This window comes from Sandaracinobacteroides sp. A072 (genome assembly GCF_052616365.1).
Genome location: NZ_JBQXGU010000001.1, coordinates 501417 through 555570, shown reverse-complemented (window position 1 = coordinate 555570; position 54154 = coordinate 501417). Strand labels below are relative to the sequence as shown.

Sequence of the window (54154 nt, the reverse complement as noted above, 5' to 3'; positions counted from 1 at the left end):
GCCGCAAGAACGGTCACCGTCAGTACCAGACGGTGCTGAAGATCCTTTCGATCGCGTAACAGAGGAGCCCCCAGATGGCACATAAGAAGGCAGGCGGCTCGTCCCGGAACGGCCGCGATTCGCAGGCAAAGCGTCTTGGCGTGAAGCGTTTCGGCGGTCAGGAAGTGCTCGCCGGCAACATCATCGTCCGCCAGCGCGGCACCCGTTTCTACCCCGGCACCAATGTCGGCATCGGGCGCGACCATACCCTGTTCGCCACCGCCGACGGGCGCGTGGAGTTCCACGACGGCAAGCAGGGCCGGAAATATGTGTCGATTCGCGTGGCTGAAGCGGCTGAATAAGCCCCCGCACATCGCACTGGACGAAAGGCCGGGCTTGCCCCGGCCTTTTGCATTCAAGACGGCACACGCATCATGATGTTTCTCGATCAGGCGAAGATCCACCTCAAGTCCGGCTGGGGCGGGGATGGCTGCGTGAGCTTCCGCCGTGAGAAATTCGTCGAATATGGCGGCCCCAATGGCGGCGATGGCGGCAAGGGCGGCGATATCGTGTTCGAGGCGGTGCCCGGCCTCAACACCCTGATCGACTTCCGCTACACCCAGCATTTCAGGGCCGAGCGCGGCAAGGGCGGCATGGGCTCCGACCGGCATGGCGCCAACGCCAGCACGCTGGTCATCCCCGTGCCCGTGGGCACCCAGATCCTGGCCGACGACGAGGAACGCACCCTGCTCGCCGACATGACCGAGCCGGGCCAGAAGGTGACGCTGCTCAGGGGCGGCGATGGCGGCAAGGGCAATGCCCATTACAAATCCTCCACCAACCGCGCGCCGCGCCAGTTCCAGAAGGGCTTTCCGGGGCAGGAAATGTCCGTCTGGCTGCGGCTCAAGCTGCTGGCCGATGTCGGCCTCGTCGGGCTGCCCAATGCCGGGAAGTCCAGCTTTCTCAATGCCGTCACCAATGCCCGCGCCAAGGTGGGGGCCTATGCCTTCACCACGCTGAAGCCGCAGCTGGGCGTTGTCTCGCACCGGGGCCGCGAATTCGTGATGGCCGACATTCCCGGCCTGATCGAGGGTGCAGCCGACGGCGCCGGAATTGGCGACCGCTTCCTCGGCCATGTCGAGCGGTGCCGCCTGCTTCTGCACCTTGTCGATGCGGGCGGCGAATCGCCCACCGCAGGCTATGACATCGTGCGCGGCGAGCTGGAGGCCTATGGCGCCGACCTTGAGGACAAGCCCGAAATCGTCGTGCTTTCGAAATCCGATACCGCCGATGGCCGTCGCATCTCGGCTGTCAGCCGCGCGATCGAGCGGCGAACCGGCGAAAAGCCGCTGGTCGCCTCGGCGATGACGGGCGACGGCATGGCGAAGGTGCTCGACGCCATCTTCGAGCGGCTTTTCCCGGCAGACACCGGCAACGGTGACAAGAAGGGTGACAAGGACGGCTGGTCCCCCCTCTGACATGGCAGCCCGGCGCACCGGCCCTGCAATCGGGTCTTGACGAAAGACCCGGTGCCGATGGACGGGACCGGGATGGACATGAGCGCTGTGGGCACACCCCTTTCCGACGCCGCTTCGAGAGCCGCGCTGTTCGCGCCCGGCGGCGCATCGCGCCTCGTGGTCAAGGTCGGCTCGTCGCTTCTCGTCGCGCCCGATGGCGCGGTCAGGCGGGCCTGGCTGGAAACGCTGGTCGATGATCTCGCGCAGCGGCGCGCAGCCGGCCAGCAGATCCTGCTCGTCTCGTCGGGGGCCATCGCCCTCGGATCGCGCCGGCTGGGCCTGCCGAAGGGCGGTCGCGCCAGCCTGGAGGACGCGCAGGCCTCCGCCGCCACCGGCCAGATCCTGCTGGCCGGCCTCTGGGCGGAGCTTCTGGGCGCGCACGGCCTGACGGCGGCGCAGATCCTCGTGACGCTCGGCGATTTCGAGGACAGGCGGCGCTTCCTCAATGCCTCCGCCACGCTCGACCGGTTGCTGCAGCTGGGCGCCATTCCCATACTGAACGAGAATGACACGGTCGCGACCGAGGAAATCCGCTTCGGAGACAATGACCGCCTGGCCGCCCGCGCCGCGCAGGCGGGTCGCGCCGACGCCCTGATCCTGCTGTCGGACATCGACGGCCTCTATACCGCGAACCCGGCGGAAGACCCGGAGGCCCGCTTCATCGAAACCGTGCCCGACATCGGCGCCATCGCCCATATGGCGAGCAGCGCGTCTTCGTCCGGCATGGGCTCGGGGGGCATGGCCGCCAAGGTCGAAGCCGCCCGTATCGCCCATGTGGCGGGCGTGCCGGTTGCAATCGTCGCCGGAAAGCCCGATCATCCGCTCCAGCGCTTTGCCGAAACGGGGCGTGGCACCATCTTCACTGCGCCCGATGCGCTTTCGGCGCGCAAGGCCTGGCTTGCCGGGCGGATGCAACTGCTGGGGCGGCTGCATGTGGATGCGGGGGCCGCGCGCGCGCTCGGCGAAGGCAAAAGCCTGCTTGCCGCCGGGATCGTCCGGGTGGAAGGCGGGTTCCGCCGCGGCGACGCGGTGGACGTGATCTGCCCTGATGGCCGCGCCATCGCTAGGGGCCTCGTCGGGTATGATGCCGCCGATGCGCGGCTGATCGCCGGAAAACGAAGCGACGAGATCGCCGGCCTTCTGGGGTATGCGCCCCGCTCGGCCATGATCCACCGAGACCAGATGGTGATGCTATGACAGACAAGACCAGTTCCGCCGCGCAGGATGCCAGCGCCATGATGGCCGACATGGGCGCCCGCGCCCGTTCCGCCGCGCGCGTGCTTGCCGGCACCCCCACGGCGCGCAAGGCGGCCGCCATCCGCGCGGCCGCAGCCGCCATGCGCCGCCGCGAAGCCGAAATCCTCGCCGCCAATGCCGGGGACATGGCCGCCGCCTCCGGCCTTTCCGCCGCCATGCAGGACCGGCTGAAGCTGACGCCCGAACGGATCGAGGGAATCGCATCGGCGCTCGAGGCCGTTGCCGGCCTGCCCGACCCGGTGGGCGAAACCATCCGCGAATGGACCCAGCCCAACGGTCTGAAGTTCCGCCGTGTGCGCGTGCCGCTCGGCGTGGTGGGCATTGTCTATGAATCGCGGCCCAATGTCACCGCTGATGCCGGCGCGCTGTGCCTGATGGCCGGCAATGCCTGCATCCTGCGCGGCGGCAGCGAGGCGCTGGAAACCTCGAAGGCGATCCATGAAGCGCTGCTGGAGGGCCTGCGCGCCGAAGGCCTGCCCGAAGACGCCATCCAGCTGGTGCCCACGGCCGATCGCGCGGTGGTGGGCGCGATGCTCGCGGCGTCCGGTCTCATCGACATCCTCATCCCGCGCGGCGGCAAGGGGCTTGTGGCGCGCGTGCAGGCGGATGCACGGGTGCCCGTGCTCGCCCACCTGGATGGCAACAACCATGTCTATGTGGACGCAGGCGCCGACCCTGAAATGGCGCGCCAGGTCGCGCTGAACGCCAAGATGCGGCGCACCGGAATCTGCGGCGCCATGGAAACGCTGCTGATCGACAAGGCCGCCGCCGGCCAGGCGCCCGGCCTGCTGAAGACCCTTCTGGATGCCGGCTGCGAACTGCGCGTGACACCCGACCTCATCGCCCTCGATCCGCGCCTGAAGCCCGCGACCGAAGAGGACTGGGACACCGAATATCTGGAGCCGATCGCCGCCGTCGCCACGGTTGACGGGGTGGAGGGCGCCATCGCCCATATCGAGGCCCATGGCAGCCACCATACCGACGCCATCATCACCAATGATGAAAAGGCCGCCACCCGCTTCCTCGAAGCGGTCGATTCGGCCATCGTCACCTGGAACGCCTCCACCCAGTTCGCCGATGGCGGCGAATTCGGCTTCGGCGCCGAAATCGGCATCGCAACCGGCCGCCTGCACGCGCGCGGCCCCGTGGCGCTGGAAGGCCTCACCACCTACAAGACTCTGGTGCTTGGCACCGGCCAGGTGCGGCCCTGAGCAGCCTGACCAGCGCCATGGCGCGGCGGGAGGGACGGACTTGAGGAAAGGCCATGCGGTCGGCCTGATGGGCGGCTCCTTCAACCCCGCCCATGGCGGCCACCGGCGGATGAGCCTCGAGGCCATGCGCCGCCTGGGGCTGGACGAGCTGTGGTGGCTGGTTTCGCCCCAGAATCCGCTGAAGCCGGCCGCCGGCATGGCGCCGCTGCAGGCACGGCTGAAATCGGCGGAGAAGGTAGCGCGCCACCCGCGCATCCGCCCCATGGCGATCGAATCCGAACTGGGCACGCAACGCACCGTCGATACGCTGGAAGCGCTGTGCAAACGCTATCCCCATGTGCGCTTCCTCTGGCTGATGGGATCGGACAATCTTGCCCAGTTCCACCGCTGGGCGCGCTGGCGCGACATTGCACGGCTTGTTCCGATTGTGGTTATGGCGCGTCCGTTGTATGCTGGGAAAAGCCAGCTTGCACCGGCCATGGGCTGGCTCAGGCGATATCGCCGCAAAAACCCCGCCGGTTGGAGGAACTGGGCCCTGCCCGCCATCTCTCTGGTCCATTTCGGCCTCGACACGCGGTCAGCGACCGCGATCCGCCGCACCGACCCGGACTGGGCGGACGCCCTCCTCAAGACACAGGAACCCCAGGATTGAAGACCCCCCAGACCAGTGCCGGCCAGACCAGCGCCGGCCCTGACACGGCCGACGCGAATGTGGAGGCGCTCCACACGCTGATCCTCCAGTGCCTCGAAGACGGGCAGGCCGAAGACATCGTGTCCATTCCGCTCGCCGGGAAGAGTGCGATTGCCGATTACATGGTGGTCGCGAGCGGCCGGTCCACCCGGCAGGTCGCAGCCCTTGCGCAGCGGATCGAGCAGGAAGCAAAGCAGAAGCTCGGGCGGCAGGTTCGCACCGAGGGGCTGACTGCGGCCGACTGGGTGCTGATCGACGCGCAGGACGTGATCGTGCACCTGTTCCGCCCCGAAGTGCGGCAGTTCTACGGGCTCGAAAAGATGTGGGCCTTCGATTCGGCGGGCGCGCCGGTGCGCGCGGAAGGCGCCCGGCCCTGAAGCTGCACATCCTGGCCCATGGCAAGGCCGGCCATGGGCCCGAGGCCGAGCTGACACAGCGCTATCTGAAACGCACCCCCTGGCCAACGGCCCTGACTGAACTGGGCGAGGGGGCGCCCTTTCCCCCGCCGCCTTCCGGCAGCATCACCGTCGTGCTGGATGAACGCGGCAAGGCGCTTTCCAGCGAGGAACTGGCCCGGCACATGGGCCGCTGGCGGGACGAAGGCGTGCGCGAACTGCGCTTTCTTCTCGGCCCCGCCGATGGCCACAGCCCGGAAACGCGGGCCGGGGCCGATCTCGCCCTCGCCTTCGGCCCGGCGACATGGCCGCATCTGCTGGCCCGCGCGATGCTGGCCGAACAGCTCTACCGTGCTGTCTCGATCCTCTCGGGCCACCCTTACCACCGTGCCTGATGCAGGGCCTGATGCAGGGCCTGATACGGGCCGCCATGCCTGCGGCGTGGCGGTGCTTTCATGCGCCGTTCAAGCTGCTAGAGTGATGATGATCCATTACGGGCAGTGCCCGGGTGATGACAGTTGATGCAGGTGTCGCAGATGAAGCGCATGTCCCGTCTCTTTCTTGCTGCCGGCGCCGTGGCGGCCCTGGCTGCGCCCGCGCCATCCCTTGGCGCGGAAAAGCCGGCGGCCGGCAATGCAGCCGCCGATTCCGGCAACCCGAGCTGGCGGCAACTCGACACGCTGATGGACGTATTCCTGAAAGTGCGCGAAGCCTATGTCGAGCCGGTGGACGACGAACGCCTGATCGAGGGCGCGATCAACGGCATGCTTGCCAGCCTCGACCCGCACTCCTCCTATCTGGATGCACGCGACAGCGAGAACATGCGCACCCAGACGCTGGGCGAATATGGCGGCCTCGGGCTGACCGTCACGTCGGAAGATGGCGCCGTGCGCGTGGTGGCCCCGACTGATGAAACGCCAGCCGCCCGCGCCGGCATCAAGGCCGGTGACTATATCACCCACATCGACGATGCGCTGATCTTCGGCTCCTCCCTCAACGACGCGGTGGACAGGATGCGCGGCGACCCCGGCAGTTCCATCAAGCTGACGATCGTGCGCCCCGGCGAACAGAAGCCGCTCAGCTTCACGCTGGTGCGCGAAGTGATCCGCATGCGGCCGGTGCGCTGGTCGAGCCAGGGCAATGTCGGAGTTATCCGCATTTCCACCTTCAACCGGCAGACGGGCGAAGCCACGCGGGAGGCCGTGACGGCTCTGTCGAAGCAGATCGGGCCAAATCTGGCGGGCTATGTGCTTGACCTGCGCTCCAATCCCGGCGGCCTTCTGGACCAGGCGATCGAGGTGACGGACACCTTCCTCGAACGCGGCGAGATCGTTTCACAACGCGGGCGCGGAAAGGACCAGGTGGACCGCTATTTCGCCCGTGCCGATGATCTTGCGGGCGGCAAGCCGATCGTGGTTCTGGTGGATGAAGGCTCGGCCTCGGCCGCCGAAATCGTGGCGGGCGCGCTGCAGGATCATCGCCGGGCGCTGGTGATCGGGCAGAAAAGCTTCGGCAAGGGCTCGGTGCAGACCCTGATCCCGCTGGGGCCGGACAATGGCCTGCGGCTGACGACGGCGCGCTACTACACGCCCTCGGGGCGCAGCGTGCAGGAAGCCGGGATCGAGCCGGATATCCATGTGCCGCAGCTGACGGACCCTTCCCGACAGGAGCGCCCGCGCCTGCGCGAAGCGGATCTTCGCAACCACCTGCTGGCCGAAGGCGCCGCCGATGACCGGCTGATCGAGGATGATGGCAAGACCAATCCGCGCTTCGACCGCACGGCCGAAGCGCTGAAGGAAGCCGGCATCACCGACTTCCAGATGGATTATGCCGTCAGGATCCTGAACCGCACCGCCACCGCGCGGCCCGAACGCCGCGCCGGCTGAACGGGGGGCACCATGGCGCCGGCACGACAGGCATCGCTGTTCCTTTTTGCCGTTTCCGGCACGCTCCTTCTGGGGGCGCTGGCTTTCCAGCACATCGGCGGGCTTGCGCCCTGCGAGATGTGCTACTGGCAGCGATACGGGCATCTTGGCGTGCTGGTACTCGCCCTTTCGGGCATGGTTTCCGGCAACCGCATCCTTGCGCTTCTTGCCATTCTCGCGATGCTCCTGTCCGCCGGGCTGGGCGGTTTTCACATGGGTGTCGAACAGGGCTGGTGGCCAAGCCCCACCGGCTGCACGGCGAACTTCCAGCCTGGAATGAGCCAGGCCGACATGCTTGCCGGCCTGCTCGAAACCCCGCTGGTGCGCTGCGACGAAATTCCGTGGAGCCTGATGGGCCTTTCGATGGCAGGCTGGAATGCCCTGATATCGGCCATGGCGGCAATCGGCGGGCTGATCCTCTGGAGACGTGCATGAGACTGGCAGGCGACCCTCTTCCCGATACCGCGGCGATGATCCGGGTGGACCATGCCGGCGAATATGGCGCAGCGCGCATCTATGCCGGGCAGCTTGCCGTTATGGGCAACCGCGCCGCCATTTCGCCGGAAATCGCGCGCATGGCGCAGCAGGAGGAAAAGCATCTCGAGGCCTTTGACCGGCTGATCCGCGAACGTCGGGTCCGCCCGACCCTCCTGATGCCGATCTGGCATGCCGCGGGCTTTGCCCTGGGCGCTGCATCCGCCCTTGCCGGGCCGAAGGCTGCGATGGCTGTCACGGCTGCCGTCGAGACCGAGATCGACCGTCATTATCAGGCACAGCGTGACCAGCTGGACGGCGACGATCCGGAGCTCGAGGCCATGATCGCCGACTTCCAGGAAGAAGAGCTGGAGCATCGCGACACTGCACTCGACCATGGCGCGGAACAGGCGCCGGGCTGGCCGCTGATGTCGGCCTTGATCCGCCTGGGCTGCCGCGCCGCCATCCGGATTTCCGAACGGATCTGACAGCCGGCAGGGCCAGCCGGGCGAAGTTTCCGCCCCTCTTCGTTTTTGCGTGTTTGAGCTGTGACGGCGAGCGCCTAGAAGGATGTGATGGTGACACGGCCCCTCATAGACGGCTTCGGGCGGCGCATCAGCTATGTGCGCCTGTCGGTTACCGACAGATGCGATTTCCGCTGCACCTATTGCATGCCGATGGACATGGAGTTCCTGCCCCGGCGCGACGTGCTCACCCTGGAGGAGCTGGACGCCGTCGCCAGCGCCTTCATCGCGCGCGGCGTGACCCGGCTGCGCCTCACGGGCGGCGAACCGCTGGTGCGCAAGGGCTTCATCGAGCTTGTGAACAGCCTCTCCCGCCACATCGGCAACGGGCTGGAAGAACTGACGCTGACAACCAACGGCAGCCAGCTCGCGCGCTTTGCAGAGCCGCTGGCGAAGGCGGGTGTCCGGCGAATCAATGTCAGCCTCGACAGCCTCGACCGGGAGCGCTTCCGCCGGATCACCCGGCGCGGGGACCTCGTCCCGGTGCTCGAAGGCATTGCCGCGGCACGGGAAGCCGGCATCGCCATCAAGATCAACATGGTGGCGCTGAAGGGCCTCAACGAAGACGAGATCCTGCCGATGATCGCCTGGTGCGGGGAACTGGGGCATGACCTCACCTTCATCGAAACCATGCCCCTCGGGCTCATCGAAGAGGACAGGACCGACCGCTACCTGCCGCTGACCGAGGTGCGGGCACGGATAGCCGCCCACTACAGCCTCTCTCCCACGGCCGAGCGCACGGGCGGTCCGGCCCGCTATGAGCGCGTGACCGAAACCGGCCAGAAGCTCGGCTTCATCACGCCGCTCACGCATAATTTCTGCGAAAGCTGCAACCGCGTCCGGGTCACGGCAACGGGCACGCTCTTCATGTGCCTCGGCCAGGAAGACAGGCTGGAACTGCGCGACCTGCTGCGTGAGGGCGGCCCCGAAGCCCTCGATGCCGCACTCGACACGGCGATGCGCCTGAAGCCCAGAGGCCATGATTTCGTGATCGACCGGACCGCGCCTGCCGCCGCCGTCGGCCGCCACATGTCGATGACAGGCGGCTGATGCCGGAAAGGAAGCTCGGGCTTCTCGTCTCCAACACGCCGCAGGCCGAAGCCGCCGGCGCGGAGCTGAGAGCCCTCCACACTTTCCATGACAAGCGTTCGGCCGACGCCCTCGTCGCGCTTGGCGGCGATGGCTTCATGCTGGCGGTGCTGCACCGTGTGCTCAAATCCGCCCGCCCGCTGCCGGTCTTCGGAATGAACAAGGGCACCCTCGGCTTCCTGATGAATGATTACCAGACGGAAGACCTGCCGGCCCGCGTCGCCGCCGCCCGCAGCTTCTTCCTGTCTCCGCTGGTGATGGAGGCGACGACGGCCTCGGGCGAGACGATCGTCTCGCCGGCCTTCAACGAAGTGTCGCTGCTCAGGGAAACGCGCCAGGCCGCCAAGATCGAGATCATGATCGATGGCAAGGTCCGGCTGGAGGAACTTTCCTGCGATGGCGTGCTCGTATCCACGCCCGCCGGATCGACCGCCTATAATCTGTCCGCCGGCGGGCCGATCCTGCCGCTCGATTGCGACCTGCTGGCGCTCACCGCCCTCAGCCCCTTCCGCCCCCGCCGCTGGCGCGGCGCGCTGGTCAACAACCGCTCGGTGGTGGAATTCCGCATGCTGGAAGCCGATCGCCGCCCCGTGAGCGCCGTGGCCGACCAGGTCGAAGTGCGCGACGTAGTGCATGTGAAGGTGACGAACGACCTGACCCGCAGGCTCGAACTTCTGTTCGACCCTGATTATGCGCTGGACGACCGCATCGTGATGGAACAGTTTCAAAGCTGAAAGACACAAGAGGGAGGAATGCCAATGCCTTATGTTCGTGAAGATGTGCAGAACGCGCTGAACCTGCTGGCGCAGGCCCAGGGGCCGCAGATGCACGAGGTGGACCCGGAAACCGCGCGCCAGATGATGAAGGCCATGGGTGGCCTGATGGAGCGCCCGGCACCGGCGCTGAAGCGCAAGGAAGACATCCGCATTCCCGGCCCCGCCGGCGCCATCCCCGCCCGCATCTACCAGAATGCCGCCCCGTCCGGCCCGGCGCCCGTTCTCACCTATTTCCACGGCGGCGGCTGGGTGATCGGCGATATCGAAACCCATGATTCGCTCTGTGCGGAAATCGCGCTGCAGACGGGGCACACCGTCGTCTCCATCGATTACCGCCTTGCGCCCGAAGCGCCCTTCCCCGCCGCAACCGAGGATTGCCTGGCCGCCGCGCGCTGGATCGCCGGTTCGCCGGCCGAAATCGGCCACAAGGTCACGGGCCAGATCCTCGCGGGCGATTCTGCCGGCGGCAACCTCGCGGCTGTCGTCGCGCGCGAGACGGCGCGGGAAATCCCGCTGATCGCTCAGTGGCTCATCTATCCGGGCGTCGACATGCAGGCCAATGGCGGCTCGATGGAGGAATTCGCCGAAGGCTATATGCTGACCGCCGAGGGCATGGCCTGGTTCACTGCCCATTATGCGCCGGACCCCAACCACCCCTGGGCAAGCCCCATGCAGGCGACCGAGTGGGACGGCCTGCCGCCCGCCATGGTCTTCACCTGCGGGCTTGATCCGCTGCGCGACCAGGGCCGGGCCTATGCCGCCAAGCTCGTTTCCACCGGCCACCGGGTCATCTTCCGCGAAGCGGCAGGCCAGATCCATGGCTGCATGCAGACGCGCGGGGCGATCCCGTCCGGCCAGCAGGATCTGCTCGACCAGCTGGCTGATCTGAAGGCCCTGCTCGGCTGAACTGACAGAGGATGACGCAGCCCATGAAGACGGATCCATCGAAACTGCCCTACAGGCCCGGCGTCGGCGTGATGCTGGTGAACCCCATGGGTCATGTCTTCGTGGGCCAGCGTTACGATTCCATCGCCGAGGCCTGGCAGATGCCGCAGGGCGGCATAGACAAGGGCGAAGAGCCCCTGCCGGCGGCGCTTCGTGAACTGGAGGAGGAAACCGGCGTCCTGCCGAACCTCGTCCAACCGATCGCCGAAACACGCGACTGGCTGACTTACGACCTGCCGCCCGAGCTGCTGGGCAGGATATGGGGCGGAAAATACCGTGGCCAGCGGCAAAAATGGTATGCGCTGCGCTTCCTCGGCACCGATAGAGACGTGAATCTCGACGCCCATGCCCATCATGGCCATGCCGAGTTCAAGGCCTGGAAATGGGCGCCCCTGCCTGAGCTTCCCGCCCTCATCGTGCCGTTCAAGCGCGATCTCTATGCCGCGATCCTGAAGGAACTGGGGCCGCATATCCGGTGAGCGTGGGATTCGACCTCGCCCGGTTCCACATGGCCCAGCAGGGCGCCTTTGACACGGCGCTTGCGGAACTGCACGCGGGCCGCAAGAAAAGCCACTGGATGTGGTTCATCTTCCCGCAGATGGCGGGGCTTGGCCGCAGCCCCATGGCCATGCGCTACGCCATCGGCTCATTGGGGGAAGCCCGCGCCTATCTGGCGGACCCACTGCTCGCCGACCGCCTCGAAGCCGTGACGAAGGCGGTGCTGCACCACCCCGGCCTCAGCGCGACACAGATCCTCGGCACGCCCGACGACATGAAGTTCCACGCCTCCATGACGCTGTTCGCCGAAGCCTCCGGTGGCGACGACCCCTATGAGAAGGCGCTTGAAACCTTCTTCGGCGGCGTGCCGCACGCGCCAACCCTGGACTTGCTGGGCGGCAGCAAGCCCGGTTGAAGCCAGCTTCAGATCAGGCCGGCAAGCGGGCTTGACGGGTCGGCATAGCGGCGCACCGGCATGCGGCCTGCCAGATAGGCATCACGCCCGGCTTCCACGGCGGCCTTCATGGCGCGCGCCATCCGCACCGGGTCTTTCGCTTCGGCGATGGCGGTGTTCATCAGCACGCCGTCGCAGCCAAGCTCCATGGCGATGGCGGCGTCACTCGCCGTGCCGACACCCGCATCCACCAGCACCGGCACCTTCGCCTGCTCGACGATCAGGCGGATATTGACCCTGTTCTGGATGCCAAGGCCCGAGCCGATCGGCGCACCCAGCGGCATGATGGCAGCCGCCCCCGCATCCTCAAGCCGGCGGGCAATGACGGGATCGTCGCTGGTATAGACCATCACGTCGAAGCCTTCCTTCACCAGCGTCTCGGTGGCGCGGATGGTCTCGATCACGTCGGGGAAAAGCGTTTTCTGGTCGGCCAGCACTTCAAGTTTCACCAGCGTCCAGCCACCGGCCTCGCGGGCGAGGCGCAGCGTGCGCAGCGCGTCTTCGGCCGTGAAGCAGCCCGCCGTGTTCGGCAGGTAGGTAAAACGGGCAGGGTCGAGGAATTCGGTCAGCATCGGCTGCGACCGGTCGGTCAGGTTCACGCGGCGCACCGCCACCGTCACGATGTCCGCGCCTGCGGCTTCGGCGGCGGCGGCATTCTGGGCGTAGTCGCGATATTTGCCGGTGCCCACGATCAGCCGGGACCGGAAGCGCCGCCCCGCCACCTGCCAGCCGTCATCCTGCGCTGAATTCTGTGCGGCCTGCTGGCCGCCGCCCACGAAATGCACGATTTCCACCTGATCTCCTTCGCCCAGCACAGCCGCACCCCACTGGCTGCGGGGCACGATCTCGCGGTTCCTCTCCACGGCGACACGGCCCGGCGGCAGCTCGAGGCTCAGCACAAGGGCATCGACACTGGTTCCAGCGGCAAGCCTGCGCGGCTCTCCATTCAGCGTGATGGCGATTTCCATGCCGCCTCCCTATAGAGCGCGGCACACACACTCAACAGGAGATGCTGGCGATGACGGACCTGGTCATGGTGCTGAACGGCCCCAACCTCAATCTGCTGGGCACACGCGAGCCGGAGATCTACGGCGCAACCACGCTGGATGACATCGCCGCCATGCTGCACGACCAGGGCCAGGCATTGGGCATCACGGTCGATTGCCGGCAATCGAACCATGAAGGCCATCTGATCGACTGGCTGCACGAAGCCGGCGCCCGCAAGGCGCTGGCCGTGATCCTGAACGCCGGGGCCTATACCCACACATCCATCGCCCTGCGCGATGCGATCAGGGCGGTTTCCGTGCCGGTCATCGAGGTGCATCTGTCGAACCCGGCCGCCCGCGAGGCCTTTCGCCATGTCAGCCATGTCTCGCCAGTAGCGGCGGGTGTCATCCAGGGTTTCGGCGCCGGCGGCTATGCCCTCGCGCTGGACGCGGCGGCGCGGATGCGGCAAGGCAAGAACTGATCGGAAACGAAAACAACCAACGCAACCACAGGAAAAGGGTATTCGATGGCGGCTTCGAAATCGGCTGACAGCTCCCAGATGCGGGTGGAACTGGAACTGGTGCGCCAACTCGCCGGTCTTCTCGATGAAACCAACCTGACCGAAATCGAAGTGCATGATGGTGACAGGGCCATCCGCGTCGCGCGGCAGGGCACGCCTGTCGCCGCTGTGGCAGCAGCGCCTGCCGCTACCCCCGTCGCAGCCGCCGTTGCAGCCGCCGCGCCCGCGCCGGCTGCCGCCGATCACCCCGGCGCCGTCAAATCGCCCATGGTCGGCACGGCCTATCTGGCCCCCGAGCCGGGCGCTGCCCCCTATGTGGCGGCGGGCACCATGGTGAAGGAAGGCGACACGCTGCTCATCGTCGAGGCGATGAAGGTGATGAACCCGATCATCGCCCCGCGCGCCGGCCAGGTGAAGGCCATATTGGTCGATAACGAGCAGCCGGTCGAATATGACCAGCCGCTGGTCATCATCGAATAGGCTGCCCGACCCGATGTTCCGCAAGATCCTGATCGCCAACCGTGGCGAGATCGCGCTTCGCGTTCACCGCGCCGCGCGTGAAATGGGCATCAAGACCGTGGCCGTCCACTCCACGGCCGATGCCAAGGCCAAGCATGTGCTGCTGGCTGACGAGGCCATCTGCATCGGCCCGCCCTCATCGACGGACAGCTATCTCAACATTCCCAACATCATCGCCGCCGCCGAAATCGCGCAGGCCGATGCCATCCACCCCGGCTATGGCTTCCTTTCGGAAAATGCCCGCTTCGCCGAAATCGTGGAAGAGCACCGCATTACCTGGATCGGTCCGTCGCCGGATCATATCCGCACCATGGGCGACAAGGTCGAGGCCAAGCGCACGGCCGGCGCCCTCGGCCTGCCGCTGGTTCCAGGCTCCGACGGCGCTGTCGAGACGGTGGAGGAAGCCCGCGCGGTTGCCGAAAAATTCGGTTACCCCGTGCTGGTGAAGGCCGCCGCCGGCGGTGGCGGGCGCGGCATGAAGGTGGTGGAAAACGCCGCCATGCTGGAAGGCGCCTTCCGCCAGGCCCGCGCCGAAGCGAAGGCAGCCTTTGGCCATGATGCGGTCTATATCGAGAAATATCTGAAGAACCCGCGCCACATCGAGTTCCAGGTGTTCGGCGACGGACAGGGCAAGGCCATCCACCTCGGTGAACGCGACTGCTCGCTCCAGCGCCGCCACCAGAAGGTGCTGGAAGAAGCCCCCTCCCCGGTGCTTTCCGCCAGCGAACGCGCGCGCATGGGGGAAATCTGCGCCCGCGCCATGGCCGACATGAAATACCGTGGCGCCGGAACGATCGAATTCCTGTGGGAAGACGGCCAGTTCTATTTCATCGAGATGAACACCCGCCTGCAGGTGGAGCATCCGGTCACGGAAATGCTGACCGGCATGGATCTCGTGAAGGAACAGATCCGGGTCGCTGCCGGGCTTGGCCTTTCGCGTACCCAGGAAGAGGTGCAGCTGAAGGGGCATGCCATCGAGGCCCGCATCAACGCCGAGGATCCGCAGACCTTCGCGCCCTCGCCCGGCCTCGTCACGGATTATCACAGCCCCGGCGGGCTTGGCGTGCGTGTCGATTCCGCCCTCTATTCCGGCTATCGCGTGCCGCCCACCTACGACAGCCTGATCGCCAAGCTGATCGTGCACGCGGACACGCGCGATGAAGCCATCAGGCGCATGGGCCGCGCGCTCGAGGAAATGGTCGTCCAGGGCATTCGCACCACCATCCCCCTGCATCAGCGGCTCATGAACGAGCCTGACATCCTGAGCGGGGATTACAGCATCAAGTGGCTGGAAGCCCTGCTGGCCCGCAAGTCCTGAAAAGACTGGCCTGAACAGGGATACTTGGCGGCTGACCAGGCGGAACGAACGGCGTGGCGGGGCAGTCCTCGGGGCTGCCCTGCCCTTCTGTCCGGGCCGCTTTGACCCACGTCATTATCCGCGACTGCCCGCCGTGGCATGCGCCGCCCATCCCGAAACAGGGGAACAGGATCATGGCCGACACAGCCGAAACCAGCCAGACGCCCTTTGCGCAGATCGGTGGCCGCCCGGCCGTCGATGCCATCGTCGCGCGCTTCTATGCCCTGATGGACCGGGATCCGGCCTATGCCGAGCTCCGCGCCATGCACGCGGACGATCTCGGCCCGGTGCGCGAGGGGCTGGCAAGCTTTCTCACGGGATGGCTCGGCGGCCCGCGGGACTGGTTCGCGGATTCGTCAAAGGGCTGCGTGATGTCGCTTCATCGCCCTCTGGCCATCACGCCAGCGCTTTCCTTCCAGTGGCTGGAGGCCATGGCCCGCGCGATTGCCGGCCAGCCGGGGCTGGATCAGGATTTCTCGGCCGAAATCGCAGGCGCGCTGGCAAGGATGGCGCGGATGATGATCAACCGCCGGCCGGAAGACGTGCCCGCCTGAACCGCTCGCCGGAGGCATGTCGGCCGTTCCTGCCAGAAGCCCGGCGACATCTGAAAGAACAAAAAAGTGGCGGACCCTTTCAGATCCGCCACCTGATCATTTTTCCGCCCAGCCTTGAACAGCCCGGGGGATAGCATGGTTCAGACTATTCGCGCGGCGCGATGGCCAGCAGTTCCACGTCGAACACGAGCACCGCGTTGGGCGGAATGACGCCGCCGGCGCCGCGGGCGCCATAGCCCAGTTCGGGCGGAATGGTGAAACGGGCCTTGCCGCCCGGCCGCATCAGTTGCAGCCCCTCGGTCCAGCCCGGAATCACATCGCCGACGCCGAAGACCGCAGGCTGGCCGCGCTGGTAGCTCGAATCGAAGACGGTGCCGTCCTTGAGGCGGCCTTCGTAATGCACGAGGACCGTATCGTCGGCGCGGGGCGAATCGCCCTCGCCAGCGGCAAGCATTTCAACCTGCAGGCCGGATTCGGTGGTCTTCACGCCGGGCTTCTCCTGATTCGCGGCGAGAAAGTCCCGGGCGTCGCGCGCGGGCGCCCTCAAGGGCTCGGTGCCGACAAGGGACAGGCCCACGGCACCGATGGCAAGAACGAGGCCCGCCACCACCCATTTTCCAAGGCCGTAGCCCTGCTTCGTATCAGACGCCATGCCGAACCCCTGCCCGGATTTCAGCGCTGGCTGTCGCGCTCTGCGCGCTTGCGGTCCAGCTTGCGGGCACGACGGACAGCGGCGGCCTTTTCACGGGCGCGCTTTTCCGACGGCTTCTCATAGTGGCGGCGCAGCTTCATCTCGCGGTAAACGCCTTCGCGCTGGAGCTTCTTCTTGAGCGCCCTGAGCGCCTGGTCGACGTTGTTGTCGCGAACGATGATCTGCATGTGAAGTTCAGCACCTTCCCGATAGAAATTCTGTTTCAGGCCCACCCTGGCGCCGGGCTGGCACCGTTGCGGACCCCTTGTCATTCGTGCCGGCCCGGAAGCCGAAGCGGCAGGCCCGCGGGCGCCTTGATGCCGTGACCCACCATGGAAAGAAGGTGGAAACATCCGTTAACGCAAAGGGGCGCGCCGCCGGCATGGCCGACGTCGTCCGGCGCCGCATAGCAAAAGGCAATGTGCGCGGCAAGCGGCCGCCTGCCCCTTGCCTTTTCATCGCCCCGCTTTCCTTCTAGGAGCCATGGCATGACAGATGCAGATCCGGCAGATATGACGCTCGATGAACTGAAGCCCGTTCTGGCCAAGGCAATGCTGCCCCATGTTCCGTTCGATGGCTGGTCGCGCGCTGCGGTCGAGGCTGCCGCCCGCGATCTCGGGATCGAGCCCGCCATGGCCCGACTCGCCTTTCCCGGCGGCGCCATCGAGATGGTGGAGGCCTATGTCGCCCTTGCCGACAGGCGCATGGAAGACACGCTTGCCGCAGCCGGCGTGGACGGGCTGAAGATTCGCGAGCGAATCACCCTCGCCATCCGCACCCGGCTCGAACAGGCCGCCCCCCACCGCGAGGCAGTGCGACGGGCAACTGCCATACTCGCCCAGCCGCAGCATGCCGCCCGCGCCGCCCGCCTCGGCTGGCGGACGGCGGACAGCATCTGGCGCGCCTGTGGCGACACCAGCACCGATTTCAATTTCTATTCCAAGCGCGCCATCGCCGGGGCCGTCTATGCCGCCACGCTTCTCGTCTGGCTGAACGACGACAGCGAGGACTTCGCCGACACATGGGCCTTCCTCGACCGGCGGATCGCCGGCGTGATGCGGTTCGAGAAGATGAAGACCCGCTTCCGCCCGGCGGGCGACGCGGCACGGCTGAGCCCGCTTCGCTTCCTCGGCCGGCTGCGCTACCCTGTCGAGGGCTGAGGCAGGCCCCCGCCCCATGAGCCGCTGCGCCGGATTCCAGAAAGCGCCATGATGCGCGGCAACACGGTCGACAGCCTCGCACGCGGCGACACGGGCCGGGTGCGGGAAATCCGCGGCCTTGACCCGGCCGAATCCGCCCGGCTTCTTGAAATGGGCTTCGACGAAGGGGCCGAAGTCGAGCTTCTGCATCGCGCGCCGCTTGGCGATCCGCTGGCAGTGCGGGTGGATGGCGCCATGGTCGGGCTGCGCCGCGCGCTTGCCCGCGCCATCATCCTAGACTGAAGCGGCAAGCATGGACACGGCCCTGCCCCGCATCGCCCTAGTGGGGCACCCCAATGCCGGCAAGACATCGCTGTTCAACGCCCTGTCGGGCGCGCGGCAGCGGGTCGGCAATTATCCGGGCGTCACCGTCGAGCGAAAAACTGCGGCCGTCCTTCTGCCATCGGGCCGTGCGGCGGAACTTCTGGACTTGCCCGGCTGCTACAGCCTGACGCCCCATTCCCCGGACGAAGCCGTCACGCGGGACACGCTGCTTGGCCGCCAGCAGGGCGAACGGCGGCCGGACGGCCTCATCCTCGTCACGGATGCAACCAATCTTGCCGCCCATCTGCGGCTGGCGCTCGACTGCCTGCGGCTCGGCATCCCCGCGATCATGGCCCTCAACCGCATGGACATGGCCGCGCGCGATGGCTTGCTGCTGGACAGGGCGCTGCTGGAACAGCGACTCGGAATCCCCGTGGTTGAAACCGTTGCCGTGCGCCGGCGCGGCCTCGAAGGGCTGCTCTCCATGGCAGAGGCGCATCTGCTGCCCGCCAGCCCCGCGACCGGATCGCCGGGCACGGCCCTGCCGGCACCGCCCGCCGATTTCATCCCCGCCGACACACGCGCTCTCGGCCGCGCCGCCCGGCACCTTGCTACCGATGTCACGCTGAAGGAAGGCCGTGGCCGCCGCATCACGCGCAGGCTCGATGCGGTCGTGCTGCACCCGCTTCTCGGCCCGGTGATTCTGGCCGCCCTCCTGTTCCTGATGTTCCAGGCCGTCTTCAGCTGGGCGGAAGCCCCCATGGGCTGGATCGAGGCCGGAACGACGGCCCTGCAGGATCTGGCCACCCGCCACCTGCCTGAGGGGCATCTGCGGTCCCTTGTCGTCGATGGCGTGATCGCCGGCGTCGGCTCGGTCATCATCTTCCTGCCGCAGATCCTCATCCTCTTCACCTTCATCCTGCTGCTCGAAGGATCGGGCTACATGACCCGCGCGGCCTTCCTGATGGACAGGCTGATGGCGGCTGTCGGCCTCAACGGGGCGGCCTTCATTCCGCTGCTCTCTTCATTCGCCTGCGCCATTCCCGGCATCATGGCCACCCGAACCATCGCCGACGAACGCGACCGGCTCACCACCATCATGATCGCGCCGCTGATGACCTGCTCGGCCCGGCTTCCGGTCTATACGCTGATCATTGCCGCCTTCATTCCGGCCCGCCCGCTCTGGGGGCCGGTGGGGCTGCAGGGCTTCGTGCTGTTCTGCCTTTATGTCGCGGGCATTGCCGGTGCGATGCTGGTGGCCCTTGTGCTGCGGCGCACGATCACGCGCGGCAAGGCCCCGGGCTTCCTGATGGAAATGCCCGCCTATCAGCCGCCCGTTGCCCGGGACATACTGCTGGGGCTGTGGATCCGGGCGGCAGCCTTCCTGAAACGCGCCGGCACGGTGATCCTTGCCGCCACCATCCTCCTGTGGGGGCTGGCCAGCTTCCCGGCGCCGCCGCCGGGCGCGACCGGCCCGGCGATCAACCACAGCATCGCCGGCCGCATCGGCGATGCGATCGAGCCGCTGGTCCGCCCCATCGGCTTCAACCGGGAAATCGCCATCGCCCTTGTGCCCGGCATGGCTGCACGCGAAATCGTCGTCTCGGCACTGGGCACCGTCTATGCCCTGCAGGCAACGCCGGATGATCCGGGCGGCCTGGTTGACCGGCTGCGCGGCAGCTGGTCCCTGCCGACAGCGCTCGCCTTCCTCGCCTGGTTCGTCTTCGCGCCGCAATGCCTCTCCACGCTCGCAGTCGTCCGCCGCGAGACAGGCGGCTGGACATGGCCGGGCTTCATGCTCGCCTATCTCTTCATGCTGGCCTGGGCGGCAGCCTGGATCACCTTCCGGGTGGCAACGGCCCTTCTCGACTGAGCGGGCGCCCCTGCCCCGGCCCGGCTCTGCCGGGGGCTTGCAAGCAGGTCACGGGCGGCAGATGATCCATCCCTGACACGGGGGAGGAACGGACATGCGGGGCACATCGAATTGGGCGCTTCTGGCGGCGTTGCTACTTGCGGGCGCGCCCGCAAACGCGGGGCTGCGCGCACTCTATCATGGCGAATCCGATCCGAAGCAGCTCGAAGTCGAGGTCGGTGACAATGGCGACTTCCGCATCGGGGAGCCGGGCGCCGACCGCTACGGGCTGGAGCTTGGCGGCACCTATTATCTCGTCACGACCGCCGCCGGTGGCGAGGCCGAGGTGATGAAGATCGAGGATGTCGCCGCCGTGCTCGGGGAACGGGTCGGGCCGATCTTCTCGTCCCTCTTCTCCGCTGCCGCAGAGGTGGCGCCCCGGCAGGCGCCACGGATCAGCGAGGAAGGATCGCGCCGGGTTGCCGGCCACGAAGGCACCGTCACGCGCGTCAGCCTCGGGAATCCGGCCCAGCCGGACGTTCAGGTCTTCGTGCTTTCGAACGACGCGGCGCTGGAGCCCCTCGGCAGGGCCATCACGCGCTATCTGGAATCGATGATGCTGATGGCGGCCCCGATGATGGGTGAAATGGCGGCCGACATGATGGCCGAGATGCGCGCCGTCTTTTCGCGCGGCACGCCGCTCGAATCCGAGGGGCGCTTCCGGTTGCAGGATGTGAAACAGGCCGAGATTCCGGCCACGCGCCTTGCGCTGCCGGCGGAACCGCTGGACCGCGCCGCGATCCTCTCCCGTCTGGTGACGGGCAATCCTGCCGGTGCCGGGCCGGATTGAGGACGGGCGCGCTCAGTCCAGCAGGCCAAGCGCCAGGATGCCGAGGAAATAGACGAGCAGGGTGATCCCGGCGAATATCCAGAGCGCAACGCTGCGCCATGCCGCGGCGACCGGGCCGAGGGCATAGGCGCCCTTCAGGTGCACAAACATGTGCAGCAGAGGGATCATCAGGAACAGCAGGGAAAAGGACGCCCCGCCTGACCCTGACGTGCCAAGCACATCCACGCCAGACCAGGACAGGATGGCGCCAGCCATGAAGAGGACGCTCATGAAGCTGAGGGAATAGAGGAGGAATATGACATGGTCATAGGCCCTGACATCCTTCCTGCCGATGAACAGCAACAGCATCCATGGCAGGGACATCGGCACAAGCAGGAATGAAAGCTTGTAGCCCTTCTGCTTCATCTTGTAGAAAACGAAGTCCGGATTGCGGAGGGAGTCCCGCACCTTCTGCTCGATGGCCGGATTTCCGAGATCGATGTCCAGTTGCCCGATGCCCGCATCGATCCCCCCGGCAGCCGCAGACGCACCCTCCCCCCGCGCGCCCTTTTCCGCTTTTTCGAGGCGGTCCACGAGGGCGGCGGTTGCCGCGCGGCCCATTTCCAGCCCGGCTGCTTCCGGGCTGCCACTCGCCCGCGCCCGGGCGAGGTCCGCCTCCAGCCCGGCAAGCGCGGCCTTCGCATCCCGAATCGCGTCCGTCCGGATTTCCGCATCCCCGCCCATGGTCACCACGCCCGGCGAGGTCGTGCCCGTCAGGCCGCTGCCAAGGCCCAGCAGCAGGAACATGGTGAACATCGTCAGCAGAAACAGGGCAACAGGGCTGATGTAGCGGGCGCGCTTGCCGCCGACATACTCGCGGGTCAGCCGGCCGGGCCGGAAGGCCAGAAGCGGCAGCGTTCGCCACAGCTTCGAATCGAAGTGAAGAACGCCGTGCAGGAATTCCTCGACGGCCTCGTGCAGCGACCGGTGGACATGGCCGCGCTGCCCGCAGACATGGCACCATGGGCCGGCGAGCGCGGCGCCGCAGTTGCGGCAATGGCTTTCCGACAGACCCGCGGCCGCCGTTCCGCGCGCAGGCGAATCCACGACATGCGCGGCGGCCGCTGCTGTCACCAATGCCCCGGCATCCTCCAAACCGCCGTCCATCGCCCTCTCCCGCTTGCGCTGGCAGCGCCCACTGGCCTATCCCGGCGCCCGGACAGTTGGAGATTAACCCATGGCGGGAAGCGTGAACAAGGTAATCCTGGTCGGCAATCTGGGTGCCGACCCCGAGGTGAAGAGCTTCCCTTCGGGCGGGCGCATCGCGAACATGCGGATCGCCACATCGGAAAGCTGGACCGACCGTGCGACCAACGAACGGCGCGAACGGACGGAATGGCACAATGTGGTCATCGACAATGAAAATCTCGTGCGCGTGGCGGAACAATATCTGCGCAAGGGCTCGAAAATCTATGTCGAGGGGCAGCTGCGCACCCGCAAGTGGCAGGATCGCGACGGCAACGACCGCTACACGACGGAAGTCTATGTCGGCCGCTTCAGGGGCGAACTCACCCTGCTCGACCGGCGTGAAGGCGGCGGTCAGGGTGGTGGCCAGGGTGGCTATGGTGGCAGTCAGGGCGGCGGCCAGGGTGGCGGCCAGGGTGGCTATGACGATTATGGCAGCCCGGCGCCCGCACGCGGCCAGGGCGGCGGTTCGTCCGGCGGCTTCGGCTCCAAGCCCGCGTCCAGCTTCGATGACGACATGGACGATGACGTGCCCTTCTGATAGCGGCGCCCGCAACAGACATTACCAACGCAAATAGCATTTGAGGTTTCCATGCAGATCGGCAAATTGAACCACGTCGGTGTCGCCACACCGTCCATCGAGGCGAGCGTGAAGCTCTATCGCGACATGCTCGGCGCGACCCGTATCCAGGATCCGTTCGACCTGCCCGAACAGGGTGTCCGGGTGTGCTTCGTCGATCTGCCCAACAGCCAGATCGAACTGATCGAGCCGCTGGGCGAGGACAGCCCCGTCCATGGCTTCCTCGCCAAGAACCCCAAGGGCGGCCAGCACCATGTCTGCTTCGAGGTGCCCGACATCATCGCCGCGCGCGATTACATGGTCTCCAAGGGCGCGACCGTTCTGCGCAACGGCGAACCGCGCATCGGCGCCCATGGCGTTCCCGTGATCTTCGTGCACCCCAAGGACATGGGCGGCGTCCTTGTCGAGCTGATGGCCGAGCCCAACCACTGAGGCATGAGATGAAACGCGATTCCGGGTCTTGCGGCCCGGAATCGCGCCAGCCGCAAGGGGGTTCTGGAAATCGCAACATGCCGCTGGCATTAGCAAAGCCATGACAACCCCGGATCATGATGACGCCCTTGGCACCGCCCATGAACTTGTGGACGAACTGGCCACCCTTCATGCGCGTTCGGTCGGAAACCTGCGCGCGGCGCTGAAGGCCTGGATCGATACCGGCGCCACCCCGGATCCGGATGCGCGCGCCAGGGGCCTCTTCGCCTATCCGGAGCTTCACCTCGAATGGGACGCCCCGGCCAGCCTGCCGCGCACGTCGCGCGCCTTCGCCCGGCTCAACGCGCCGGGCCATTATTCCGTCACCCTCACCCAACCCGACCAGTTCCGGCGCTACCTGACCGAACAGATCGCGCTGCTGATGGAAGATTATGGCGCCCGCTTCAGAGTCGGCCTGTCGCAGGTGGAAATCCCCTTTCCCTATGTGCTCGACGGCGCCGGCGACATCGTGCTCGATGCAACCGTCGCGCGCACCCTGCACCGCCATTTCCCCACGACCGAACTGCGCCACATCGGCGACGAACTGGCCGACGGCCTGTGGCGGCAGGCGCCTGAGGAAGCCCGGCCGCTGGCGCTCTTCGATGGCCCGCGCACCGATTTCTCGCTCGCCCGGCTGAAGCATTACACCGGCACGCCTGCCCATCATGTGCAGACCCACATCCTCTTCACCAACTACCACCGCTATGTGGATGAATTCATGCGCTGGGCCTGCGCTGAACTGCGCAAGCCCGGAAGCCGCTACACCGGGCTGAGCTGCCCGGGCGGCATGCTGCTCGACGCCGCGACCGCCACGGCAGAGGCAGCCCAGGGCGACGGCAGCTGGCGCAGGCACCAGATGCCGGCATGGCACCTGATGGCTGACGATGGGCAGGGCATCACCCTCGTCAACATCGGCGTCGGGCCATCCAACGCCAAGACCATCACCGACCATCTCGCCGTTCTGCGACCGCAGGCATGGCTGATGATCGGCCATTGCGGCGGCCTCAGGCCCAGCCAGTCCATCGGCGATTATGTGCTCGCCCATGCCTATCTGCGCGACGATCATGTGCTCGATGACGTGCTGCCGCCGGAAATCCCGATCCCGGCGCTGGCCGAGGTGCAGGTGGCCCTGTCGCAAGCGGCAAGCAAGGTGACCGGGCTGGACGCCGAGGCCCTCAAGCCGCGCCTGCGCACCGGTACCGTCGTCACGACCGACGACCGCAACTGGGAGCTTCGCTTCGGCCTGTCGGCTCGCCGCTTCAACCAGAGCCGCGCTGTCGCCGTGGACATGGAATCGGCCACCATCGCGGCGCAGGGCTATCGCTTCCGCGTGCCCTACGGCACGCTGCTGTGCGTTTCCGACAAGCCGCTGCACGGGGAAATCAAGCTGCCCGGCCAGGCCAACCGTTTCTACGAAGGCGCGATTTCCGAACATCTGCAGATCGGCATCCTTGCCGTCGAGCTGATGCGCAAGGATGCCGGGCGGCTGCACAGCCGCAAGCTGCGCGCCTTCGACGAGCCACCCTTCCGCTAGGCTGCCAGAGGGTATAGCTTTCCTGTGTGGCGCCCGGGGGAAGGCGCACATGGGGGAGACAGGATATGGGCAGACCATCCGGTGACGGAAAAGCCATTGTCGGGCAAACGCCCTGGCACCTCTGGCTGGTGGGGCTTGTGGCGCTTGTGTGGAACGGCTTCGGCGTTGCTGACTATCTCCAGTCACGGCTGCGCGGCGAAGCCTATCTGCGTGATTACGGGCTGTCACAGGCGCAGATCGATTACATGCTTTCCACCCCCTGGTGGCTCACGGCGCTGTGGGCGATCGGCGTCTGGGGCGGGCTTCTGGGCGCCGTGATGCTGCTGATGCGCCGGCAGCTGGCGCTTGCACTCTTCCTCGCCAGCCTTGCGGCCTATCTCGTCAGCCTCCTGCATCACCATGTCCTGCCGGACGGGCGCGCGGTGCTGGGCGGGATCGGGGCGATGCAATGGGCGGTGCTGGCCGGCTGCCTGGTCTTTGCCGCCTATGCCTGGGTCATGAAGGCGCAGCGCGTCCTGCGCTGAAGCCCCCTCTTCCCATCAGTTTCGGCAGCGCGCCGCAAAGGCAGCCGGCGCGCATGATGCCGGCCGAGGAAGAGGGAAAGGAAACCTATGAAACTTGAAGGCAAGGTCGCCATCGTGACAGGCGGCGCCAGCGGGATCGGCCGGGCAGCGGCGCTCAGGCTCGCGGCTGATGGCGCCGCCGTGATGGTGACTGACATCGACGACGCCGGCGGCGCGGAAACCCGGCGCATGATCGAGGCGGCGGGCGGCAAGGCCGCCTATCGCCACCAGGATGTGGTGGAGGAAGGCCGCTGGAAGGAGATCGTGGGCGACACGCTGGCTGCCTTCGGACGGCTCGACATATTGGTTAACAATGCCGGCATCGGCAGCGGCCAGCTGGTGACGGAGATGTCGCTTGAAGCCTGGAACCGGCAGATCGCCATCAACCTGACCGGCGTGTTCCTCGGCTGCAAACATGCCATTCCGGCCATGCGCGCGGGCGCCCGGGGCGGCTCCATCGTCAATATCTCGTCTGTGGCGGGGCTTGAAGGCTCGGCCGGGCTTGCGGGCTATTGCGCCACCAAGGGCGGCGTGCGGCTGTTCACCAAGGCGCTGGCCAAGGAATGCGCCGCCGCGCGAGACGGCATCCGCGTGAACAGCGTGCACCCGGGCATCATCGACACCCCCATCTGGACCAAGATCGACGAAGGCGGCCTTTCAAGCGCGAGCGAAGCCCTCGGCCAGCCCGGCGCCAACATGCTTTCGGCCGACATGGTGGCAGCCGCGGGCACTCCGATGGGCCATGCCGGCACGGCCGAAGACATCGCCGCCGGAATCGCCTTCCTGGCATCGGATGATTCGAAATACATGACCGGCAGCGAGGTGGTGATCGACGGCGGCTGGTCCGCCTGAACGGCAACGGCGGCTGGTCTGCCTGACCGGCGAGGGCGCGCGGGGACCAGACGGCGCCAATCAGCGCCAGAGGCAGGCGTCCAGTCCCTCGTTCGCCACGACACGGCTGCGGCTTTCGATCCGCCCGGCATAGCGCCTCGTATAGGGGCCGGGCCGGGCGGCATCGCGCTTCACGGGCTGCGGCAGGATGGCGGCGAGGCGGGCCGCTTCCTGCCGGGTAAGACGGCTGGCCGGCTTGTCGAAATAGTGCCGGGCCGCCGCCTCGGCGCCATAGACGCCGCGCCCGAACTCCGCGACGTTGAGATAGACTTCCATGATGCGCCTCTTGCCCCACAGAAGCTCGATAAGCGCGGTGAACCACGCCTCCGCACCCTTGCGCACCATCGTGCGGCCCGGCCAGAGGAAGGCGTTCTTCGCCGTCTGCTGGCTGATGGTGGAACCACCCCGCAGCCGGCCGCCCTCGCGGTTGCGCTCCATCGCCTTCTCGATGGCCTCCATGTCGAAACCATGGTGGCTGCAGAATCGCGCATCCTCGGCTGCGATCACGGCGCGCGGCAGGTGGCGGGCAATATCGTCAAGGTCGACCCACTGCCGCTTCACGCTTTCCCCGCGCAGCGCATCCCGCGCCATCAGATAGGTGAGGGGCGGATCGACGAACCGGTAGGCCCCGGCCCACAGCAAGCTGAAAAGCAGCAACCCGACGACCAGCCGGGCCAGAAACCTCAGCATGGGCGTTCCAGCCCCGACAGCACGCTGCGGATCATGCGCGCCAGAATCCCTGTCCAGCGGGCGATGCCGGCATCATCGGCCAGCAGATCCTGCCGCACCTCGATCCCCAGATAGGGGATGCCATTCGCCTCGGCGTGACGGTCCATCGTGTAGTTGAGGATCCTGCCGGAATAGGGCTCGTTCGCGCCGACCGGCCCTTCCAGCCCGGGTTCGGCCCGCAGCGCGGCAAGGCCAAGGGCCGCCGCCCTGTCATCCCGGTTCCACAACAGGCCGACCGGCCAGGGCCGTGGCTGGTCACTGGTGGCAAGGGCCGGGGTGAAACTGTGCACCGAAACCAGCAGCACAGGCGCGCGCCCGGCCACAAGGGCGGCCAGGCCTTCGTGAAAGGCCCGATGCAGGGCAAGCCTTTCCGCGCGCGCCCCGGCTGCAAGGCCGACATTGCCGGGAATGGCATGACCGTCGCTCGATTCGGGGATGCAGCTTTCCGGAGGGCGGTTGAAATCGGCCACAAGGCGGGAAACGGTGGCAAGCCAAGCACCCGCCCCGAGGCTGGAAGCAAGCCGTTCGGCAAGTGGGCCGGCGCCAATGTCATGGGCAATGTGCAGGTCCATCAGTTGCGGTGGCACGCAAAGCGAAACGCCATGGGGCACGGCGTTCGAGGCATGATCGCAAACCAGAAGCAGCCGCCTGTCCTGCCCGTCAAGGAAACGCGCCGCGCTCATCTGCCAGCCCTGCCCATTGCTGCAACCCCGATGCCTGTCTTCATGTCGCAGACAGTGGCAGCAGCGCCTGCCCTGCTCAAGACCCGGCGGGGCGCCGTGCGATGTTGCCGGTAACAGGAAAGGCGGCGGTCCCGAAAGGGAGCCGCCGCCTTCTTGGAGATGACAGGCCGCGATGGGTAGGGGGAGGGGAGGAGCGGCCTGTCGAGGGATCTCGTTCCGGCTTATTGCGCCGCGGCAGTGCCTTCGACAGCCAGCACGGAAGCCAGCTCGGTGCCCATCAGCTTGGCGGCGAGGCCGAACTTCTTGTTGGCTTCCGACTTGTTACGGGCTTCGCAAAGCTGCTCGCCAAGGGTGACGTTGCGCAGGGCCTTGCGCTGCACGCCGGCATCGGCGCTGCCGGCAAGGGCGCGCAGCTTCGCGGGCGCTTCGGCGCAGACGTCGCTGGCAAGAGCCGGGCTGGCGGTGAAGGCAATGGCCGACAGGGCTGCGGCGAGCGAAAGCTTGATCATGCTGTTGCGCATTACTGTGTCCTTCCTGGTCGCGGCCCGGACCCACCATGGACCCCTGGCCTGCCCCCCGGCCTGCTCGACGGACCGCATGTCCGTCAAAGCAAAACCGAGTGGCGCTCAATTTCTGTGATTTGGTTTAAAGTGAGGCTCAGATTGCGTCAATCGCAAAATTGAGTGGCGCCTGAATTTTTGCAGCATAATTTTTTTGCAGCGCAACATTTCGGAATGTAATTCCACATTAAATAACTGTAAAACATACATGAAAAATCAGACTATCAATATTGCTATGCCGAAAGAAAATGGCCGCCATGCGCTTAAGGCATGGCTTTCCGAAGGAATAATGGGCTGGTTGCCGGCGCATGGGCGCGGATGATTCGATATGCCTGACAAGATGGCATGGCCCATGCGGCAAAGGCCGCATGAGAGCGTATCAGGAGAACGGAGAGGGCTCCGGCTCCGCTTCAGGCGGAAGGCCGGAGTGCGGTCAGGCTTCGCCTTCTGTTTCCACCATGGCGGCCGTCAGCGCGTCACGCGGGCTCTTCCCGCCCCACAGGACAAACTGGAAGACGGGATAGTAGCGCTCGCACTCGTCGATGGCGGCATCAACCAGCGCATGGGCCTGCGGCAGGCTGAGCGACGGCTCTTCCGAACCATCGAGAAGGGCCGCATGCCGGAACAGGATGGCGCCATCGGACGACCAGGTTTCGAAATGGCCGATCCACAGCTGTTCGTTCACCAGCGCCAGCGTCTCGAAAAGATTCGCCCGTGTTGCCACATCGATGGGCGCCGCACCGGCGTTGATGCCTGTCATCGCGATGAACTGGAGCACACGGTCATCTTCGCGCCAGAGGGCCCGAAGCTCGTAATCGGACCAGCTGCCCTTGACAGTGGTGACGATCTCCTCGTCCCCATCCCGCTGGAAGCTCCAGTTGTGGCTGGCGAAATACTGCTCCAGCACGTCGATCGGCGCGCTTGCATCGGCACCGGAGTCGAACTGCAGGCTGGTCATGCAAAGATCCTCAAAAGCTTGTGGTCAGGCCTTGCCGCGCCCACCAGATGTTGCCGGTGATGCCACGCAATGGCAACAGGAGCAGGCAGCACCTGGCCGCCTGCCGGAAAAATGCTGTGGATATGTGGGGCTTCAGGCTTCGCCGCCGCCAGTGTTGCCGCCAGTAGCCTTGCTTTCCGTTGCATCGCTGGCCGGGCCAAGGCGGGCCTTCAGCGCTTCAAGTTCGGCGCGGGTTTCGGCCGCCATCGCCTTGACGGCCTCGAATTCCTCGCGGCTCACCATGTCCAGGCCGCCCACGGCCTCGCGCAGTTTCTCGCGCATGCGGGCTTCCGCTTCACGGCCGGCGCCAGCCACGGTTCCGGCAATTCCCGACATCAGCCGCGCAAGGTCCTCGAAGACCGGGTTCTGGTTCTGCATTCCGGGCACTCCTGTCAGTCACGGCGGTCATGGAAGGTGGGGCGGGCGGATCGCCTGCGTCCATACAGGGCCTTCAGATAGTCGATCCGCGCGAAAATACGAGTCCTCGGCTCATTCCGCCGGCTGGGGTGCGGCCTTCCCGTCGCCCGCGCCATCGCCGGCCCCGCTTTCAGCCCCGCTTTCTGCAAGGCCCTTTTCCAGTTCCCGCGTGATGGCTTCGGGCGAACGGGTGCGGCGCGCCAGCGCTGCATAGAAGACAGGAATCACGAACAGGGTCAGCAGGGTCGCGAAACTCACGCCCCAGACGATGACAATGCCGATGGACTGGCGCGACGCGGCGCCTGCCCCGCTGGCAATCATCAGCGGAACAGCACCGGCCACGGTTGCGATGGACGTCATCAGCACGGGGCGCAGCCGGCGCTCGGCCGCCTCGATCACGGCATCCCGGAAGGGGCGGCCGCCGTCCCGCAGCTGGTTCGTGAACTCGACGATGAGGATGCCGTTCTTGGCCGCCAGGCCCACCAGCATCACGATGCCCACCTGCGAATAGAGGTTTATGGTGCCGCCCATGGCCCACAACCCCATCAGGCCGCCGCCGATGGCAAGCGGCACGGTCAGGATGATGACGACCGGGTGCACGAAGCTTTCGAACTGCGCCGCAAGCACCAGCAGGACAAGCAGGATCGTCAGCCCCAGCACCACCCAGAGCGAAGAGCCCGTCTGCTTCAGCTGCAGGCTTTCCCCGCGGTAGCCGATGGCCGTCACGGCGGGCTGTTCGATTGCGACACTTTCGAGGAAGTCGAGCGCCTCGCCCAGTGGCATTCCCGGCCCCAGATTGCCCTGGATCGTGATTGCCCGCTGCTTGTTGAAGCGGCCAAGCTCGCCCGCCTGCGCCGCTTCGCGCAGGCGCACGAGACTGGAAAGCGGAACGAGTTCGCCCGATGTCTGGCTGCGGACATAGATGTTGGCGAGATTGTCGGGCGCGGCCCGGTCGGCGTCTTCGGCCTGGAGCACGACATAATATTCCTCGCCCCGGTCGAGGAAGGTCGTGACCCGGCGCGAGCCCATCATTGTTTCGAGCGTCGAGCCGATGTCGGCGACCTGTACGCCAAGATCGCCAGCCCGCGTTGTGTCGATATCGACGATGAGCTGCGGCCGGGTTTCCTTGTAGTCGCTGTCGAGGTCGATGATTCCGGGCTGGGCCTCGGCGGCCTTGAAAATGGCGTCGCGCGCCTTTGCCAGCTCATCGAAGCTCGATCCGGCAATCACAAGCTGTATCGGGCGCCCGCGGCCGCGGCTGAGGGCGCTGCCGACCGAGGCGTTGCCGCGAATGCGGGGATCCTCGCCAAGGATCTTCTGCATGTCGGCCACCACGTCGCGCGTCGTTGCCGTCCGCTCTTCCCAGGGCACGAGGAAGACGATCATGCTACCGGACGCGAAATCCGCCGTCGGGCCGAAATTGCCCGGCGCACGGACCAGCATGCGGCGGATTGGCTGGCCTTCGCCCACCATCGGAAGCGCGCGTTCCTGCAGATCCTCCATGTAGGTCTGCATCCGGTCGTAGCCGGTGCCTTCGGCGGCCTGCACGTTCACGAAGAAATTGCCGATGTCCTCTTCGGGGGCAAGCTCGCTCGCCAGCGTGGCGCCAAGGGCAACACAGACGGCGACAATGCCGGCCGCCACCCCGCCGACCAGAAACGGCCGGTCGAGGATTCGGTCGAGCACATTGACGTAGCGGCGCTGCAGGCGCGCGAACTGCCGGTCGAACCAGTCGGTGAAGCGGTTGTGGCCGGTTTCGCGCTTCAGGAGCTTCGAGCACAGCATTGGCGTGAGCGAAAGCGCGACGAAGCCGGAAAAGGCGATGGCGCCGATCATTGCGCCGGCAAGTTCCCGGAACAGCAGGCCGACGTTTCCGGCAATGAAGTAGAGCGGCACGAACACCGAGCAGACGACAACGGTGGTCGCAACGACCGCGAAACCCACCTGTCGCGCGCCCTGATAGGCGGCCACGAGCGGCGGCTCGCCGCTTTCCAGGCGGTAATAGATGTTTTCCAGCACGACGATGGCGTCATCGACCACGAGGCCGATGGCCAGCACGAAGGCCAGAAGGGTCAGCATGTTGAGCGAATAGCCGAGCAGATAGAGCACGGCGAAGGTCGCGATCAGGCAAATGGGCACGGTGATCGCGGGAATGATGGTGGCCCTGAGCGAGCCGAGGAAAATGAAGATGACCGCGACCACCAGCACGGCGGCTTCGGCAAGCGTCATCCAGACATTGTCGATGGAACGCTCGATAAACAGGGAGCTGTCGAAGCTGACGGCAAGCTGCATGCCTTCCGGCAGGATCTTGCGGACTTCTTCCAGCTGCGCCTTCACGTCATTGGCGACCTGGAGCGTATTGGCACCCGATTGCCGCACGATGCCTAGGCCGACGGCCTGCTCGCCGTTCGAACGGAAGAAATTATAGCGGTTCTCCGGCTCGACGGCGATCCGCGCCACATCCCCCAGCCGCACCAGATAGCCATCGGAGCCGCGGCCGACGATGAGCTGCCGGAAGTCGTCTGGCGTGGTGAACTGCCGTGTCACGCGGACGGTGAGGTTGGCGTCCTGCCCTTCCACCCGGCCAGCCGGAAGCTCGACATTCTGCCGCCTCAGGGCCTGCTCCACATCGCTGGTGGCAAGGCCGAAGGCAACCAGCCGCTCCCGCGACAGCCAGACCCGCATGGCTTTCCGCGCCTCGCCGCCGATCTGGACGCGCGAGACGCCGCTGACGGAGGCGAAGCGGTCGACAAGGACGCGGTCGGCGTAATCGCTCAGCTCCATCGCGGTCCAGCGGGGATGGATCACGTTGATCCACAGGATGGGCTGGGCATCGACGTCGATCTTGTTGATCTCCGGCGGGTCCGCTTCCTGGGGCAGGTTGTCGAGCACGCCCGAAACGCGGTCGCGCACATCATTGGCGGCGGAATCGATATCGCGCGTGGCAGAAAATTCGATGGTGATGTCCGAACGGCCATCGCGCGATCGCGACGTGATCGTCTCGATCCCCTCGATCCCCGATATCCGGTCTTCGAGCACCTGGGTGATCTGGTTTTCGACCACCTGCGCATTGGCGCCGGTGTAATTGGTGTCGACTGACACGATTGGCGGCTCGATGGCCGGCAGGTCACGGACCGGAAGGCGGAAATAGGAAACCGCCCCCACCAGCACCAGCAGCAGCGACAGGACCGCCGCGAAGACTGGGCGCCGGACCGAGATGTCGGACAGGATCATGCGCGCGCCTCGCCTTCGGCGGCGGCGCCGCGCACCTGCTGGTCAGCCTGCTGCTCAACGGGTGTGACCGGGCCGGGGCCGCGCAGCTTCACCGTCCCCTCGACGACAATGCGGTCACCGGGTTCAAGGCCGGACAGGATCTCGACCCGCCCCTCGCGACGCTGCCCGATGCGGACATCGGCGCGCATGGCCTGGTTCCCGCCATCCACCTTCCAGACATAGGCGCCGCTGCCTTCGCCGATGACCGCCAGTTCCGGCACCGTCAGCGCGCGGCGCGGGGCCGCCTTGATGTTCACGGTCATCAGCATGCCGGGCCTGAGGCGAAGGTCCGGGTTGGGCAATATGGCCCGCGCGGTGACAGCGCGGGTCACCGGGTCGATCACCGGGTCGATGGAGGCAATGGTGCCGCGAAAGGATTCGCCGGGAAAGGCTGCAGCGCTTGCGACGATCTGCAGGCCGGGCTCGAGCGAGGACAGGAAGGTTTCCGGCACGGTGAAATCGAGCTTGATCCGCGAATGATCGACGATGCTCGCGATGGTGGTTCCGGCGTTGACGACCGTGCCGACCGAAATCCGGCGCAACGACAGCCAGCCCGAAAAGGGCGCGCGAATCACCCGGTCGCTGATCTGGGCCGTGGCCTGAAGGGACTGCGCCCTGGCGATATCGACCGCCGCCTGTTGCTCGTCGACACGGGCGCTGGTCGCAAAGCCCTTTTCCTGCAGCTGGTTCAGGCGCTGGAGCTGCAGCTCCGCCTCGCGCAGGCGGGCGCGGCTTTCGTTGAGATTGGCGCTCTGCTGTGCGCGGACCAGCTCCGCGATCACGGCGCCCTTCTGCACATACTGGCCATCGCGGAAATTGAGCTTCTCGATCCGCTCGGTCACCGATGAGTTGAGATCGGCCTGCTCATTGGCGCCTGCCGTGCCGACAGCCTCGATCGAATCGACGATGTCGGTTTCGGACACGGCTGCCACGATGACCGACGGCGCACCGCCCCTGCCCGCACCGGCGCCTGCACCGGCGCCGGGCCCGCCAGCCTTGCCCTGCCCGCCCGGCGCGCTGTCATCGCCCAGCAGGGAGCAGCCGCCGGCAGCCAGCGCCAATCCGGCAGCGGCAAGAAATGCGAGAACGGCGTTGGGCCGGATTTTCAAGCTCGGACTCCTGGATGTGATGCACACTGTCATGGCTTGTGAAAAGCGCTGGCAAGGAAGGCCATGCATGGCGCGTGTTCTTCTTGGTCATGCCTGTTTCAGGCCATATATGAGCGCCGGATGAATTGCGAGTGACAAGCAGCGCCGTGCGGCTCTTTGACCATGGGCAAGCCTTGGGATATCTGCCATTCTTCCCGATCAGGATCGTCGGCGCACAGGCTCTTGCGCGCACGGTGAAAAAGATGCGCCTGACAATCAGTGATGCGCCTGACGAACATGGTCGCAACGTCATTGAAGAAGCGCCGTTCAAACAGGGGTGCTGCGGGCATGGCGCGGAATCGGGATGGAACCGAAGTGCGAAAGCGGGAACTGACGCGATGCTGAAACCTTCTGCGCGGGACAGCCAGGGTGGCGGCCACGAGGACAATCATATGGGCGGCCACATGAGCGGCGATGATGGTGGCGCGGACGGCGGCACCGGCACGGGTGTCGTCACCCGCACGAAGGTGGAGACGCGCAAGCCGTCGCTCTACAAGGTGCTGCTGCTGAACGATGATTACACGCCCATGGAATTTGTCGTCCATGTGCTGCAACGCTTCTTCCGCATGGGAATGGAAGACGCGACGCGGGTCATGCTCCATGTGCATCAGCGCGGAGTCGGGGTCTGCGGAATCTTCACCTATGAAGTGGCCGAAACCAAGGTGACACAGGTGATGGACTTCGCCAGGCAGCACCATCATCCGCTGCAATGCACGCTGGAAAAGGCCTGAATCCCGGCTGGACGATAACCGTCAAAAGCGGTGGCTTTGCGCCGGCTGCCCTTGACGCGGCCGCGGGCCTGCCCTTTTACCAGCCGCGACAATCCGAAAGGGTGGGCCTTTGACCAAGCTGTTCGACAAGATCCTCATCGCCAACCGTGGCGAGATCGCCTGCAGGGTGATCCGCACCGCCCGTCGCCTGGGCATCAAGACGGTTGCAGTCTATTCCGATGCCGATGCCGGAGCGCTGCACGTGGAAATGGCCGACGAGGCCGTCCACCTCGGCCCGCCGCCTGCGGCGCAATCCTATCTCCTGGGTGAAAAGATCATCGAGGCCTGCCTCGCCACCGGCGCGCAGGCCGTTCACCCCGGCTATGGCTTCCTTTCCGAACGGGAATGGTTCGCCAAGGCCCTCGACGAGGCCGGCCTCGTCTTCATCGGCCCGCCGGCTTCGGCGATCGCTGCCATGGGTGACAAGATCGAATCCAAGCGCCTCGCCAAGGCGGCGGGCGTTTCGGTCGTGCCCGGCTTCGTGGGTGAGATCGAGGATACCGACCATGCCGCCCGCATCGCGGCAGAAATCGGCTATCCGGTGATGATGAAGGCTTCGGCCGGCGGTGGCGGCAAGGGCATGCGCCTGGCCTATTCCGAAGCCGAACTGCGCGAAGGCTTCGATGCGGTGCGCCGCGAAGCGAAGGCGAGCTTCGGCGATGACCGCGTCTTCATCGAGAAGTTCGTCGAGCAGCCGCGCCACATCGAAATCCAGCTGCTTGGCGACAAGCATGGCAATGTCGTCTACCTCGGCGAGCGGGACTGCTCGATCCAGCGCCGGCACCAGAAGGTGGTCGAGGAAGCCCCCTCGCCCTTCGTCACGCCGGAAATGCGCAAGGCCATGGGCGAACAGGCCGTGGAGCTTGCGAAGAAGGTGGGCTATTTCTCGGCCGGCACGGTTGAGTTCATCGCCGGCGCCGACCGCAGCTTCTACTTCCTGGAAATGAACACCCGCCTGCAGGTCGAGCATCCCGTCACGGAATGCGTCACCGGCTACGACCTCGTGGAACAGATGATCCGCGTGGCCGCCGGCGAGAAGCTCGCCTTCACCCAGGATGATGTGAAGCTGAACGGCCACGCCATCGAGACGCGCTTCTACGCCGAAGACCCCTATCGCGGCTTCCTGCCCTCCACCGGCCGCCTCGGCCAGTATCGGGAACCGGCGGCGGTCGATGGCGTGCGCGTGGATACCGGTGTCGTCGAGGGCAGCGAAATCTCGATGTTCTACGACCCGATGATCGCCAAGCTCATCACCCACGCCCCCACCAGGCTCGAAGCCGCCGACCGGCAGATCGCTGCGCTCGACCGCTTCTATGTGCGCGGCATCAGCCATAACGCGGACTTCCTTTCGGCCCTGATGCAGCACCCGCGCTTCCGCGCCGGCGAAACGGTGACCACGGCCTTCATCGCCGAGGAATATCCCGAAGGCTTCAGCGGCGCCGAGCATGCCGGCAGCGTGCTGCCGCCCCTGCTCGCGCTTGCCGCCGTCATCGGCCAGGCTGCCGCCGACCGGGCCGCCCATGTCGATGGCCGCCTGAACGGCGATGCCGACGCCGGCACCGAATGGGTGGTCGAGCTTGACGGCGAACAGCACCCGGTCACGCTTGCGTGCAAGAATGGTGTCTATCGCGTCACGGTCGACGGGGAAGGTCTCGATGTCGAAACCGGCGGCCAGATCCCGGCCTTCGGTGTCGTCGAGGCGCGCGTTAACGGCCGGGCGGTTGCAGTCCAGGCCGACCGCGTCGGCTCGGGCTTCACCCTCACCCACCATGGCCGCCAGCATCGCATGCGCCTGCTGACGCCGCGCGCGGCAGAACTGGCCCGCTTCATGCTGCCCAAGGTCGCGCCCGACATGTCGCGCTTCCTGCTGTGCCCGATGCCCGGCCTCGTCGTTTCCATCGCCGTGAAGGAAGGCGACAAGGTGGAAGCCGGCCAGCCGCTGGCAGTGGTGGAAGCCATGAAGATGGAAAACATCCTGCGGGCCGAAAAGTCGTCAACGGTCTCGAAAATGCACGCCAAGGCTGGTGACAGCCTCGCCGTGGATGCCATCATCATGGAATTCGAATAGAGCCAGCTCCGCCTCCTGCCTTGTTGCAGAGGCCATGACATCAGCGAAAGCCGCCGGGCGCCTTCAGGCTTCCCGGCGGTTTTTTCATGCCCGGAACGGAAGGCGAAATGCCGGGGCATCCCGCCCGGACGGTTCCGGAAAATGGCCGGACACGAAGTGGTTGGCGATTACATTTGTTACAATAATGCAACTTGCCGAATCGATGTTAACCACGGTAATGCACTCATGACAGTTTCACTGTCGCAACATATGGGTCGCAACAAACGGGAAACCGTAACAGGGACGCAAAGCTGAAAAGGCCCCTCGAAAAGGGCCAGCAGAAGCGTCCGGCAGGGTCAGGGAGCAGTCCACTTGGGCATCGCGTCGAAACTGGTTGCCGCACTTGCGGCCACGGTCGCCATAACCGGCAACGCATCCGCCGCCATCGTCGGCGGCGCCGTCACGGGCGGCACGGCGGTCGCGGATGGCGGCAGCTTCACCATCATCCCGGCGCCTCCGGAAGTGGGCAATGATGATCTGCAGACCAGCGATCTCATTGTCTTCGACGAGTTGCAGGGCGTGACGATGTCGCGCAACTTCACGCCCAACATCGGAAGCCAGATCCTGAAGGGCGCGCGGGTCAGCAGCCACGGCATCGCCTTCGACCCGTCGCTCTACCGCACCGTCACGGGCTGGGTGGAATTCGACCGCAAGGTGCTCGGTGTCGTCACCGGCCGCGTAAAGCTGAACAACACGCACGATCTTCTGGGCGCGCCTGGCACGGCCTATGACATCGTGGCGGGTGCCGGCGGGGAAGCGAACGACATCTTCACCGTCGATGCGCTCAATCCCTATCGCCTCAACATTTCCATGCAGTCGAACTCCCCGGGGGACTTCGTGCGCGTGATCACGGCTGCCGTGCCCGAGCCTTCCACCTGGGCCATGCTGATCGCTGGCTTCGCCATGATCGGCATGATGCGCCGGCGGCAGCGCATGGGCGCCGTTCTCGACTGACACGCTTTCAGGGTCGGAGATGATGAAGGGGCGGCTGCCGGAAGGTAGCCGCCCCTTTTCCTGTTCAGCCTTCGCCGCCCCCCCGCCTGGAGCGCAAGAATTTGTTACATTTCCTCAGGGATTTGTGTGCGGGGCAGTTTGCATTCCTTCACGCTCTGCCACTTGCTGACCGGGCCTTAACCACGTTACCAGAATGGCACGGCGGACGAACCCGCCAGAACAAAGGTCGCCCGGCCGCAAAAGGCCGGAAACAAAATTGGGTCGAGACAGTCCAGGAGCCGTACCATGCAGAACCTCACCAAATTCTTCATCGCCACGCCCGTCGCCGCCCTCATGATGGGTGCTGCCGATGCCGCCCACGCCGCAACCGAAGCCGCCGCTGCCGGTGGCGCCATGCAATCCTCCAGCTGGGTGATGATGATCGCCGGTCTCGCCATGGTCGGCCTTGCCTCCGGCGGCCGCAAGCAGGCCCGGCGCAGCGCCGAGCGCCGTGGCCTTTCCCGCCTTGCCGAAGGCCATGAGCGTTCCGCCTCGCGCCTCGGCTTCTCGCGCTGAAGCAGCGCCAGGTCCGCAAACCGGAAGGCCCGGCCACCCAGGGGTGGCCGGGCCTTCGCGTTTCAGGCCACCCAGGCCCGACCCTGCATGATCGTCAGGAAACCGCGCGGCAGCCAAAGCGCGCAGGCGCCTGGAACAGGCACTCGACACGGCGCCCGCCCCGGTTCAGGCCGAACAGGGTCTGCCCCTCGGCCAGCCGCAGGGCTTCCTCCACCTCGGCCACGGTCACCACCGGCCGGCCGTTCACGCTTTCCATGATATCGCCCGGCCGGGGAAAACCGGTGCGCGCCGCAGGCGCGCGCGCTGGCACCTCGACCACGACAACACCCTTCTCGGGCAGGCCGGCTCCCAGTTCCTGCGCCAGCGCCGGGGAGAGGTTGGCGATGGAAACGCCGGCAAGGATGTTGCCACTGGCGATGCGGGTGAGCTGCCGGGGCGGTGTCTCCGGGGGCGCAGCCAGCATCAGCTTCAGATTGCTGGCCCGGCCCTGCCGCAGGATGGTGAGCGTGACCGATTCGCCCACGGGCTGGCTGGCGATCTGGTAGCGAAGCGACATGGGGTCGAGCACCGGCTTGCCATCGATGGCATAGACGATGTCCCCCGCCTTCAGCCCGGCCCGGGCGGCGGGCGAAGCCGGGGACACGCCGGTGACCAGCATGCCCGTCGGGCGTTCCAGCCCGGCGGCCTCGGCCGAGTCGAGGGTCAGCGGCTCGCCCTCCACGCCGATCCAGGACGTGACCATCTTTCCGCTTTCGGCGCCGCGCAGGAAGATCTTCACCATGTTGGAAGGCACGGCAAAGCCGAGGCCGATGGAACCGCCGCTGCCAGAGCCGGTGAGGATGGCGGTGTTGATTCCGATCACCTCACCATTCATCGCGGCCAGCGCGCCGCCGGAATTGCCCTGGTTGATGGCGGCATCCGTCTGGATGAAGAATTGCGCGTCGGATACGCCGATGCCGGTGCGGGCGGTTGCCGATACAATGCCCTGCGTCACCGTCTGGCCGACACCGAAGGGGTTGCCGATGGCGAGCACGAGATCGCCCACCTGCGCCCGGTCGCTGTCCCCAAGTCGGGCGACGGGGATGCGCGCGCCGCGCGGATCGATCCGCAGGAGCGCGAGATCGAGCCTCGGTTCGGCGAACACCAGCTTTGCCGGATATTCGCGCCGGTCGGCCAGCGCGACGATGATCTGGTCAGCGCCCTGCACCACATGGTTGTTGGTGACGACAAGGCCCCCGGCATCGACAATGACACCCGAGCCAAGCGAATTCTCGACCCGCGGTTCCGAATTGAAGAGCGAGAAGAAGGGGCTCATCTGCTGGCGCTGGCGCACAACGCGGGCGGTGAAGATGTTGACGACCGCCGGCTGCACCTGCCGCGCCACCGGCGCGAAGGACAGGCTGACCTGCTCCGCCGAGGCCGGGACCATTCGCTCCGCCTGCGGCGCGGCGGACCGGGCCAGTTCGGCCGCTTCCTGCGCGACGATGCCACCGGATCCGGTGAGGCCGTTGAACGACAGCGCCAGCGCGAGGCCGCCCGCCACGCCCGCCGCCACCAGAACCGCGCCCTTTGCCTTCATGCTTCCATACCTCTCGTCGAATAGCACCGCACGCTGGCGGAGTTCGTGATTCCCGACCGCATTGCAAGAGCCTGCCGCGTCGTCCGTGCAGGGCCCATGGGGCGCCACGCTTGAAGCCGCCCTGAACAGTGACAGGATGAACATCAGCCTGCCCCTTTGACAAACGAATCCGTCGCCATCAGCATGCGCTGCAAGAAACGGGAAGGGTTCGAAGGGATGCTCACGCGCAGGCGGTTCGTTGAAATGGCAGCCTTGGCAGCGCTGGCACCGCAAGGCGCCTTCGCCAGCGCGCGCCGGCCGCGGCCATCCTTCGATCCGGCAACGGCCGATGCGTCGGCCATGGCGGCCGCGCTGGCGACAGGCGCGGTCTTGGCGCACGAACTGGTCGAAATCGCGCTCGCGCGGCTTGCGGTTGCCAACCCGCGCCTCAACGCCGCATCCTTCGTGCACGCATCCGAAGCCCGGGACGCGGCACGCCTGGTTTCCGGCAACAAAGGCGGCAGGGCAGGCCCGCTCGCCGGCATACCCACCCTCACCAAGGACATCGTCGAGGAAAAGGGGCGGCCATACACCCGTGGCTCCCGCGCCTTCGCAAGCCGAATGGGCGCAGCCGATTCCCCGCAGATCGCAGCGCTCAGGGCCTCAGGCCTCATCCTCCTCGGCCGCACGACAACGCCGGAATTCGGGCTGCTGCCGACAACCGAACCCCTGCTCGGCGGGCTGACGCGCAACCCCTGGAACCCGGACTACAGCGCCGGCGGATCATCGGGCGGGGCCGGCGCGCTGGTGGCGGCCGGCGTCGTTCCCGTCGCCCATGCCTCGGATGGCGGCGGCTCCATCCGCATTCCGGCCAGCATGAACGGGCTGGTGGGCCTGAAACCCTCGCGCGGGCGGATGTCGGGCGAGGAAGGGAACAGGGGCGTCACCGCGCTCAGCGTGCACGGCTGCGTCAGCCGCAGCGTGCGCGACACGGCCGCCTGGCTTGCCGCCCATGAATCGCGCGCCGGGCCACATGCGCCTGTAGGGCTGGTGACCACGCCGGCCCGCCATGGCCTCAGAATCGGCCTGCGGCCCGGATCGGCGGAAGGCCTGCCCCATGCGGATGTGCTCGCCGTGTTCGAGGAAAGCCGGCTGCTTCTCCAGCGCATGGGTCACAAGACCGTCGATGCACCCTTCCCCTACGACGCCCCTGCCATTGCCCCCGCCTTCGAAACCATCTGGGGCCTTGGCGCGGCACGCGACATAGCGGCGGCTTCCGCTCATCTGGGCCGGGAAGCCGGGCCGGGCGACATCGAGCCGGCCAGCTTCGGCATGGCCGCCATCGGCGCTGCCGCCAGCAAGGCGGATGTGGCCAGCGCCATCGCAACGCTCGAAGACATGGCGGCACGCTACAATGCCCAGTTCGATGCCTTCGACATATTGATGACACCGGTGCTCGGCACGCCGCCGCCTGCGCTTGGCCATGTCGGGCCGGATGTTCCGTTCGAGACTCTGCAGGGCCGGTTGCGCCGTCTTGTCGGCTATACGCCGGTCGAGAATGCCGCCGGCGCCTGCGCGATTTCGCTTCCGCTCGGCATGTCGGGCGACGGGCTGCCCATCGGCCTGCAGTTCACCGCCCCGCCGGGGCAGGAACGGCGCCTTCTTGAACTGGCGCTTGGCATCGAGGCCGCCCGGCCATGGGCAGATCGCAGGCCCCGGTCATGGGTGGCCTGAACCCGCGCGGCGGACCCGGCGCGATGCGGCGGCTCGATACGGGCCTGCTGCTGCGGGCCTATGCCGCCGGGCTTTTCCCCATGGCGGACACACGCGAGGACGAGGATGTGTTCTGGGTGGAACCAAGGCGGCGCGGCATCCTGCCGCTTGACCGCTTCCACCTGCCCCGCTCGCTGGCGAAGGTGCTGAAGCAGGAGCGTTTCCTGCACAGCCATGACCGTGCCTTCGAGCGCGTGATCGCCCTGTGCGCGGCGGAAGCCCGGGGCCGCGAGGAAAGCTGGATCAACCCCACCATCATCGACGCCTATTGCCGCCTGCACGCGCAAGGCCATGCCCATTCGATCGAAACCTGGAACCGGGACGGCGAACTGGTGGGCGGGCTTTACGGCGTTCGCATCGGGGCGGCCTTCTTCGGCGAAAGCATGTTCAGCCGCGAAACCGATGCGAGCAAGGCGGCCCTGGCCCATCTCGTGGCGCGCCTCAGGGCCGGTGGGTTCCTGCTTCTGGACACGCAGTTCCTGACCGCCCACCTCGCCCGCTTCGGCGGAACGGAGGTGCGGCGCAGCGTCTATCTCGGCTTGCTGGGCGAGGCGATTCGCGCGCCGGCCGACTGGGGGCGGCTGGACCGCCTCTGCGCTCAGTCCGCTTCCGGTTGCGCGGCAGGGATCGTATCACCGACCGGTGCAGAGGCCGGTGCGGGCGCGGCCAATGGCGTGGCAGCGCGGTTTGCCGGTGCTGCTGCCGGAGCGGCTGCCTTAACCGGGGCCGATGCGGGCGCGCGCGCCGAAGACCTGGCTGGCGGGCCATCCGGCCGGTTTATCGTGCAGCTCCTGAGCCAGACATCATAGACCGGATGCACAAAAGGATTGAGCGAGGGCGACTCGGCAAAGAGCCAGCCTGAAAACACCAGCCTTGGCTGCGCTGCGCTGCCGGAAACAGTAGCGGACGCCGCAGTCTGCAGCGCTGACTGGCGCTGCTCCACCACCTGCACGAAGGCGGCCGTCTGCCGTTTCTCGTGTGGCAGTGTCTGGTCGCAGGTGCGGAGGATTCCCGAAAGGCGGCCGTGCCGGAACCGTTCGCCGGGCTTCAGCCGGTATTCCGCTGTCGCCCCCTGCCGCTTGTCGAGCACGCCGATCACGGCCACGCGGTCAACGGCTGCGCGGTCAACGGCCGCGCCATTGCTGGCAGTCACCGGCGGTGTCTGGGCGGACAAGGCCCCGGCCCAGGCCACAGGAGCCATGAGGGCCAGAAGGGCAGGCCCCTTGCGGCATGGCATCGGCATGCGCCGGCAACTGGGCATCGGCATGCGCCGGCAGCCGGGCGGCCTCATCCGGCCGCGCCGGTGGCAGCCTCGCCTGCCGGCTTGCTGCCCCCGCTGCTGTTGATGACAGAGCCGATCAGGCCCATCAGGTCGGTTGCGCCCTGGGTGTCGAGGATCTCGTCGCCCGGCAGCAGCATTTCACTATCCCCGCCGGGCACAAGGGCAATGAAGCTGCCCCCGAGCAGGCCTTCCGAGGTGATGGCTGCCGAACTGTCCGCCGGAAGCTGCACAGCGCCGGACAGGCTGAGTGTCAGCACCGCCTGGAAGCTCGCGGGGTCGAGCGTCTGTTTCGTAACGCTGCCGACCTTCAAGCCAGACACACGGACATCGGAACCGACGGTGATTCCGGTCGAGTTGGGGAAGCGCGCCGTCAGTTCATAGCGCGGGCCATCGACGGGGCTGCCCGTGCGGTCGAGCGCGAAAAGAAGGAACCAGACCGCCACGCCAACCACGAGAAGGCCCGTGATCGCATCCGCCACATGATCCTTGAGAAGCTGGGCCATGCCAGCCTCAGTCGCCCGGGGCCCAGGCGTGGTAATCGGCCGCCGCCGGCGCCCGATGTCCGCCGGCCGCCAGCGCGCCGCGCGGCAGTTCGGGGTGGTCGCTTCCCGTCGGGTTGTGACGCCAGGGCTTCTCCCAGGCCTTTACCGGCAAGGGCACATCGCTCGGCGGTTCCAGCCGGCTCTTGTGCAGCCACAGGTGCCATTCCGGCGGCACGCGGCTGCTGTCATTGTCGACAGCATAGATCACCCAGCGCCGCTGGCCGGACTTGTCCTCATAATAGATGTTGCCGTCGGCATCGCGCCCCACCTCACGGCCATTGAGGCGGGTATTGAGCCAGGTGCCGAAGGTGGAGCCTGTCCACCAGGTGAAGATGTTGAAGCCCATGTCGCCTGCCCTACCCTTTCGCGGGGCGGAAGCGCAAGCGGCCAGCGTCACGATTGCATGCCGCCATGACCCCCTGCCCGGGATTCATCACCACTCCACCCGGTCGCCCGGCTTCACCCCGATACGCGCGGCTTCGCCACCGGCAAGCTCCAGCACGGCCGCGACCGGCCCGTCGGACAGCAGCAGGCTTTCCGAGTGCGGCACGGCCATGGCCGCGATGTTGCGCACACGACCATCGGCCCCGATGAACAGCAGGTCGAGGGGTATCAGCGTATTCCGCATCCAGAAGCCGGCCTCGCGCGCAGGCGTCATCGGAAAGAGCATGCCCGTGCGCGGCGCCATGCGGGTGCGGAACATCATTCCGTGCGCCTGCTGTTCGGGGGTTTTGGCAAGCTCCACTCGATAATCATGGCGCTTGCCATCCTGCGTGCGGATGCTGAGGGCGATGACCTCCAGCCCGGTCTGCGGCTGGCCCCGGGCCTGTCCGTGGGCAGGCGCGCCGCGCGCTTCGAGCGGCGCTGACAGCATGACGGTTGCCATGATCGGGGCCGCCGCCATCAGGGCGGCGGCGGACAGCGCAATGGGGCGACCGGCGGGCCTAGTGCGCCTGATCGTCCCTGCCGGGCAGCACCGCGACGGCAAGGGCGCCCCTTGGCCCGCTGTGGACCCGGGCGAGAATCGACTGGCCCGGAAGAAGGGTTTCGAAACCGCCCCGGCGAACCGTTTCCATGTGGATGAAGACTTCGGTGACACCATCGCCTCTCAGAAGGAAACCATAGCCCTTGGTCCTGTTGAACCAGCGAACCTGAACCGGCTCGTAATCACCGGCTTCCTCGAGATAGTCCAGCGGGTCGACGCGACTGGTCGCCCGGCGGCTGGCGGCGGCCTCGTCCTTTTCGACGGCCTGCGAGGTATCGATGGCGAGGATGGCGGAAGCCTGGCGCCCGCGCGGCCCGGCGCGGACAAGGGCTGTAACCAACGTTCCTTCCGGCACGGATTTTCGCCCATGCCCGCTCAGGAGATTGTAATGGATGAGCACGTCGCCGCCATCGTCATCGGGGGTGATGAAGCCATAGCCCTTCACCGTGTCGAACCATTTGACACGGCCCGAAAGCTCGACATCGCCCAGGCTGGCACCAGACGAAACCTGCATCTCGAATTCATCGTCGCCATTGTTGTCCGACTCTTCGCCGGCAAGGCCTCTCACACCTCTCATCGCAGTTCCGATTTCACGTAACAACGCCCGCGAATCCTTCCGGACCGCGAACTTTCTTTCCGACCATCTCCACGCTAACAGGTCATATCGCTTGGGAAAAGCAGGTTTTAGACAAGCCTGTCACATAATGCGATGATTTACACAGCCCTTATCGCATTGGAGTCATGATGGAACTGCAAGGTGAAACCGAAATCCGGGCGCCGCGCGAAAAAGTCTGGGCAGCGTTGAACGACCCTGCTGTCCTGGCCCGCGCGATCGATGGCGTGGAACGGCTGGAAGCCGCAAGCCCGACTCGGTTCGAGGGCGTGCTGAACGCGAAAGTGGGCCCGGTGAAGGCGAAGTTCAGCGGCGCGGTCGAGCTTACGGAAATCGATGCGCCCAACCGCTATGTGCTGGTGGGCGAGGGCAAGGGCGGGGTCGCGGGCTTCGCCAAGGGCTCCGCCGACGTGACGCTGACCGACCTGCCCGACGGCGGCACCAGGCTCGCCTATGTCGCGCGCTCGCAGGTGGGCGGGAAGCTGGCCCAGCTTGGCACAAGGCTGATCGAAGGCACGGCGCGCGGCTATGCCGAAGGCTTTTTCGCAGCCCTCAAGGCAGAGCTTGAAGGCCCGGCGCCGACAGCGGGCGAAGAAACGGCAGCCGCCACGGCCGTGGCACCGCCGCCCGCCGAAGCCATGCCGGCAGAAGCCAGGGCCGTGCCCGGCTGGATCTGGATCGCGGCGCTTTCGCTTCTCGTCCTCATTCTTCTCTACTGGCTGGCCTGAACGCCATGACCGGCAGGGACGAACTGGGCCAGCTTCTGGACAGGGCGCATGCCTGGCAGGCCGCCGGGCATCGCATGGCGCTGGCGACTGTCGTGCGCACCTGGGGCTCCGCGCCGCGGCGGCCGGGAAGCCTGCTCCTCGTTCGCGACGACGGCCTGTTCGAAGGCTCGGTTTCGGGTGGCTGCGTCGAGGGGGCCGTGATCGCGGCGGCGCGCGCCCGCATGGACAAGGGCGGCGGCGAGCGCCTTCATTTCGGCGTGGCAAGCGAAACCGCCTGGGAAGTCGGCCTGGCCTGCGGCGGCGAGATCGAGATCCTGGTGCAGGCAGTCGATGCCAGCGGCTTTCCGCCAGAGCTCTTCGGCCGCATGGCCGAAGCGCGGGCGGCAGGCACGACGCTGAGCCTCGCTGCCGATTTCGCCAGCGGCCGCACGTTGGAAGGCAATCAGGGCGATTTCGTCTTCCGCATCGATCCGCCCCTGCGGCTGATCATGGTAGGCGCCGTGCACATCGCCCAGACACTGGCGCCCATGGCGGCGATGCTGGGCTACCAGCCGCTCATCGTCGATCCACGCGGGGCCTTTGCCGCCGGCCCGCGCTTTGCCGGCTATTCGGTGGATGGACGCTGGCCGGATGAGGCGATGGCCGACTGGAAGCCCGATTCGGCCACCGCCGTCGTCACCCTCACCCATGATCCCAAGCTGGATGATGTGGCGCTGGCCGAAGCGCTGCGCTCCCCCGCTTTCCACATCGCGGCCCTCGGCTCCCGCAAGACCCATGCGGCGCGGCTCGAACGGCTTTCGGCGCAGGGCTTTTCCGATTCTGATCTGGCCCGCATCGAAGGCCCGGCCGGGCTCGACATCGGGGCGGCCAATCCTGCCGAAATCGCCCTGTCCGTCGCGGCCGGAATGGTGGCGGCCTGGCGCCGGCGCGCATGATCTTCGCCGAGCTGCCGCTCGACGAGGCCGCGGGCGCCGTGCTTGCCCATGCCCTGCTGATCGGCGGCACCCGGATACCCAAGGGCACGCCGGTCGATGCCGGGCTGCTCGCAATGGCGCGGCAGGCAGGCCTTGACCGGCTGTGGGTGGCGCGGGCCGGGGCGGAGGACATCGACGAGGCCGATGCGGCAGCCCGGATCGGGCAGGCCCTGGCCGGTCCCCATGTCGAAGCGCGCCCGCCCGTCCATGGCCGCGCCAATCTGCATGCGCTGGCCTCCGGGCTGCTGCTGGTGAAGACCGAAGCGCTGGACCGGGCCAATGCAATCAGCGAGGCCATGGCAATCGCCACCCTGCCCCCCTTCACCCCCGTGCGCGCCGGAGACCTGCTGGCGACGGCCAAGATCATCCCCTACGCCCTGCCGGCCGATGCCGTTGGCGCTGCCGGGGGAGCCGGGCGCGACGCCATAGAGGTCGCGCCATGGCGGCAGGGCCTGCGCGCCGTGATGATCCAGACCCGCCAGGACGGCACGGCCGACAAACTGCTGGAAAAGGCGCGGGACGTGACCGCCCGCCGGCTTTCGCTGCTGGGCATCCGGCTGGAAGAGGCCGCCCCAGTGCCGCACGCTGTCGCGCCACTGTCCAGTGCCATCGCCGCCGCACGGGCGGACCTGTTGCTGGTGGCCGCCGCCACCGCAACCACCGACCGGGCCGACGTGGTGCCGGCAGCACTTGTTGCCGCCGGCGGCCGGATCATCCGGCTGGGCATGCCGGTGGACCCCGGGAATCTGCTGCTTCTGGGCACGCTTTGCGGGGCCGGGGGCAGGGTCGGGGCCACGGTCATCGGCCTGCCCGGCTGCGCGCGCAGCCCCAAGCGTAACGGGCTGGATCTCGTGCTGGAACGCTTCGCGGCGGGCCTGCCGCTCGATTCCGGCGTGATCGCCCGCATGGGGGTTGGCGGGCTGCTCGAAGGCTCGGGGCGGCTTTCCCCCTGGGGGTGGAGCGGGTGACGGTCGGCGCAATCCTTCTGGCGGCCGGCGCGTCGCGGCGCATGGGGGCGGCAAAGCTGGCCCTGCCCATCGCCGGCCGGCCGATGATTGCCCGCACGCTCGATGCCGTCGCCGAGGCCGGTATTCCGGCCCTGATGGTCACGGGCGCACATGCAGATGCCGTGCTGGAAGCCGCACCCGGCGTGCCCCATGTGCACGCCGCTGAACATGCGGAGGGGCTGGCCGAAAGCCTGAAGGCCGGGCTGGCCGCCTCCCCGGCGGACTGGACAGCCGCCCTTGTCGTTCTGGGGGACATGCCCTTTGTCCTGCCATCGACCCTGCGGGCGCTCGCGGCCCGGCTGGAAGCCGGGGCAATGGCGGTCGTGCCGGTGGTGGTTGGCAGGCGCGGCAACCCGGCGGGTTTTGCCCGCGCCGCCTGGCCAAGGCTGATGGCGCTGTCGGGCGACAGGGGCGCGCGCACGTTGCTCGATGCGCTGGGGGCAATGGACATCCCCGTCGACGATCGGGGCATATTGCGCGACATCGACCGGCCGGAAGACCTGCCCGGCGAGGAAACGCCCGATCCGGAAGTGCGGCCATGAAAAACCGGCCATGAAAATGGGGGCAGCCCGGCAGGCCGCCCCCTTCCTGTCTCTCGCCGGTTTCCGTGGAAGCCGGTCGGGCGTCAGTTCTTCGCCTTGTCCACCAGCTTGTTCTTGGCGATCCACGGCATCATGGCGCGCAGGCGTCCACCGACTTCCTCGATCGGGTGGGCGGCGGCGGCCTTGCGGCTGGCCTTCAGCTCGGGCTGGCCGGCACGATTGTCGAGGATGAAGTTCTTCACGAAGCGGCCGGCCTGGATGTCGGCCAGCACGCGCTTCATCTCGGCCTTGGTTTCGGCGGTGATGATGCGCGGGCCGGTGGTGATGTCCCCATATTCGGCCGTGTTCGAGATGGAGTAGCGCATGTTGGCGATGCCGCCTTCATAGAGCAGGTCGACGATCAGCTTGGTTTCGTGAAGGCACTCGAAATAGGCCATTTCCGGCGCGTAGCCGGCTTCGACCAGCGTTTCGAACCCGGCCTGGATCAGGTGGGTGATGCCGCCGCACAGCACGGCCTGCTCACCGAACAGGTCGGTTTCGCATTCCTCGCGGAAGTTGGTCTCGATGATGCCCGAGCGCCCGCCGCCGATGGCCGAGGCGTAGGAGAGCGCGACATCCATGGCGTTGCCGCTGGCGTTCTGGGCCACGGCCACGAGGCAGGGCACGCCGCCGCCCTTCTGATATTCGGAGCGCACGGTGTGGCCGGGGCCCTTGGGCGCGATCATGATCACATCGAGGTCGGCGCGCGGCTCGATCAGCCCGAAGTGGACATTGAGGCCATGGGCGAAGGCAAGGGCCGCGCCCTGCTTCAGATTGGCGGCGAGATCATCGGCATAGATGGCAGCCTGATGCTCGTCGGGCGCGAGGATCATGACGATATCGGCCCAGGCGGCGGCTTCGGCGTTCGACATCACCTTGAAACCGGCGCCTTCGGCCTTGGCGGCCGTGGCCGAACCGGGGCGAAGCGCGATGGCGACTTCGGCGACGCCGCTGTCGCGCAGGTTCTGGGCATGGGCATGGCCCTGGCTGCCATAGCCGACAATGGCGACCTTCTTGGACTTCACCAGCGCCAGATCGGCATCGGCATCATAATAAACGCGCATCAAATGGTCCTTCGTGATGGCTGTGCCCGGGCGCAAGGCCCGGCGGGGGGTGAACAGGTCCGGGCACGCGGCCCGGCAATCGCTGAAGGCGTTACAGCGCCGTGGCGCCGCGCGAAAGTGCGACGACACCGCCGCGCGCCACTTCCACAAGGCCGACTTCGCGCATCAGCTCGATGAACTGGTCGACCTTGGTGGTGGAACCGGAGACCTCGAAGACGAAGCTCGATGTCGTCGTGTCCACCGGACGGGCGCGGAAGATGTCCGCCAGCCGCAGCGCCTCGACCCGCTTCTCGCCGGTGCCGGCCACCTTCACCAGCGCCAGTTCGCGCTCCACATGGGGGCCAAGCGCCGTCAGGTCGGTGACGCTGTGCACGGGCACGATTCGGTCGAGCTGGGCGCGGATCTGGTCGATCACGCGGCTCGGGCCGGTCGTCACGATCGTGATGCGGCTGACGGCATGGTCTTCCGAAACATCGGCAACCGTCAGGCTCTCGATATTGTAGCCGCGCGCGGAAAACAGGCCGGTGATGCGGCCGAGCACGCCGGATTCATTGTCGACAAGGATGGAAAGCGTGTGCCGCTCCTGCGGCTCTTCAGCCGCATGGGCGCCGGTGTGCATGTCGGGAACTGTCGCCATCAGACCAGCGCCTCCGCCGCGCGATCGAAACTGCCGCTCACCTGATCGGGGCCGAGCAGCATGTCGGTGTGGGCCGCACCCGATGGAATCATCGGGAAGCAGTTGGTGAGCTTTTCCACCCGGCAATCAACGAAGACCGGGCCATCATGCGCCAGCATGGCGGCAATGCCCGAATCCAGTTCGTCGACCGTTTCGATGCGGATGCCCTTCCAGCCATAGGCTTCGGCCAGCTTCACGAAATCGGGCAGGCTTTCGGAATAGCTGTGCGAATGCCGGCCTTCATAGGTGAGATCCTGCCACTGGCGGACCATACCCATATATTCATTGTTGAGCACGAACACCTTCACCGGCAGCTCATACTGGTGGGCGGTGGCCAGTTCCTGGATATTCATCTGGATCGAGGCCTCGCCGGCGATGTCGATCACCAGCGCCTTCGGGTTGCCCAGCTGCGCGCCGATGGCAGCCGGCAAGCCATAGCCCATCGTGCCGAGACCGCCGCTGGTCAGCCACTTGTTCGGCTTCTCGAAGTGGAAATGCTGGGCGGCCCACATCTGGTGCTGCCCCACTTCGGTGGTGATGATCGGGTCACGCGTGTGCGTGGCGGCCCACAGCCGGGCGATGGCATGCTGCGGCATGATCGCCTGGCCTTCCTGCTGATAGGCAAGCGAACCGCGCGCGCGCCAGCCCTTGATCCGCGCCCACCATTCATCGGTGATCGCGGGCCGGGCGCCACGGGCGCGCCAGATCTTCAGCATGTCATCGAGCACATGGCCGACATCGCCTTCGATCGCGAGGTCGATGCGCACCGTCTTGTTGAAGCTGGACGGGTCGATATCGACATGGATCTTGCGGCTGCCGGGCGAGAAACCGTCAAGCCGGCCAGTGACCCGGTCGTCGAAGCGCGCGCCGAGGCAGAGCATCAGATCGCACTGGTTCATCGCCATATTGGCTTCGTAGGTGCCGTGCATGCCCAGCATGCCGAGGAACTGCGGATCGCTGGCGGGAAAGGCGCCAAGGCCCATCAGCGTGGACGTGACGGGCGCCTTTGTCAGCCGCGCCAGTTCGCACAGCACCTGGGCGGCTGCCGGGCCGGAATTGATGATGCCGCCACCCGTGTAGAGGATCGGGCGCTCGGCGCTGGCCAGCATTTCCACCGCCGCCTCGATCGCCGCCAGGTCGCCCTTCACACGCGGGCTGTAGGTCTTGTGGCGGATCGGGCCGGGGCGCCGGTACTGGGCCATGCCCACCTGCACGTCCTTCGGAATATCCACCACGACCGGGCCGGGGCGGCCTGTGGTGGCGATGTGGAAGGCCTCGTGGATCACGTCACCGAGGCGCGCGGCCTCCTTCACGAGGTAATTATGCTTGGAGCAATGCCGGGTGATGCCGACGGTGTCGCATTCCTGGAAGGCGTCCGAGCCGATCAGATGCGTGGGCACCTGGCCTGTCAGCACCACGACGGGAATGGAATCCATCAGCGCATCGGTGATTCCGGTCACGGCATTGGTGGCGCCGGGCCCGGAGGTGACAAGCACCACGCCGGGCTTTCCGGTCGAGCGGGCATAGCCTTCGGCAGCATGCACCGCGGCCTGCTCGTGGCGCACGAGGATGTGCTGAATGGACCGCTGCCGGAACAGGGCATCGTAAATCGGCAGGACGGCGCCGCCCGGATAGCCGAAAATCGTGTCCACACCGAGGTCCGTCAGGGCCTGCACGATGATTTCCGCGCCGTTCATCTCCCGGCCGTGCATGTCTCGCTTCCTTGTTGTTCTCTATTCCATGTGAGCGCCGCCGCATAAGGGGGGTGGCGCAGGCTGTCAATGACCGGATCGCCAATTAATTCCATAAACAGGCCTTATCACGCAATATTATTGCTTTCAAGACGTTCACATGGTGCAATTCATGCGGAAAAAACGCCCCTTCCCTGTGTCGTCCCGCAGTTTTCGAATCATCCGGCCAGTGGTGCCGCCTGCCCGAAAAGGCTGGCCTGCCCGCCGCTTGCAAACCATGTGCGCTGGCGCTTGGCGTAGCGCCGCGTCTCCAGCCTGGCGCGCGCAATGGCCTCTTCCAGCGACAGCCGCCCATCCAGATAGGCAAGGAGCGGCGGCACGCCGAGCGCCTTCATGACGGGCAGGTCCGGCGAAAGCCCGCGCGCCCGCAGGCGGCGCACCTCGTCGAGCGCGCCCTCGGCCATCATCCGGTCGAAGCGCAGGTCGCAGGCGGCGTTGAGCGCCGCCCGGTCTGGCAGCAGAACCCGTGCTCCCAGCGCCACGGCATCTCCCAGCCCGCCGCCGGTTTCCGCCTGCCAGGCGGCAAGCGAACGCCCCGTCGCGCGCATGACTTCGAGCGCCCGGGCATTTCTCTGCCGGTCATTGGGGTGGAGCCGCGCGGCCATCAGCGGATCTTCCCGTTCGAGTGCCGCGCGCAGGGCTGGCGCATCCAGGGCGCGCACCGGCGCCCGCACGGCTTCCGGCACCGGCGGGACATCCGCGATTCCCGCAATCAGCACCTTCAGGTAAAGCCCGGTTCCGCCAACCAGGATCGGCAGGCGGCCGCCCGCATGGGCCGCCCCGATCTCGGCCCGGGCGAGCGCCGCCCAGCGGGCGGCCGTGCAGCTTTCGGCGCCGTCGATGATCCCGTACAGCCGGTGCGGCACGCCCTCCATCTCCGCCTCGGCCGGGCGGGCGGAGAGGATGCGCAGGTCGGCATAGACCTGGCTTGCATCGGCGTTGATGATGACGCCATTGCACGCATGGGCGATTTTCAGGGCAAGGGCCGACTTGCCCGATGCTGTAGGCCCTGCAATGACGGCCAGAGGAGGCTTCATCCCCAACATGTCAGCTGCGCACCCTTCGCTCATCGTCACCCTGTCTTCGCCGCACGGCTTGTCGCAGGCGGCGCCTGCCGCCGCAAGCGAGGCGCTGCGCGCGGCCGGCGGCCTCGTCAGCGCAGAGGTCGCCTTCGACCCGCCCTACGCGATCGATCTTGTCGTGCGCGGGCTGTCCGCGCCGGCCGCACGCGCGGCCATCGAACTGGAAACCGAAGGCTTCGACATCGTGGCGCAGCCAGCCGGCCCGGCGCGGCTGAAGCGTTTGCTGGTGGCCGACATGGATTCGACCATGATCGGGCAGGAATGCATCGACGAACTGGCAGATTATGCCGGGCGCAAGGCTGAAATCGCCGCCATCACCGAACGCGCGATGCAGGGCGAACTGGATTTCGCCCAGGCGCTGGAAGAGCGGGTGGCAGCCCTAGCCGGGCTGGACGCCGACGCCATCCGCCAGTGCCTCGAAGAGCGAATCAGCCTGACGCCCGGCGCCCGCACGCTGATCGGCACGATGCGCGCAAAGGGCGCCCGCACCATCCTGATTTCAGGCGGCTTCACGGCGTTTACCGAAACCATCGCCAGCCGCATCGGTTTCGACCGGCAGGTGGCCAACAGGCTCGACATCGCCGATGGCCGGCTGACGGGCACGGTTGCCCACCCCATTGTCGATTCCGGCGTGAAGCGCGCGACGCTCCTGGCCGAACGCGATACGCTCGGCCTGCCGCCCGAAGCGACACTCGCCGTGGGCGACGGCGCCAATGACATTCCGATGATCGAAGCAGCCGGCCTCGGCATTGCCTATCACGCAAAGCCACGCGCGGCGGAAGCAGCCGATGCCGCGGTTCGCCATGGCAACCTCACGGCGCTGCTGTGGGCGCAGGGCCTGCCCCGTTCCGAATGGTTGCAGGCCGAAGACTGAGCCCGCCGGGCAGGGATGGGCTGTCCAGCCCTGCCCTGCCCTGCCCTGAAAAAGGTCTCAGACAGAAGTCTCAGCCAGACGCCTCAGCCAAGCGCCTTCTTCAGCAGGTCGTTGACGACCGCCGGATTGGCCTTGCCGCCGCTCGCCTTCATCACCTGCCCCACGAAGAAGCCGAAAAGCTTGTCCTTGCCGGCGCGATATTCGGCGACCTTGTCGGCATTGGCGTCCATCACCTGCGCGATGGCGGCTTCCAGCGCGCCGGTATCCGACACCTGCTTCAGACCACGCGCCTCGGCAATGGCGCCCGGATCCTCGCGCGTTTCCAGCATGATCTCGAAGACCTGCTTTGCCAGCGGGCCGGACAGCGTGCCGTCGGCCATCAGCGCCAGAAGCTCGGCCCCTTGCGCAGGGCTGACAGGGCTGTCCGCGATTTCGAGGCCCAGCCGGTTGAGCGCGCCGAACAGGTCGCCCGTCATCCAGTTGGCGACCTTTTCCGCCACGTCGCGCGCCGGCTTGCCCTGCCTGCCGGCACTGTCGGCGAGCAGCGCCTCGAACCAGCGCGAGGAATCGGCATCGGCCGTCAGCACGCCCGCCAGATAGGAGGACAAGCCAAGCTCGGTTTCGAAACGGGTGCGCTTGGCGGCCGGAAGCTCGGGCAGGCTGGCGCGGCATTCCGCGAC

At 66.8% G+C, this 54154-nt stretch carries 62 protein-coding genes and 1 pseudogene (2 of these 63 only partly in view); 40 read left to right on the top strand and 23 right to left on the bottom strand.

All coding sequences use genetic code 11. From position 1 onward, the window contains the following. The 16 genes from rplU to ACUJ46_RS02660 form a co-directional block, all read left to right on the top strand. Positions 1 to 59, top strand: partial view of a 50S ribosomal protein L21 gene (rplU, locus tag ACUJ46_RS02735; protein WP_445389524.1) — the 3' end only. Its footprint begins 238 nt before the window's first position; 59 of the gene's 297 nt are visible here — the last part of the coding sequence; the start codon falls outside the window, past its left edge; it ends in the stop codon at positions 57 to 59. Between the two features lie 15 nt (positions 60 to 74). Continuing rightward, positions 75 to 341 carry a 50S ribosomal protein L27 gene (gene rpmA / locus ACUJ46_RS02730; RefSeq protein ID WP_445388908.1) on the top strand — a complete coding sequence of 89 codons (267 nt, stop codon included), beginning with the start codon at positions 75 to 77 and terminating at the stop codon, positions 339 to 341. Between the two features lie 72 nt (positions 342 to 413). Beyond that, the gene (gene obgE, locus ACUJ46_RS02725) at positions 414 to 1457 is read left to right on the top strand and encodes a GTPase ObgE (protein ID WP_445388907.1); all 1044 of its coding nucleotides are present in this window, start codon (positions 414 to 416) and stop codon (positions 1455 to 1457) included. 78 nt (positions 1458 to 1535) lie between these two features. Next, on the top strand, positions 1536 to 2693 hold the full coding sequence (gene proB / locus ACUJ46_RS02720; RefSeq protein WP_445388906.1) for a glutamate 5-kinase: 1158 nt from the start codon (positions 1536 to 1538) through the stop codon (positions 2691 to 2693). Then, positions 2690 to 3964 carry a glutamate-5-semialdehyde dehydrogenase gene (locus ACUJ46_RS02715; protein ID WP_445388905.1) on the top strand — a complete coding sequence of 425 codons (1275 nt, stop codon included), beginning with the start codon at positions 2690 to 2692 and terminating at the stop codon, positions 3962 to 3964. Before proB ends, ACUJ46_RS02715 begins: the two co-directional genes overlap by 4 nt. Before the next feature lie 67 nt (positions 3965 to 4031). Continuing rightward, on the top strand, positions 4032 to 4616 hold the full coding sequence (locus tag ACUJ46_RS02710; protein WP_445389523.1) for a nicotinate-nucleotide adenylyltransferase: 585 nt from the start codon (positions 4032 to 4034) through the stop codon (positions 4614 to 4616). A 59-nt stretch (positions 4617 to 4675) separates the two neighbouring features. Then, positions 4676 to 5032 carry a ribosome silencing factor gene (gene rsfS / locus ACUJ46_RS02705; protein ID WP_445389522.1) on the top strand — a complete coding sequence of 119 codons (357 nt, stop codon included), beginning with the start codon at positions 4676 to 4678 and terminating at the stop codon, positions 5030 to 5032. Next, the gene (locus tag ACUJ46_RS02700) at positions 5029 to 5445 is read left to right on the top strand and encodes a 23S rRNA (pseudouridine(1915)-N(3))-methyltransferase RlmH (RefSeq protein WP_445389521.1); all 417 of its coding nucleotides are present in this window, start codon (positions 5029 to 5031) and stop codon (positions 5443 to 5445) included. Before rsfS ends, ACUJ46_RS02700 begins: the two co-directional genes overlap by 4 nt. 150 nt (positions 5446 to 5595) lie before the next feature. Beyond that, a complete protein-coding gene (locus tag ACUJ46_RS02695) occupies positions 5596 to 6936 on the top strand; it encodes a S41 family peptidase (protein WP_445389520.1) in 1341 nt (446 codons plus the stop codon). A gap of 12 nt (positions 6937 to 6948) precedes the next feature. Next, positions 6949 to 7410, top strand: a complete 462-nt coding sequence (locus ACUJ46_RS02690) for a disulfide bond formation protein B (protein WP_445388904.1) — start codon at positions 6949 to 6951, stop codon at positions 7408 to 7410. After that, a complete protein-coding gene (locus ACUJ46_RS02685) occupies positions 7407 to 7937 on the top strand; it encodes a demethoxyubiquinone hydroxylase family protein (protein ID WP_445388903.1) in 531 nt (176 codons plus the stop codon). The genes ACUJ46_RS02690 and ACUJ46_RS02685 overlap by 4 nt, the downstream gene beginning before the upstream one ends. Positions 7938 to 8024: 87 nt before the next feature. Beyond that, positions 8025 to 9023: a GTP 3',8-cyclase MoaA gene (moaA, locus tag ACUJ46_RS02680; protein ID WP_445388902.1), complete on the top strand. Its 999-nt coding sequence runs from the start codon at positions 8025 to 8027 to the stop codon at positions 9021 to 9023. Next, positions 9023 to 9796 (top strand): NAD kinase, encoded by a 774-nt coding sequence (locus ACUJ46_RS02675; protein WP_445388901.1) that lies wholly within the window; start codon positions 9023 to 9025, stop codon positions 9794 to 9796. The genes moaA and ACUJ46_RS02675 overlap by 1 nt, the downstream gene beginning before the upstream one ends. Positions 9797 to 9820: 24 nt before the next feature. After that, complete coding sequence (locus ACUJ46_RS02670; protein WP_445388900.1) at positions 9821 to 10744, top strand: alpha/beta hydrolase; 924 nt, start codon at positions 9821 to 9823, stop codon at positions 10742 to 10744. A gap of 23 nt (positions 10745 to 10767) precedes the next feature. Beyond that, a complete protein-coding gene (locus ACUJ46_RS02665) occupies positions 10768 to 11262 on the top strand; it encodes an RNA pyrophosphohydrolase (RefSeq protein ID WP_445388899.1) in 495 nt (164 codons plus the stop codon). Then, the gene (locus ACUJ46_RS02660; RefSeq protein ID WP_445388898.1) at positions 11259 to 11696 is read left to right on the top strand and encodes a DUF1810 domain-containing protein; all 438 of its coding nucleotides are present in this window, start codon (positions 11259 to 11261) and stop codon (positions 11694 to 11696) included. Before ACUJ46_RS02665 ends, ACUJ46_RS02660 begins: the two co-directional genes overlap by 4 nt. Before the next feature lie 8 nt (positions 11697 to 11704). Here the strand turns inward: ACUJ46_RS02660 and thiS are convergent, their stop codons facing one another. Then, entirely contained in the window at positions 11705 to 12703 is a 999-nt protein-coding gene (thiS, locus tag ACUJ46_RS02655) for a sulfur carrier protein ThiS (protein ID WP_445388897.1), read from the bottom strand. 50 nt (positions 12704 to 12753) lie between these two features. Here thiS and aroQ point away from each other — a divergent pair, with 50 nt between their 5' ends. The 4 genes from aroQ (at position 12754) to ACUJ46_RS02635 (ending at position 15672) form a co-directional block, all read left to right on the top strand. Beyond that, the gene (gene aroQ, locus ACUJ46_RS02650) at positions 12754 to 13203 is read left to right on the top strand and encodes a type II 3-dehydroquinate dehydratase (protein WP_445388896.1); all 450 of its coding nucleotides are present in this window, start codon (positions 12754 to 12756) and stop codon (positions 13201 to 13203) included. A 45-nt stretch (positions 13204 to 13248) separates the two neighbouring features. Beyond that, a complete protein-coding gene (gene accB, locus ACUJ46_RS02645) occupies positions 13249 to 13722 on the top strand; it encodes an acetyl-CoA carboxylase biotin carboxyl carrier protein (RefSeq protein WP_445388895.1) in 474 nt (157 codons plus the stop codon). A gap of 13 nt (positions 13723 to 13735) precedes the next feature. Continuing rightward, complete coding sequence (gene accC, locus ACUJ46_RS02640) at positions 13736 to 15079, top strand: acetyl-CoA carboxylase biotin carboxylase subunit (protein WP_445388894.1); 1344 nt, start codon at positions 13736 to 13738, stop codon at positions 15077 to 15079. Positions 15080 to 15252: 173 nt separating this feature from the next. Continuing rightward, complete coding sequence (locus ACUJ46_RS02635; RefSeq protein ID WP_445388893.1) at positions 15253 to 15672, top strand: group II truncated hemoglobin; 420 nt, start codon at positions 15253 to 15255, stop codon at positions 15670 to 15672. A gap of 145 nt (positions 15673 to 15817) precedes the next feature. Here the strand turns inward: ACUJ46_RS02635 and ACUJ46_RS02630 are convergent, their stop codons facing one another. Both ACUJ46_RS02630 and rpsU read right to left on the bottom strand, forming a co-directional pair. Next, a complete protein-coding gene (locus ACUJ46_RS02630) occupies positions 15818 to 16324 on the bottom strand; it encodes an FKBP-type peptidyl-prolyl cis-trans isomerase (protein WP_445388892.1) in 507 nt (168 codons plus the stop codon). Between the two features lie 20 nt (positions 16325 to 16344). Then, on the bottom strand, positions 16345 to 16551 hold the full coding sequence (rpsU, locus tag ACUJ46_RS02625) for a 30S ribosomal protein S21 (RefSeq protein ID WP_445388891.1): 207 nt from the start codon (positions 16549 to 16551) through the stop codon (positions 16345 to 16347). A gap of 300 nt (positions 16552 to 16851) precedes the next feature. On the opposite strand from rpsU, the gene ACUJ46_RS02620 reads away from it, so the two are divergent. From ACUJ46_RS02620 to ACUJ46_RS02605, 4 genes are all read left to right on the top strand, one after another. Beyond that, positions 16852 to 17523 carry a COQ9 family protein gene (locus tag ACUJ46_RS02620; RefSeq protein ID WP_445388890.1) on the top strand — a complete coding sequence of 224 codons (672 nt, stop codon included), beginning with the start codon at positions 16852 to 16854 and terminating at the stop codon, positions 17521 to 17523. A gap of 48 nt (positions 17524 to 17571) precedes the next feature. Further along, entirely contained in the window at positions 17572 to 17805 is a 234-nt protein-coding gene (locus tag ACUJ46_RS02615; RefSeq protein ID WP_445388889.1) for a FeoA family protein, read from the top strand. A gap of 10 nt (positions 17806 to 17815) precedes the next feature. Continuing rightward, complete coding sequence (gene feoB / locus ACUJ46_RS02610) at positions 17816 to 19699, top strand: ferrous iron transporter B (RefSeq protein ID WP_445388888.1); 1884 nt, start codon at positions 17816 to 17818, stop codon at positions 19697 to 19699. Positions 19700 to 19793: 94 nt separating this feature from the next. Beyond that, positions 19794 to 20528 carry a hypothetical protein gene (locus ACUJ46_RS02605; protein WP_445388887.1) on the top strand — a complete coding sequence of 245 codons (735 nt, stop codon included), beginning with the start codon at positions 19794 to 19796 and terminating at the stop codon, positions 20526 to 20528. A gap of 12 nt (positions 20529 to 20540) precedes the next feature. On the opposite strand, the gene ACUJ46_RS02600 is transcribed toward ACUJ46_RS02605, so the two are convergent. Continuing rightward, positions 20541 to 21674: a DUF3667 domain-containing protein gene (locus ACUJ46_RS02600; RefSeq protein ID WP_445388886.1), complete on the bottom strand. Its 1134-nt coding sequence runs from the start codon at positions 21672 to 21674 to the stop codon at positions 20541 to 20543. Positions 21675 to 21744: 70 nt separating this feature from the next. Between ACUJ46_RS02600 and ssb the strand changes: the two genes are divergently transcribed. From ssb to ACUJ46_RS02575, 5 genes are all read left to right on the top strand, one after another. Then, a complete protein-coding gene (gene ssb / locus ACUJ46_RS02595; protein ID WP_445388885.1) occupies positions 21745 to 22293 on the top strand; it encodes a single-stranded DNA-binding protein in 549 nt (182 codons plus the stop codon). A gap of 51 nt (positions 22294 to 22344) precedes the next feature. Continuing rightward, positions 22345 to 22764 carry a methylmalonyl-CoA epimerase gene (gene mce, locus ACUJ46_RS02590; RefSeq protein WP_445388884.1) on the top strand — a complete coding sequence of 140 codons (420 nt, stop codon included), beginning with the start codon at positions 22345 to 22347 and terminating at the stop codon, positions 22762 to 22764. A 100-nt stretch (positions 22765 to 22864) separates the two neighbouring features. Further along, on the top strand, positions 22865 to 24337 hold the full coding sequence (locus tag ACUJ46_RS02585) for an AMP nucleosidase (protein ID WP_445388883.1): 1473 nt from the start codon (positions 22865 to 22867) through the stop codon (positions 24335 to 24337). A gap of 65 nt (positions 24338 to 24402) precedes the next feature. Further along, on the top strand, positions 24403 to 24861 hold the full coding sequence (locus ACUJ46_RS02580; protein WP_445388882.1) for a hypothetical protein: 459 nt from the start codon (positions 24403 to 24405) through the stop codon (positions 24859 to 24861). 87 nt (positions 24862 to 24948) lie between these two features. Continuing rightward, positions 24949 to 25752, top strand: coding sequence for an SDR family NAD(P)-dependent oxidoreductase (locus ACUJ46_RS02575; RefSeq protein ID WP_445388881.1), 804 nt, complete (start codon positions 24949 to 24951; stop codon positions 25750 to 25752). A gap of 60 nt (positions 25753 to 25812) precedes the next feature. Here ACUJ46_RS02575 and mtgA read toward each other — a convergent pair whose 3' ends face one another. The 8 genes from mtgA to ACUJ46_RS02535 form a co-directional block, all read right to left on the bottom strand. Beyond that, positions 25813 to 26481: a monofunctional biosynthetic peptidoglycan transglycosylase gene (mtgA, locus tag ACUJ46_RS02570; RefSeq protein ID WP_445388880.1), complete on the bottom strand. Its 669-nt coding sequence runs from the start codon at positions 26479 to 26481 to the stop codon at positions 25813 to 25815. Continuing rightward, positions 26475 to 27203: an N-formylglutamate amidohydrolase gene (locus ACUJ46_RS02565; protein WP_445388879.1), complete on the bottom strand. Its 729-nt coding sequence runs from the start codon at positions 27201 to 27203 to the stop codon at positions 26475 to 26477. The genes mtgA and ACUJ46_RS02565 overlap by 7 nt, the downstream gene beginning before the upstream one ends. A 221-nt stretch (positions 27204 to 27424) precedes the next feature. After that, positions 27425 to 27724, bottom strand: coding sequence for a hypothetical protein (locus ACUJ46_RS02560; RefSeq protein ID WP_445388878.1), 300 nt, complete (start codon positions 27722 to 27724; stop codon positions 27425 to 27427). Positions 27725 to 28196: 472 nt separating this feature from the next. Continuing rightward, on the bottom strand, positions 28197 to 28721 hold the full coding sequence (locus ACUJ46_RS02555) for a YbjN domain-containing protein (protein WP_445388877.1): 525 nt from the start codon (positions 28719 to 28721) through the stop codon (positions 28197 to 28199). 132 nt (positions 28722 to 28853) lie between these two features. Then, positions 28854 to 29138 (bottom strand): accessory factor UbiK family protein, encoded by a 285-nt coding sequence (locus ACUJ46_RS02550; RefSeq protein ID WP_445388876.1) that lies wholly within the window; start codon positions 29136 to 29138, stop codon positions 28854 to 28856. A 111-nt stretch (positions 29139 to 29249) separates the two neighbouring features. After that, positions 29250 to 32411, bottom strand: coding sequence for an efflux RND transporter permease subunit (locus ACUJ46_RS02545; protein ID WP_445388875.1), 3162 nt, complete (start codon positions 32409 to 32411; stop codon positions 29250 to 29252). After that, entirely contained in the window at positions 32408 to 33559 is a 1152-nt protein-coding gene (locus ACUJ46_RS02540) for an efflux RND transporter periplasmic adaptor subunit (protein ID WP_445388874.1), read from the bottom strand. Before ACUJ46_RS02540 ends, ACUJ46_RS02545 begins: the two co-directional genes overlap by 4 nt. A gap of 98 nt (positions 33560 to 33657) precedes the next feature. After that, positions 33658 to 33888, bottom strand: coding sequence for a hypothetical protein (locus tag ACUJ46_RS02535; protein ID WP_445388873.1), 231 nt, complete (start codon positions 33886 to 33888; stop codon positions 33658 to 33660). 102 nt (positions 33889 to 33990) lie between these two features. Between ACUJ46_RS02535 and clpS the strand changes: the two genes are divergently transcribed. The 4 genes from clpS to ACUJ46_RS02515 all read left to right on the top strand — a co-directional run bounded on the left by clpS (position 33991) and on the right by ACUJ46_RS02515 (position 37984). Further along, entirely contained in the window at positions 33991 to 34329 is a 339-nt protein-coding gene (gene clpS, locus ACUJ46_RS02530) for an ATP-dependent Clp protease adapter ClpS (RefSeq protein ID WP_445389519.1), read from the top strand. 118 nt (positions 34330 to 34447) lie between these two features. Continuing rightward, positions 34448 to 36436, top strand: a complete 1989-nt coding sequence (locus tag ACUJ46_RS02525; protein ID WP_445389518.1) for an acetyl-CoA carboxylase biotin carboxylase subunit — start codon at positions 34448 to 34450, stop codon at positions 36434 to 36436. Between the two features lie 351 nt (positions 36437 to 36787). Continuing rightward, positions 36788 to 37429 (top strand): PEPxxWA-CTERM sorting domain-containing protein, encoded by a 642-nt coding sequence (locus ACUJ46_RS02520; RefSeq protein ID WP_445388872.1) that lies wholly within the window; start codon positions 36788 to 36790, stop codon positions 37427 to 37429. Between the two features lie 285 nt (positions 37430 to 37714). Next, the gene (locus ACUJ46_RS02515; protein ID WP_445388871.1) at positions 37715 to 37984 is read left to right on the top strand and encodes a hypothetical protein; all 270 of its coding nucleotides are present in this window, start codon (positions 37715 to 37717) and stop codon (positions 37982 to 37984) included. A 94-nt stretch (positions 37985 to 38078) separates the two neighbouring features. On the opposite strand, the gene ACUJ46_RS02510 is transcribed toward ACUJ46_RS02515, so the two are convergent. After that, a complete protein-coding gene (locus ACUJ46_RS02510; protein WP_445388870.1) occupies positions 38079 to 39563 on the bottom strand; it encodes a Do family serine endopeptidase in 1485 nt (494 codons plus the stop codon). Positions 39564 to 39815: 252 nt separating this feature from the next. Here ACUJ46_RS02510 and ACUJ46_RS02505 point away from each other — a divergent pair, with 252 nt between their 5' ends. Both ACUJ46_RS02505 and aat read left to right on the top strand, forming a co-directional pair. Next, positions 39816 to 41276 (top strand): amidase family protein, encoded by a 1461-nt coding sequence (locus ACUJ46_RS02505; protein WP_445388869.1) that lies wholly within the window; start codon positions 39816 to 39818, stop codon positions 41274 to 41276. A gap of 23 nt (positions 41277 to 41299) precedes the next feature. Then, positions 41300 to 42124 carry a leucyl/phenylalanyl-tRNA--protein transferase gene (aat, locus tag ACUJ46_RS02500; protein ID WP_445389517.1) on the top strand — a complete coding sequence of 275 codons (825 nt, stop codon included), beginning with the start codon at positions 41300 to 41302 and terminating at the stop codon, positions 42122 to 42124. 35 nt (positions 42125 to 42159) lie between these two features. Here the strand turns inward: aat and ACUJ46_RS02495 are convergent. The 5 genes and pseudogenes from ACUJ46_RS02495 to ACUJ46_RS02475 all read right to left on the bottom strand — a co-directional run. After that, a pseudogene (locus tag ACUJ46_RS02495) lies at positions 42160 to 42516 on the bottom strand (DUF2155 domain-containing protein); the annotation flags it as partial. A gap of 86 nt (positions 42517 to 42602) precedes the next feature. Then, a complete protein-coding gene (mlaD, locus tag ACUJ46_RS02490; protein ID WP_445388868.1) occupies positions 42603 to 43100 on the bottom strand; it encodes an outer membrane lipid asymmetry maintenance protein MlaD in 498 nt (165 codons plus the stop codon). A gap of 7 nt (positions 43101 to 43107) precedes the next feature. Continuing rightward, positions 43108 to 43485, bottom strand: a complete 378-nt coding sequence (locus ACUJ46_RS02485; protein ID WP_445388867.1) for an NADH:ubiquinone oxidoreductase subunit NDUFA12 — start codon at positions 43483 to 43485, stop codon at positions 43108 to 43110. Positions 43486 to 43572: 87 nt separating this feature from the next. Then, positions 43573 to 44025 carry a DUF192 domain-containing protein gene (locus ACUJ46_RS02480; protein ID WP_445388866.1) on the bottom strand — a complete coding sequence of 151 codons (453 nt, stop codon included), beginning with the start codon at positions 44023 to 44025 and terminating at the stop codon, positions 43573 to 43575. A 58-nt stretch (positions 44026 to 44083) separates the two neighbouring features. Further along, positions 44084 to 44701 (bottom strand): cold-shock protein, encoded by a 618-nt coding sequence (locus ACUJ46_RS02475; RefSeq protein ID WP_445388865.1) that lies wholly within the window; start codon positions 44699 to 44701, stop codon positions 44084 to 44086. Between the two features lie 164 nt (positions 44702 to 44865). Between ACUJ46_RS02475 and ACUJ46_RS02470 the strand changes: the two genes are divergently transcribed. From ACUJ46_RS02470 to ACUJ46_RS02455, 4 genes are read left to right on the top strand one after another with little or no spacing between them, the layout of a single operon-like run. Next, on the top strand, positions 44866 to 45465 hold the full coding sequence (locus tag ACUJ46_RS02470) for a CoxG family protein (RefSeq protein ID WP_445388864.1): 600 nt from the start codon (positions 44866 to 44868) through the stop codon (positions 45463 to 45465). Positions 45466 to 45470: 5 nt separating this feature from the next. Beyond that, entirely contained in the window at positions 45471 to 46400 is a 930-nt protein-coding gene (locus ACUJ46_RS02465; protein ID WP_445388863.1) for an XdhC family protein, read from the top strand. Next, positions 46397 to 47407 (top strand): molybdopterin-binding protein, encoded by a 1011-nt coding sequence (locus tag ACUJ46_RS02460; protein WP_445388862.1) that lies wholly within the window; start codon positions 46397 to 46399, stop codon positions 47405 to 47407. Before ACUJ46_RS02465 ends, ACUJ46_RS02460 begins: the two co-directional genes overlap by 4 nt. Next, positions 47395 to 47988, top strand: a complete 594-nt coding sequence (locus tag ACUJ46_RS02455; RefSeq protein WP_445388861.1) for a nucleotidyltransferase family protein — start codon at positions 47395 to 47397, stop codon at positions 47986 to 47988. Before ACUJ46_RS02460 ends, ACUJ46_RS02455 begins: the two co-directional genes overlap by 13 nt. A gap of 83 nt (positions 47989 to 48071) precedes the next feature. Here ACUJ46_RS02455 and ilvC read toward each other — a convergent pair whose 3' ends face one another. The 4 genes from ilvC to miaA form a co-directional block, all read right to left on the bottom strand. Next, the gene (ilvC, locus tag ACUJ46_RS02450; protein WP_445388860.1) at positions 48072 to 49091 is read right to left on the bottom strand and encodes a ketol-acid reductoisomerase; all 1020 of its coding nucleotides are present in this window, start codon (positions 49089 to 49091) and stop codon (positions 48072 to 48074) included. A gap of 91 nt (positions 49092 to 49182) precedes the next feature. Next, a complete protein-coding gene (gene ilvN / locus ACUJ46_RS02445; RefSeq protein WP_445388859.1) occupies positions 49183 to 49728 on the bottom strand; it encodes an acetolactate synthase small subunit in 546 nt (181 codons plus the stop codon). Continuing rightward, the gene (locus tag ACUJ46_RS02440; protein ID WP_445388858.1) at positions 49728 to 51479 is read right to left on the bottom strand and encodes an acetolactate synthase 3 large subunit; all 1752 of its coding nucleotides are present in this window, start codon (positions 51477 to 51479) and stop codon (positions 49728 to 49730) included. Before ACUJ46_RS02440 ends, ilvN begins: the two co-directional genes overlap by 1 nt. 197 nt (positions 51480 to 51676) lie before the next feature. Beyond that, the gene (gene miaA / locus ACUJ46_RS02435) at positions 51677 to 52555 is read right to left on the bottom strand and encodes a tRNA (adenosine(37)-N6)-dimethylallyltransferase MiaA (protein WP_445388857.1); all 879 of its coding nucleotides are present in this window, start codon (positions 52553 to 52555) and stop codon (positions 51677 to 51679) included. A gap of 7 nt (positions 52556 to 52562) precedes the next feature. On the opposite strand from miaA, the gene serB reads away from it, so the two are divergent. Beyond that, positions 52563 to 53474, top strand: coding sequence for a phosphoserine phosphatase SerB (gene serB / locus ACUJ46_RS02430; protein WP_445388856.1), 912 nt, complete (start codon positions 52563 to 52565; stop codon positions 53472 to 53474). Between the two features lie 83 nt (positions 53475 to 53557). On the opposite strand, the gene gatB is transcribed toward serB, so the two are convergent. Beyond that, a protein-coding gene (gatB, locus tag ACUJ46_RS02425) for an Asp-tRNA(Asn)/Glu-tRNA(Gln) amidotransferase subunit GatB (RefSeq protein ID WP_445388855.1) crosses the window boundary here: on the bottom strand, positions 53558 to 54154 show its final stretch. 891 nt of this gene lie beyond the right edge of the window; 597 of the gene's 1488 nt are visible here — the last part of the coding sequence; its start codon lies off the right edge, out of view — the gene reads right to left on this strand; its stop codon occupies positions 53558 to 53560.

Bases quoted from the DNA above. Each gene is read 5' to 3' on its own strand.
- mtgA (WP_445388880.1), bottom strand. From the start codon at position 26,481: ATGCTGAGGTTTCTGGCCCGGCTGGTCGTCGGGTTGCTGCTTTTCAGC.
- ACUJ46_RS02475 (WP_445388865.1), bottom strand. From the start codon at position 44,701: ATGAGAGGTGTGAGAGGCCTTGCCGGCGAAGAGTCGGACAACAATGGC.
- ACUJ46_RS02545 (WP_445388875.1), bottom strand. From the start codon at position 32,411: ATGATCCTGTCCGACATCTCGGTCCGGCGCCCAGTCTTCGCGGCGGTC.
- mlaD (WP_445388868.1), bottom strand. From the start codon at position 43,100: ATGGCCCAGCTTCTCAAGGATCATGTGGCGGATGCGATCACGGGCCTT.
- accB (WP_445388895.1), top strand. From the start codon at position 13,249: ATGGCGGCTTCGAAATCGGCTGACAGCTCCCAGATGCGGGTGGAACTG.
- ACUJ46_RS02665 (WP_445388899.1), top strand. From the start codon at position 10,768: ATGAAGACGGATCCATCGAAACTGCCCTACAGGCCCGGCGTCGGCGTG.
- ACUJ46_RS02555 (WP_445388877.1), bottom strand. From the start codon at position 28,721: ATGACCAGCCTGCAGTTCGACTCCGGTGCCGATGCAAGCGCGCCGATC.
- proB (WP_445388906.1), top strand. From the start codon at position 1,536: ATGAGCGCTGTGGGCACACCCCTTTCCGACGCCGCTTCGAGAGCCGCG.
- ACUJ46_RS02600 (WP_445388886.1), bottom strand. From the start codon at position 21,674: ATGGACGGCGGTTTGGAGGATGCCGGGGCATTGGTGACAGCAGCGGCC.
- ACUJ46_RS02695 (WP_445389520.1), top strand. From the start codon at position 5,596: ATGTCCCGTCTCTTTCTTGCTGCCGGCGCCGTGGCGGCCCTGGCTGCG.
- ACUJ46_RS02585 (WP_445388883.1), top strand. From the start codon at position 22,865: ATGACAACCCCGGATCATGATGACGCCCTTGGCACCGCCCATGAACTT.
- miaA (WP_445388857.1), bottom strand. From the start codon at position 52,555: ATGAAGCCTCCTCTGGCCGTCATTGCAGGGCCTACAGCATCGGGCAAG.
- ACUJ46_RS02460 (WP_445388862.1), top strand. From the start codon at position 46,397: ATGATCTTCGCCGAGCTGCCGCTCGACGAGGCCGCGGGCGCCGTGCTT.
- ACUJ46_RS02510 (WP_445388870.1), bottom strand. From the start codon at position 39,563: ATGAAGGCAAAGGGCGCGGTTCTGGTGGCGGCGGGCGTGGCGGGCGGC.
- ACUJ46_RS02580 (WP_445388882.1), top strand. From the start codon at position 24,403: ATGGGCAGACCATCCGGTGACGGAAAAGCCATTGTCGGGCAAACGCCC.
- ACUJ46_RS02605 (WP_445388887.1), top strand. From the start codon at position 19,794: ATGCGGGGCACATCGAATTGGGCGCTTCTGGCGGCGTTGCTACTTGCG.
- ilvN (WP_445388859.1), bottom strand. From the start codon at position 49,728: ATGGCGACAGTTCCCGACATGCACACCGGCGCCCATGCGGCTGAAGAG.
- ACUJ46_RS02565 (WP_445388879.1), bottom strand. From the start codon at position 27,203: ATGAGCGCGGCGCGTTTCCTTGACGGGCAGGACAGGCGGCTGCTTCTG.
- aroQ (WP_445388896.1), top strand. From the start codon at position 12,754: ATGACGGACCTGGTCATGGTGCTGAACGGCCCCAACCTCAATCTGCTG.
- ACUJ46_RS02675 (WP_445388901.1), top strand. From the start codon at position 9,023: ATGCCGGAAAGGAAGCTCGGGCTTCTCGTCTCCAACACGCCGCAGGCC.
- feoB (WP_445388888.1), top strand. From the start codon at position 17,816: ATGGACACGGCCCTGCCCCGCATCGCCCTAGTGGGGCACCCCAATGCC.
- clpS (WP_445389519.1), top strand. From the start codon at position 33,991: ATGGGCGGCCACATGAGCGGCGATGATGGTGGCGCGGACGGCGGCACC.
- ACUJ46_RS02575 (WP_445388881.1), top strand. From the start codon at position 24,949: ATGAAACTTGAAGGCAAGGTCGCCATCGTGACAGGCGGCGCCAGCGGG.
- ACUJ46_RS02485 (WP_445388867.1), bottom strand. From the start codon at position 43,485: ATGGGCTTCAACATCTTCACCTGGTGGACAGGCTCCACCTTCGGCACC.
- obgE (WP_445388907.1), top strand. From the start codon at position 414: ATGATGTTTCTCGATCAGGCGAAGATCCACCTCAAGTCCGGCTGGGGC.
- thiS (WP_445388897.1), bottom strand. From the start codon at position 12,703: ATGGAAATCGCCATCACGCTGAATGGAGAGCCGCGCAGGCTTGCCGCT.
- ACUJ46_RS02685 (WP_445388903.1), top strand. From the start codon at position 7,407: ATGAGACTGGCAGGCGACCCTCTTCCCGATACCGCGGCGATGATCCGG.
- ACUJ46_RS02480 (WP_445388866.1), bottom strand. From the start codon at position 44,025: ATGGCAACCGTCATGCTGTCAGCGCCGCTCGAAGCGCGCGGCGCGCCT.
- accC (WP_445388894.1), top strand. From the start codon at position 13,736: ATGTTCCGCAAGATCCTGATCGCCAACCGTGGCGAGATCGCGCTTCGC.
- aat (WP_445389517.1), top strand. From the start codon at position 41,300: ATGCGGCGGCTCGATACGGGCCTGCTGCTGCGGGCCTATGCCGCCGGG.
- ACUJ46_RS02465 (WP_445388863.1), top strand. From the start codon at position 45,471: ATGACCGGCAGGGACGAACTGGGCCAGCTTCTGGACAGGGCGCATGCC.
- ACUJ46_RS02470 (WP_445388864.1), top strand. From the start codon at position 44,866: ATGATGGAACTGCAAGGTGAAACCGAAATCCGGGCGCCGCGCGAAAAA.
- ACUJ46_RS02670 (WP_445388900.1), top strand. From the start codon at position 9,821: ATGCCTTATGTTCGTGAAGATGTGCAGAACGCGCTGAACCTGCTGGCG.
- rpmA (WP_445388908.1), top strand. From the start codon at position 75: ATGGCACATAAGAAGGCAGGCGGCTCGTCCCGGAACGGCCGCGATTCG.
- ACUJ46_RS02635 (WP_445388893.1), top strand. From the start codon at position 15,253: ATGGCCGACACAGCCGAAACCAGCCAGACGCCCTTTGCGCAGATCGGT.
- ACUJ46_RS02615 (WP_445388889.1), top strand. From the start codon at position 17,572: ATGATGCGCGGCAACACGGTCGACAGCCTCGCACGCGGCGACACGGGC.
- rpsU (WP_445388891.1), bottom strand. From the start codon at position 16,551: ATGCAGATCATCGTTCGCGACAACAACGTCGACCAGGCGCTCAGGGCG.
- ACUJ46_RS02715 (WP_445388905.1), top strand. From the start codon at position 2,690: ATGACAGACAAGACCAGTTCCGCCGCGCAGGATGCCAGCGCCATGATG.
- ilvC (WP_445388860.1), bottom strand. From the start codon at position 49,091: ATGCGCGTTTATTATGATGCCGATGCCGATCTGGCGCTGGTGAAGTCC.
- ACUJ46_RS02550 (WP_445388876.1), bottom strand. From the start codon at position 29,138: ATGCAGAACCAGAACCCGGTCTTCGAGGACCTTGCGCGGCTGATGTCG.
- mce (WP_445388884.1), top strand. From the start codon at position 22,345: ATGCAGATCGGCAAATTGAACCACGTCGGTGTCGCCACACCGTCCATC.
- ACUJ46_RS02620 (WP_445388890.1), top strand. From the start codon at position 16,852: ATGACAGATGCAGATCCGGCAGATATGACGCTCGATGAACTGAAGCCC.
- ACUJ46_RS02535 (WP_445388873.1), bottom strand. From the start codon at position 33,888: ATGCCCGCAGCACCCCTGTTTGAACGGCGCTTCTTCAATGACGTTGCG.
- ACUJ46_RS02630 (WP_445388892.1), bottom strand. From the start codon at position 16,324: ATGGCGTCTGATACGAAGCAGGGCTACGGCCTTGGAAAATGGGTGGTG.
- ACUJ46_RS02515 (WP_445388871.1), top strand. From the start codon at position 37,715: ATGCAGAACCTCACCAAATTCTTCATCGCCACGCCCGTCGCCGCCCTC.
- ssb (WP_445388885.1), top strand. From the start codon at position 21,745: ATGGCGGGAAGCGTGAACAAGGTAATCCTGGTCGGCAATCTGGGTGCC.
- serB (WP_445388856.1), top strand. From the start codon at position 52,563: ATGTCAGCTGCGCACCCTTCGCTCATCGTCACCCTGTCTTCGCCGCAC.
- ACUJ46_RS02440 (WP_445388858.1), bottom strand. From the start codon at position 51,479: ATGCACGGCCGGGAGATGAACGGCGCGGAAATCATCGTGCAGGCCCTG.
- moaA (WP_445388902.1), top strand. From the start codon at position 8,025: ATGGTGACACGGCCCCTCATAGACGGCTTCGGGCGGCGCATCAGCTAT.
- ACUJ46_RS02710 (WP_445389523.1), top strand. From the start codon at position 4,032: ATGGGCGGCTCCTTCAACCCCGCCCATGGCGGCCACCGGCGGATGAGC.
- ACUJ46_RS02690 (WP_445388904.1), top strand. From the start codon at position 6,949: ATGGCGCCGGCACGACAGGCATCGCTGTTCCTTTTTGCCGTTTCCGGC.
- ACUJ46_RS02560 (WP_445388878.1), bottom strand. From the start codon at position 27,724: ATGCGCAACAGCATGATCAAGCTTTCGCTCGCCGCAGCCCTGTCGGCC.